The organism is Viridibacillus arenosi (assembly GCF_001955655.1).
GTDB lineage: Bacteria > Bacillota > Bacilli > Bacillales_A > Planococcaceae > Viridibacillus > Viridibacillus arenosi.
In genome coordinates this window covers 1-57,671 of record NZ_MSPW01000004.1, presented here as the reverse complement: position 1 = coordinate 57,671, position 57,671 = coordinate 1, and the positions used below count along the sequence as shown (strand labels likewise).

The 57,671-nt window shown below is 35.4% G+C and carries 62 protein-coding genes (1 of these 62 running past the window's edge); 16 read left to right on the top strand and 46 right to left on the bottom strand.

The window, feature by feature from the left end:
* The 6 genes from BK137_RS09110 to BK137_RS09085 form a co-directional block, all read right to left on the bottom strand.
* On the bottom strand, positions 1-185 hold the beginning of the coding sequence (locus BK137_RS09110) for an Lrp/AsnC family transcriptional regulator (RefSeq protein WP_038180723.1). The gene continues 268 nt to the left of window position 1, outside the view; the window shows 185 of its 453 coding nt (coding positions 1-185); the start codon lies at positions 183-185; its stop codon lies off the left edge, out of view.
* A gap of 398 nt (positions 186-583) precedes the next feature.
* Entirely contained in the window at positions 584-943 is a 360-nt protein-coding gene (locus BK137_RS09105) for a YxeA family protein (protein ID WP_038180725.1), read from the bottom strand.
* A gap of 5 nt (positions 944-948) precedes the next feature.
* Complete coding sequence (locus BK137_RS09100) at positions 949-2,862, bottom strand: ABC transporter permease (RefSeq protein ID WP_038180727.1); 1,914 nt, start codon at positions 2,860-2,862, stop codon at positions 949-951.
* Entirely contained in the window at positions 2,849-3,616 is a 768-nt protein-coding gene (locus tag BK137_RS09095) for an ABC transporter ATP-binding protein (protein WP_038180730.1), read from the bottom strand. The genes BK137_RS09100 and BK137_RS09095 overlap by 14 nt, the downstream gene beginning before the upstream one ends.
* Positions 3,617-3,784: 168 nt before the next feature.
* Complete coding sequence (locus BK137_RS09090) at positions 3,785-4,930, bottom strand: VanZ family protein (RefSeq protein ID WP_038180733.1); 1,146 nt, start codon at positions 4,928-4,930, stop codon at positions 3,785-3,787.
* Positions 4,931-5,047: 117 nt separating this feature from the next.
* Positions 5,048-5,338, bottom strand: coding sequence for a DUF6509 family protein (locus BK137_RS09085; protein WP_038180735.1), 291 nt, complete (start codon positions 5,336-5,338; stop codon positions 5,048-5,050).
* Between the two features lie 118 nt (positions 5,339-5,456).
* On the opposite strand from BK137_RS09085, the gene BK137_RS09080 reads away from it, so the two are divergent.
* Complete coding sequence (locus BK137_RS09080) at positions 5,457-6,644, top strand: serine-tRNA(Ala) deacylase AlaX (RefSeq protein ID WP_038180739.1); 1,188 nt, start codon at positions 5,457-5,459, stop codon at positions 6,642-6,644.
* Between the two features lie 106 nt (positions 6,645-6,750).
* Here the strand turns inward: BK137_RS09080 and BK137_RS09075 are convergent, their stop codons facing one another.
* The 3 genes from BK137_RS09075 to BK137_RS09065 all read right to left on the bottom strand — a co-directional run bounded on the left by BK137_RS09075 (position 6,751) and on the right by BK137_RS09065 (position 10,472).
* On the bottom strand, positions 6,751-7,485 hold the full coding sequence (locus BK137_RS09075; protein ID WP_038180741.1) for a sulfite exporter TauE/SafE family protein: 735 nt from the start codon (positions 7,483-7,485) through the stop codon (positions 6,751-6,753).
* A 103-nt stretch (positions 7,486-7,588) separates the two neighbouring features.
* Positions 7,589-8,866, bottom strand: coding sequence for a dicarboxylate/amino acid:cation symporter (locus BK137_RS09070; RefSeq protein ID WP_051448594.1), 1,278 nt, complete (start codon positions 8,864-8,866; stop codon positions 7,589-7,591).
* A 289-nt stretch (positions 8,867-9,155) separates the two neighbouring features.
* A complete protein-coding gene (locus BK137_RS09065; protein WP_051448595.1) occupies positions 9,156-10,472 on the bottom strand; it encodes a hypothetical protein in 1,317 nt (438 codons plus the stop codon).
* Positions 10,473-10,672: 200 nt separating this feature from the next.
* Here BK137_RS09065 and BK137_RS09060 point away from each other — a divergent pair, with 200 nt between their 5' ends.
* Positions 10,673-11,815 carry an FAD-dependent monooxygenase gene (locus tag BK137_RS09060; RefSeq protein WP_038180743.1) on the top strand — a complete coding sequence of 381 codons (1,143 nt, stop codon included), beginning with the start codon at positions 10,673-10,675 and terminating at the stop codon, positions 11,813-11,815.
* Between the two features lie 53 nt (positions 11,816-11,868).
* Here BK137_RS09060 and BK137_RS09055 read toward each other — a convergent pair whose 3' ends face one another.
* From BK137_RS09055 to BK137_RS09040, 4 genes are all read right to left on the bottom strand, one after another.
* Positions 11,869-12,684 (bottom strand): metallophosphoesterase, encoded by an 816-nt coding sequence (locus BK137_RS09055; RefSeq protein WP_038180746.1) that lies wholly within the window; start codon positions 12,682-12,684, stop codon positions 11,869-11,871.
* Positions 12,685-12,764: 80 nt separating this feature from the next.
* A complete protein-coding gene (locus BK137_RS09050; protein WP_038180749.1) occupies positions 12,765-13,001 on the bottom strand; it encodes a hypothetical protein in 237 nt (78 codons plus the stop codon).
* A gap of 148 nt (positions 13,002-13,149) precedes the next feature.
* On the bottom strand, positions 13,150-13,824 hold the full coding sequence (locus tag BK137_RS09045; protein ID WP_081730028.1) for an ankyrin repeat domain-containing protein: 675 nt from the start codon (positions 13,822-13,824) through the stop codon (positions 13,150-13,152).
* Between the two features lie 40 nt (positions 13,825-13,864).
* Positions 13,865-14,482: an NAD(P)-dependent oxidoreductase gene (locus BK137_RS09040; RefSeq protein ID WP_038180752.1), complete on the bottom strand. Its 618-nt coding sequence runs from the start codon at positions 14,480-14,482 to the stop codon at positions 13,865-13,867.
* A gap of 197 nt (positions 14,483-14,679) precedes the next feature.
* Between BK137_RS09040 and BK137_RS09035 the strand changes: the two genes are divergently transcribed.
* The 3 genes from BK137_RS09035 (at position 14,680) to BK137_RS09025 (ending at position 17,355) form a co-directional block, all read left to right on the top strand.
* A complete protein-coding gene (locus BK137_RS09035) occupies positions 14,680-15,030 on the top strand; it encodes a YybH family protein (RefSeq protein ID WP_038180755.1) in 351 nt (116 codons plus the stop codon).
* 209 nt (positions 15,031-15,239) lie between these two features.
* Positions 15,240-15,905 (top strand): response regulator transcription factor, encoded by a 666-nt coding sequence (locus BK137_RS09030; protein ID WP_038180757.1) that lies wholly within the window; start codon positions 15,240-15,242, stop codon positions 15,903-15,905.
* Positions 15,898-17,355 carry a sensor histidine kinase gene (locus tag BK137_RS09025; RefSeq protein ID WP_038180759.1) on the top strand — a complete coding sequence of 486 codons (1,458 nt, stop codon included), beginning with the start codon at positions 15,898-15,900 and terminating at the stop codon, positions 17,353-17,355. The genes BK137_RS09030 and BK137_RS09025 overlap by 8 nt, the downstream gene beginning before the upstream one ends.
* Before the next feature lie 172 nt (positions 17,356-17,527).
* Here the strand turns inward: BK137_RS09025 and BK137_RS09020 are convergent, their stop codons facing one another.
* The 9 genes from BK137_RS09020 to kdpF form a co-directional block, all read right to left on the bottom strand.
* Complete coding sequence (locus BK137_RS09020) at positions 17,528-17,809, bottom strand: hypothetical protein (RefSeq protein ID WP_038180761.1); 282 nt, start codon at positions 17,807-17,809, stop codon at positions 17,528-17,530.
* A gap of 221 nt (positions 17,810-18,030) precedes the next feature.
* Positions 18,031-18,243 (bottom strand): hypothetical protein, encoded by a 213-nt coding sequence (locus BK137_RS09015; protein WP_038180763.1) that lies wholly within the window; start codon positions 18,241-18,243, stop codon positions 18,031-18,033.
* Positions 18,244-18,385: 142 nt separating this feature from the next.
* Positions 18,386-19,063, bottom strand: a complete 678-nt coding sequence (locus BK137_RS09010; RefSeq protein WP_038180766.1) for an ABC transporter ATP-binding protein — start codon at positions 19,061-19,063, stop codon at positions 18,386-18,388.
* A 10-nt stretch (positions 19,064-19,073) separates the two neighbouring features.
* Positions 19,074-20,510, bottom strand: a complete 1,437-nt coding sequence (locus BK137_RS09005; RefSeq protein WP_038180768.1) for an ABC transporter permease — start codon at positions 20,508-20,510, stop codon at positions 19,074-19,076.
* 213 nt (positions 20,511-20,723) lie between these two features.
* Positions 20,724-21,146, bottom strand: coding sequence for a GNAT family N-acetyltransferase (locus BK137_RS09000; protein ID WP_038180770.1), 423 nt, complete (start codon positions 21,144-21,146; stop codon positions 20,724-20,726).
* Positions 21,147-21,373: 227 nt separating this feature from the next.
* The gene (kdpC, locus tag BK137_RS08995) at positions 21,374-22,012 is read right to left on the bottom strand and encodes a K(+)-transporting ATPase subunit C (protein ID WP_038180773.1); all 639 of its coding nucleotides are present in this window, start codon (positions 22,010-22,012) and stop codon (positions 21,374-21,376) included.
* A 10-nt stretch (positions 22,013-22,022) separates the two neighbouring features.
* A complete protein-coding gene (kdpB, locus tag BK137_RS08990; protein ID WP_038180775.1) occupies positions 22,023-24,089 on the bottom strand; it encodes a potassium-transporting ATPase subunit KdpB in 2,067 nt (688 codons plus the stop codon).
* 15 nt (positions 24,090-24,104) lie between these two features.
* Positions 24,105-25,799 (bottom strand): potassium-transporting ATPase subunit KdpA, encoded by a 1,695-nt coding sequence (gene kdpA, locus BK137_RS08985; protein WP_038180778.1) that lies wholly within the window; start codon positions 25,797-25,799, stop codon positions 24,105-24,107.
* Positions 25,800-25,822: 23 nt separating this feature from the next.
* Positions 25,823-25,903, bottom strand: coding sequence for a K(+)-transporting ATPase subunit F (gene kdpF, locus BK137_RS22975; RefSeq protein ID WP_076034203.1), 81 nt, complete (start codon positions 25,901-25,903; stop codon positions 25,823-25,825).
* Between the two features lie 264 nt (positions 25,904-26,167).
* On the opposite strand from kdpF, the gene BK137_RS08975 reads away from it, so the two are divergent.
* Complete coding sequence (locus BK137_RS08975; protein WP_038180781.1) at positions 26,168-28,879, top strand: sensor histidine kinase; 2,712 nt, start codon at positions 26,168-26,170, stop codon at positions 28,877-28,879.
* Positions 28,872-29,573, top strand: coding sequence for a response regulator transcription factor (locus BK137_RS08970; RefSeq protein WP_038180952.1), 702 nt, complete (start codon positions 28,872-28,874; stop codon positions 29,571-29,573). The genes BK137_RS08975 and BK137_RS08970 overlap by 8 nt, the downstream gene beginning before the upstream one ends.
* 118 nt (positions 29,574-29,691) lie before the next feature.
* On the opposite strand, the gene BK137_RS08965 is transcribed toward BK137_RS08970, so the two are convergent.
* From BK137_RS08965 to BK137_RS08925, 9 genes are all read right to left on the bottom strand, one after another.
* Positions 29,692-30,063 (bottom strand): Na+/H+ antiporter subunit G, encoded by a 372-nt coding sequence (locus tag BK137_RS08965; protein ID WP_038180784.1) that lies wholly within the window; start codon positions 30,061-30,063, stop codon positions 29,692-29,694.
* Complete coding sequence (locus BK137_RS08960) at positions 30,041-30,325, bottom strand: Na(+)/H(+) antiporter subunit F1 (RefSeq protein WP_038180787.1); 285 nt, start codon at positions 30,323-30,325, stop codon at positions 30,041-30,043. Before BK137_RS08960 ends, BK137_RS08965 begins: the two co-directional genes overlap by 23 nt.
* Positions 30,325-30,807, bottom strand: a complete 483-nt coding sequence (locus tag BK137_RS08955; RefSeq protein WP_038180789.1) for a Na+/H+ antiporter subunit E — start codon at positions 30,805-30,807, stop codon at positions 30,325-30,327. The genes BK137_RS08960 and BK137_RS08955 overlap by 1 nt, the downstream gene beginning before the upstream one ends.
* 21 nt (positions 30,808-30,828) lie before the next feature.
* A complete protein-coding gene (locus tag BK137_RS08950; RefSeq protein ID WP_038180792.1) occupies positions 30,829-32,310 on the bottom strand; it encodes a Na+/H+ antiporter subunit D in 1,482 nt (493 codons plus the stop codon).
* A complete protein-coding gene (locus BK137_RS08945; protein WP_038180795.1) occupies positions 32,303-32,641 on the bottom strand; it encodes a Na(+)/H(+) antiporter subunit C in 339 nt (112 codons plus the stop codon). The genes BK137_RS08950 and BK137_RS08945 overlap by 8 nt, the downstream gene beginning before the upstream one ends.
* A gap of 3 nt (positions 32,642-32,644) precedes the next feature.
* Complete coding sequence (locus tag BK137_RS08940; RefSeq protein WP_038180798.1) at positions 32,645-33,067, bottom strand: Na(+)/H(+) antiporter subunit B; 423 nt, start codon at positions 33,065-33,067, stop codon at positions 32,645-32,647.
* On the bottom strand, positions 33,057-35,462 hold the full coding sequence (locus BK137_RS08935) for a Na+/H+ antiporter subunit A (RefSeq protein ID WP_038180801.1): 2,406 nt from the start codon (positions 35,460-35,462) through the stop codon (positions 33,057-33,059). The genes BK137_RS08940 and BK137_RS08935 overlap by 11 nt, the downstream gene beginning before the upstream one ends.
* Positions 35,463-35,905: 443 nt before the next feature.
* Positions 35,906-36,151, bottom strand: a complete 246-nt coding sequence (locus BK137_RS08930; protein WP_081730029.1) for a PHP-associated domain-containing protein — start codon at positions 36,149-36,151, stop codon at positions 35,906-35,908.
* A 113-nt stretch (positions 36,152-36,264) separates the two neighbouring features.
* The gene (locus BK137_RS08925; protein WP_051448597.1) at positions 36,265-36,540 is read right to left on the bottom strand and encodes a hypothetical protein; all 276 of its coding nucleotides are present in this window, start codon (positions 36,538-36,540) and stop codon (positions 36,265-36,267) included.
* On the opposite strand from BK137_RS08925, the gene BK137_RS22800 reads away from it, so the two are divergent.
* Positions 36,540-36,671 (top strand): hypothetical protein, encoded by a 132-nt coding sequence (locus BK137_RS22800; protein WP_268746457.1) that lies wholly within the window; start codon positions 36,540-36,542, stop codon positions 36,669-36,671. The two genes, BK137_RS08925 and BK137_RS22800, sit on opposite strands and share 1 nt — an antisense overlap.
* A 313-nt stretch (positions 36,672-36,984) precedes the next feature.
* The gene (locus BK137_RS08920; RefSeq protein ID WP_038180804.1) at positions 36,985-37,659 is read left to right on the top strand and encodes an adenine nucleotide alpha hydrolase family protein; all 675 of its coding nucleotides are present in this window, start codon (positions 36,985-36,987) and stop codon (positions 37,657-37,659) included.
* Between the two features lie 63 nt (positions 37,660-37,722).
* On the opposite strand, the gene BK137_RS08915 is transcribed toward BK137_RS08920, so the two are convergent.
* Entirely contained in the window at positions 37,723-38,937 is a 1,215-nt protein-coding gene (locus BK137_RS08915; protein ID WP_038180808.1) for an MFS transporter, read from the bottom strand.
* A 148-nt stretch (positions 38,938-39,085) separates the two neighbouring features.
* On the opposite strand from BK137_RS08915, the gene BK137_RS08910 reads away from it, so the two are divergent.
* Positions 39,086-39,793, top strand: coding sequence for a DUF421 domain-containing protein (locus BK137_RS08910; protein WP_081730030.1), 708 nt, complete (start codon positions 39,086-39,088; stop codon positions 39,791-39,793).
* Between the two features lie 360 nt (positions 39,794-40,153).
* Here the strand turns inward: BK137_RS08910 and BK137_RS08905 are convergent, their stop codons facing one another.
* Entirely contained in the window at positions 40,154-40,576 is a 423-nt protein-coding gene (locus BK137_RS08905) for a protein-tyrosine phosphatase family protein (protein ID WP_038180811.1), read from the bottom strand.
* A complete protein-coding gene (locus BK137_RS08900; RefSeq protein WP_038180814.1) occupies positions 40,576-41,532 on the bottom strand; it encodes a carbohydrate kinase family protein in 957 nt (318 codons plus the stop codon). Before BK137_RS08900 ends, BK137_RS08905 begins: the two co-directional genes overlap by 1 nt.
* 206 nt (positions 41,533-41,738) lie before the next feature.
* Here BK137_RS08900 and BK137_RS08895 point away from each other — a divergent pair, with 206 nt between their 5' ends.
* From BK137_RS08895 to BK137_RS08885, 3 genes are all read left to right on the top strand, one after another.
* Positions 41,739-42,308, top strand: a complete 570-nt coding sequence (locus tag BK137_RS08895; RefSeq protein WP_038180818.1) for a GNAT family N-acetyltransferase — start codon at positions 41,739-41,741, stop codon at positions 42,306-42,308.
* Between the two features lie 237 nt (positions 42,309-42,545).
* Positions 42,546-43,436: an EamA family transporter gene (locus BK137_RS08890; protein WP_038180820.1), complete on the top strand. Its 891-nt coding sequence runs from the start codon at positions 42,546-42,548 to the stop codon at positions 43,434-43,436.
* A gap of 81 nt (positions 43,437-43,517) precedes the next feature.
* Positions 43,518-44,276 carry a FixH family protein gene (locus tag BK137_RS08885; RefSeq protein WP_038180823.1) on the top strand — a complete coding sequence of 253 codons (759 nt, stop codon included), beginning with the start codon at positions 43,518-43,520 and terminating at the stop codon, positions 44,274-44,276.
* A 65-nt stretch (positions 44,277-44,341) separates the two neighbouring features.
* On the opposite strand, the gene BK137_RS08880 is transcribed toward BK137_RS08885, so the two are convergent.
* Positions 44,342-45,481 carry a sensor histidine kinase gene (locus BK137_RS08880; protein ID WP_179078260.1) on the bottom strand — a complete coding sequence of 380 codons (1,140 nt, stop codon included), beginning with the start codon at positions 45,479-45,481 and terminating at the stop codon, positions 44,342-44,344.
* 302 nt (positions 45,482-45,783) lie between these two features.
* On the opposite strand from BK137_RS08880, the gene BK137_RS08875 reads away from it, so the two are divergent.
* From BK137_RS08875 to BK137_RS08865, 3 genes are all read left to right on the top strand, one after another.
* On the top strand, positions 45,784-46,092 hold the full coding sequence (locus BK137_RS08875; protein WP_038180826.1) for an ArsR/SmtB family transcription factor: 309 nt from the start codon (positions 45,784-45,786) through the stop codon (positions 46,090-46,092).
* 11 nt (positions 46,093-46,103) lie between these two features.
* Complete coding sequence (locus tag BK137_RS08870; protein WP_038180829.1) at positions 46,104-47,039, top strand: cation diffusion facilitator family transporter; 936 nt, start codon at positions 46,104-46,106, stop codon at positions 47,037-47,039.
* Between the two features lie 187 nt (positions 47,040-47,226).
* Positions 47,227-47,856, top strand: coding sequence for an NAD(P)/FAD-dependent oxidoreductase (locus BK137_RS08865; protein WP_038180832.1), 630 nt, complete (start codon positions 47,227-47,229; stop codon positions 47,854-47,856).
* A 294-nt stretch (positions 47,857-48,150) separates the two neighbouring features.
* Here BK137_RS08865 and BK137_RS08860 read toward each other — a convergent pair whose 3' ends face one another.
* From BK137_RS08860 to BK137_RS08810, 11 genes are all read right to left on the bottom strand, one after another.
* Positions 48,151-48,432 carry a glutaredoxin family protein gene (locus BK137_RS08860; RefSeq protein ID WP_038180835.1) on the bottom strand — a complete coding sequence of 94 codons (282 nt, stop codon included), beginning with the start codon at positions 48,430-48,432 and terminating at the stop codon, positions 48,151-48,153.
* A gap of 94 nt (positions 48,433-48,526) precedes the next feature.
* Positions 48,527-49,318, bottom strand: coding sequence for a hypothetical protein (locus BK137_RS08855; RefSeq protein ID WP_038180838.1), 792 nt, complete (start codon positions 49,316-49,318; stop codon positions 48,527-48,529).
* Between the two features lie 14 nt (positions 49,319-49,332).
* On the bottom strand, positions 49,333-51,753 hold the full coding sequence (locus BK137_RS08850; RefSeq protein WP_038180840.1) for a heavy metal translocating P-type ATPase: 2,421 nt from the start codon (positions 51,751-51,753) through the stop codon (positions 49,333-49,335).
* Between the two features lie 104 nt (positions 51,754-51,857).
* Positions 51,858-52,064, bottom strand: a complete 207-nt coding sequence (copZ, locus tag BK137_RS08845; RefSeq protein ID WP_038180843.1) for a copper chaperone CopZ — start codon at positions 52,062-52,064, stop codon at positions 51,858-51,860.
* A 444-nt stretch (positions 52,065-52,508) separates the two neighbouring features.
* The gene (locus tag BK137_RS08840; RefSeq protein ID WP_038180847.1) at positions 52,509-52,814 is read right to left on the bottom strand and encodes a metal-sensing transcriptional repressor; all 306 of its coding nucleotides are present in this window, start codon (positions 52,812-52,814) and stop codon (positions 52,509-52,511) included.
* Positions 52,815-53,112: 298 nt separating this feature from the next.
* Entirely contained in the window at positions 53,113-53,751 is a 639-nt protein-coding gene (locus BK137_RS08835) for a FusB/FusC family EF-G-binding protein (protein ID WP_038180850.1), read from the bottom strand.
* A 120-nt stretch (positions 53,752-53,871) separates the two neighbouring features.
* Positions 53,872-54,135, bottom strand: a complete 264-nt coding sequence (locus tag BK137_RS08830) for a CD3324 family protein (protein ID WP_038180852.1) — start codon at positions 54,133-54,135, stop codon at positions 53,872-53,874.
* A gap of 532 nt (positions 54,136-54,667) precedes the next feature.
* Positions 54,668-55,066, bottom strand: a complete 399-nt coding sequence (locus BK137_RS08825) for a hypothetical protein (RefSeq protein ID WP_038180854.1) — start codon at positions 55,064-55,066, stop codon at positions 54,668-54,670.
* 274 nt (positions 55,067-55,340) lie between these two features.
* Positions 55,341-56,441, bottom strand: coding sequence for a DUF1648 domain-containing protein (locus BK137_RS08820; RefSeq protein ID WP_051448598.1), 1,101 nt, complete (start codon positions 56,439-56,441; stop codon positions 55,341-55,343).
* Positions 56,442-56,456: 15 nt separating this feature from the next.
* A complete protein-coding gene (locus BK137_RS08815; protein ID WP_038180856.1) occupies positions 56,457-56,834 on the bottom strand; it encodes a GntR family transcriptional regulator in 378 nt (125 codons plus the stop codon).
* Between the two features lie 51 nt (positions 56,835-56,885).
* Complete coding sequence (locus BK137_RS08810; RefSeq protein WP_038180857.1) at positions 56,886-57,461, bottom strand: dienelactone hydrolase family protein; 576 nt, start codon at positions 57,459-57,461, stop codon at positions 56,886-56,888.
* Positions 57,462-57,671 lie beyond the last annotated feature (210 nt).

The window sequence follows — 57,671 nt, the reverse complement described above, 5'->3', positions numbered from 1 at the left end:
ATTTTTTCAGAATTCACCACCACTGTAAACCGTTCAATTATTCCTTTTTCTTGTAAATTATTAACTCGTTCACGAATAGCCACTCTTGAAAGATTTAATTCTTTACCTATATCTACATAAGAAATTCGTCCATTTCCAATTAATAAATCCAATATTTTTTTATCGATACTATCCATTTGCTCCATTCATATCACCCCTTTATTTTCAACACAATATAGTTTTTAACTAGTTCTTTAATAATATAGCTGAAATATTCGTCAGTAGAAAGAATATTTCATTAAAAAACCATTAAAACTCTGAGAATTTAGCAAGCTCAAAACTTATTTTATATAACATATGTACTGTACATATACACTCAACAAGAAAGAAATTTTTAAGTCATGTACTCTTTTAAAATAGTAAACTTATTCTTTTTAAAGCACTCTATTTGTATCAAAGAACTCAATATGTCCCGGGAAATTATTTTCATATAAATTCATTTAACTTTCATATTAAAGATTTATCCATTTCCCTATCTTTGAATATATGAAAAGGTTGCCACCAATTCTGTGAGTTAGAATTTGGTGACAACCTAATTAGATAGTTATTTTAATTTCGCTTGTGCTTCTTTTGGAATATCCGAAAGCTTAACTTCATCGTATGAAGAAACGCCTTTTTTGTCTTTTACATAAAGCATTAAATATGCATCTTTACGTAAGTTTTTACTTGCAGTGAATTCAAATGATTTTGCTTCACCTTTTGCATTTACGCCTTCTAGATTATAAATATAAGTGACAAATATTTTCCCATCAGACTGCTTCTCCTCTTTTTTAAAACCATCTTCTGTAATATGCACATAATAGATATCTGCATTCATACGATTAAAATCAATTTTCCCTAATACTACAATGCCTATAACCCCAATTAGGATCAGTGCGCCAATTGCAATTAAAAATTTTTTCATTATTATCATCCTTCTCTTTTATTATTTTGGGTAATAATTCGATTATATGAATAAACCGTTAATACGTAATAGATTCCATAAATAGCTGTGTAAGCAACCATCCATATGATGACAGGCTTAGTGAAATCCATCGAAAATAACTTTGAAAATGCTGTTAATGCTACGGCACTATGTGTAAGACCAATGACAAGTGGTACAGAGAAAATAACAAATACTTGAGATGCCACTGTTTTTCTCATTTCTCTTGCACCAACACCCATTTTATAAAGCATATTGTATTGTGACTTATCTTCCTCTGCTTCTGTTAGTACTTTGAAGTAGATAATACTACCTGTGGCTGCTAGGAAGACAAGTCCTAAGAAACTACCAATGAATAATAGTGAACCCATTCCTTCAATACCGTTTTGATAATCCTCAGGTGCGCTTGAAAATTGAGCTTTGTCAGGCAATACACTAGCAATTTTCTTAGATAAATCAGTTGTTGCATCATCTACTCCAATAGCACGGAATTGCACACTCTCACCTTGTATTTCAAGCTCTTTATATTGCTCATTTGTGACTACTAGTGTCATTCCTGCCATTAGGTTTAAGACTGGAACTTCATGATACCCTTCCAATGTAATTGTTGTTCCTTTTTTTTCCGCTGTAATCGTCTTACCCGCATATTTCGGCGATAGACTTTCATGATATTGAACATCAATCATAGTCGCTTTATTACCTTTTAAATTTAGTTCTTCTTTTTGTTGAAGTTTCGCTAACTTGTTGTATGTTGTTTCATTGATTACTGTGTAAATACGTTTATCTCCGTCTGTTCCCATTGCCGAATCAAGTTGCTTCGCCTCAAATGTAACGAATAATGCTGAGATATTTTCATCATATATTGTATTTGGTAGTAATGATGTTACTTTTTCGTTATCGACATTCGCTGTTTGCTCGTACATAAATGTGTTTGGATCAGTGAGCTTTACATTGTCATTAATATTGTAATACAGACTGTAAACCGCACCTCCAGCTGTTACTGTTGTTGCACTCAAAATAGCGATAACAGTTAATGTACGGGCGTTACCACGAACCCGGTAAAGCAATTGTGAAATGGTCATTAAGTGTAGACCTTTCCAAAGCCATTTTTCACGACGCTTGAATAAAGTTAGAACAAAACCTGTAACACTATGGAACAAAAGGAAAGTTCCTATAATAACTGTTGCTAATATAATAAGTGGTGTAAACATTCCTAAAATACGCCATGCTTCGGATGTTAATAAGTTCTGTAAAGCTAACCAATAACCCGTTCCGATGCTTATTACGCCTAAGATAGCGACAATCCATGACGGCTTGGGTGCTACTTCACCTTTCTTCGATGCATGGAATAGATCGATTAATTTAAATTGATAGATTAAACGATATCCTTGGAATGAAGTGATGAAGAAGATAATTAGGAAGACAGATGCTGTATTTATAACCGCTTCCGTTGAGAACGTAAATGGAGCGACAACATCATAACCCATTAAACGGATTAATAAGGTAACGAACAATTTTGAACTAAGGAATCCTAGAAAAACACCTATCACTAATGAAAATACACCAAGTAATAAGTTTTCAAAAAATAACATGAAACCAATTTGACGTTTTCTAACGCCTAATAATGCATAAAGCGCTACTTCCTTTTTTCTCTTTTTCATGAAAAATGAATTTGAATATGCGATGAAAATAGCAACAAAGAAGAGTAGTACCACGGCGGCTCCACTCATAAGGGACCCCATCTTCTGTGAAGACTTCGTCATATCAGAGACAATATCGCTATATTTTAAAGTAACAAAGGTAAAATAAATGACGATACTGAATACCATCGATGCGATATACAAAAAATACTGTGAAAAATTTCGTGCAATATTTTTTCTAGCTAAACTAAATAACGTCATCAACCTCACCCCCAATTGCAGATAAAGTATCTAAAATTTCTTGGAAAAACTCTTTCCGCGTTTGATCGCGACGGTAGATTTCCGTTGAAAGCTTGCCATCCTTAATGAATATAATGCGGCGGCAAAAACTTGCGGCGAAAGCATCATGCGTAACCATCATAATCGTTGATTCGTTGTTCTCATTAAGTGAACTTAAGCTTTCTAGTAGGTCTGTTGCAGATTTTGAATCTAGTGCACCTGTTGGCTCGTCAGCTAAAATGAGCGCAGGCTCTGTAACAATTGCTCTTGCAGCAGCCGTACGTTGCTTTTGACCTCCTGAAATTTGATATGGATATTGACTAAGCAAAGATTCAATTCCAAAAACTTTAGCTATTTTTTGGACGCGTTGTTCAATTTCTTTTGCAGGTACTTTTGCAATTGCTAACGGTAATAGAATATTTTCTTTTACGGTTAGTGAATCTAGCAAGTTGTAATCTTGAAAGATAAAGCCAAGATTATCGCGTCTAAAATCTGAGAGCTCAGCTTCCTTCATATCATGTATACCCTTATCATTCATAAAGATTTTACCTTCTGTTGGCGAATCGATTGTTGCAAGAAGATTTAGTAATGTTGATTTACCTGCTCCTGAGGGACCCATAATCCCAACAAATTCACCATGCTCAATTTGAAATGATATATTTTCTAACGCTGTGTAAGTATTCGATGTTTTACCATATATTTTTTTGACGTTTTCTATTTTTAATAATGATTCCATTTGCGTCACCTCTACTGTCATTTGTTGATATACATACTATATCGCCTCATCCTTACAGCATAATTGTCGTAACCTTACAGGAACCTTAAATCTTATTCGAGCACTATTAATTGTTATTTTCGCAAATAAAAAAAGACTTCCCGATTTACAGAAAGTCCTTTTCTATCTTTATTTTCTCGTTGTGTGTAAGTCTGATGCTTCATCAAAGTAAAATCGTCGTTTGCCTTTTCCAAATGCAACGAGCAATGCATGGAAGAACAGAACAACTATTAATACTAATTCAAGTAAGTTTGTACCCAGTGCTAAAAATACTTTTAATTTATAATACGGTGAACCAATTTGTAAGTTCATTTGAGCGAAAATACTTAGTACAAAGAATGCAAAATAAGTAAGATAGATTGCACCAAAACGTTTGAACAATCGCTTATTTGTATCTATAGTACTTACTTTACTATCATAGCGGAAACGCATAATTTTCGAACCAATTGAATGTCCATTCCACAAGATTGGAATGACAAAAAATGCAATGAAAATGACAATAGATTTAATCAGGAAATTTATAATTAAATTTGACTCTGTAAATGTAGTGCTTAATTGCCCAAGCAGATCAATAATGAAAATATCAATAAGTAATGCGATTAATACAGACATTGCACGAACATCATCAAGTGCAATCAATCTTTCCGCTTTTGCATTAATGCTTTCTTTTGATGGGAACAATGCCAAAATAGCAGGTGCGATGAAGAAGCCAAGTATGCCGCCTAATGTATTAAGCATCAAATCATCCACATCAAAAATACGATACGCACAGTTATAAATACCATAAATACCCGTCACTTGTGTGATTTCATAAAATAATGTTAATGCAAAAGTTAAGCCAAGTGCCCTTTTCCAGTACTTTCTTTGTTGAAAGAAATAACGTAAGTATACGCCAAACGGTAATAGTAATAAGAAATTAAAAAAGGCTTGATAAAAGGCAGACTGTTTAACTAATAATGCATATGTACTTGGCTGAGATAAAATCACACCACTATTTTTAAACATATCTGAGATAAAGGTAAACGGCATCAATGAATAATGCTGTGTACCTGGCTGTTGTGTAATACAAGTATTACGTGATTCTGGTAATGGGAGTAGAACTAAAAATAATGCGCTAATAAAATAAAAAATAAATGAAAATGCGATTAGCGTCGTTGATAATGGCAAGTATCCATATTTACGATATGTGTAAATAAGCCAAGGCACAAAAATAATAACGGCCAAAAGGATAAATACTATCATTGCAACGTAAATTGGCTGTGTATAAGCTGACATGCTCTCCTACCTCTTTCGTCATTAATTCATAAAATAATTCTCATCATACCAAAAAAGGCATTCAGATTAAAAGTATTTAAACTAAAATCGAATGCCTCCTGTTACCTAATCAATTTGTTATTCGCCTGCTATAATGCGCTCTTTACAAAAACTCAAAATCAATTCTTCTTCATCTTCTTCTAGACCAAATTCGAGCATTTTTTCAGTACCTTTATCAATGATGAAGTAATTCGCAAGCTTAAAGTCGTCCTCTTTTTTCCCTACGATTGCGCGAATCTCAAGACCACCTTCTACAAATAGTTCGTCTTCTTCATCTACTTCGATATCTAATAAGAATTCAAAGCGTTGTCCTTCAATAATATTTGTAGGATCTAAAATTTCATCCATTGTATATGCTAAAATGTCCATAAAGAATCGCTCCTCTTTTGCATGTTTCAATCATTAATATTAAAGCAAAAATGCGATTAGTAAAGTTTTTAGCTGATTTACCTGTACTTTTCGATAAAAAAATTAGGAGTGATGACGTTTGCAGACATTATTTTACTATCAAAATGCGATGATGAAAGAGTTTCCAGCAAAAATTATAAGAAAAGGGATTGAAGATGACGGACGCGAATTTATCGTGCTTGATAATACAGCATTCTATCCTACTGGTGGCGGTCAACCTCATGATACAGGTACTTTAAATGGCATTTCCGTAGTAGATGTAGAGAAAGTGGACGACGAAATTCGTCATTATATTGCAGAGTCTTTACCTAACGATGATGAATTGGTAATGGGCGTGCTCGATTGGGAACGACGATTCGATCATATGCAGCAACATGCAGGGCAGCATATTTTGACCGCTGCTTTTGTTGAGCTATTCGGCTACCAAACCATTAGCTTCCATCTAGGGCGAGGAACTGTAACGATAGATTTAGATATTGAAAACATTAGTGAAGACGAACTTGTAGCAGTAGAAGCTCTAGCTAACAAAATTATTTTGGAAAATCGACCAATTGAAACAAAGTGGGTGACAGTAGATGAATTAGAACGCTATAACCTTCGTAAAGCACTGAGTGTAACAAAAGAAATTCGCCTGGTTATCATTCCAGATTACGATTATAACGGCTGTGGTGGTATTCATCCCACTTCAACCGGACAAGTTAGCGCCATTAAAATTATGCATACTGAAAAACAAAAAAGAAAAATACGCGTGCATTTTGTTTGTGGCGGACGCGTATTAAGTGAACTACACTGGCGAAAAAATGAACTAAGTAAAGTGGCTAAACTAGCAAGTACTCCTGAAAACGAAGTGGCTGATACAGTTTCAAAACTATTTACTGTTCAAAAAGGATTAGAGAAAGCTTTAGATGCAGCCAAAGAACAATTGCTATCATATGAAGCATTAGAACTTGCAACAACCACTAAAAACGGTGTAACTGGTGCTGTTTATGCAGCGCGTTCCATTCAAGAATTGCAAAAGTTAGCTCGACTAGTTATAGCCGAAAATGAAAATATCGTGGTGCTTCTCGTTGCTGAGCAAGGAGAGAAGTTACAGTTTGTCGCTGCTCGCGGTACAAATGCAATTGATATGAGTATGAAAGATATTTCTTCAGCAGTCCTACCATTATTAAATGGCAAAGGTGGCGGTAGCGATGCCTTTGTACAGGGTGGTGGCGACCATACGATGACGGGTGCTGAATTACTAGAGAAGATGAGAAATATTATATAAACAGGCAACCAGTTAGCTCACTTTTTTACAATTAAAATAATCCACCTCTTTCTATAAAGAGGTGGATTTTAAATTATCAATTAAACCAATTAACTGAGTTCAGCAATTACTTATAATAATTTACAACAATTTGTACGATTAATAAGAGCGTAATACCACGTAATAGCGGATTAATATATTTCACATTCATTTTACGCGCCACTTTAATGCCTACTTGTGCGCCAATTATACCGCCAAACATTAAAGCAATTGTCAGTGGCCATTCGATTTTCCCTGTCGAAATGTATGTGATAGAACTACCAAAGCATCCTGCAAAAACACCTACTCTATTTAAGCCTACCGCACGGATATAAGCAATTTTCTGACTTGCATATAAATACATCTGTAATGTACCACTTCCAGGTCCAAACATCCCGTCATACATACCAATTCCAAATAACGATGAACCGGTTTTAATATTCAGCTTAAATTGTTCTTCCCCTTCAAAATTACTTTTCTTTAATAATGAAGTTATAAAAGCAAAGCCTAATAAAAAAATTGCTACTAGTGTCAATGTATCTCCACTCATTAACGAGGCAACCATTCCTCCTGTTGCTCCGCCTAATAAACAAGTGACTAACACGATACCTGATTCCTTTAACGTAATTTCCTTCTCTTTAAAGATTACTAGAAAGCTAGTAAATGAACTAACTGTATTCGCTACTTTATTTGCTCCAATAGCAGAATGCACGGGTAGACCATAAAGAAGCATCGTCGGTAAAGAAATCAATCCACCTCCCCCGCTTAGTGTGCCAATAAAGTTTCCGGCAAAGCCAATCACAATGAAGATAAAAAATGACACAAGACCCCTTCTTCCATCTTATCAACCTACTTCCATTTTATACGAAGTCGTCATAACAATAAATGTAAATATAAAATGGCCACCCATAGGATGACCATTCATTTTAATATGAGCTATGACCCTCTAATTCAAATGAATCCTCTTCATTTGAATTGCTGTCTTCAAAAGTTTCACCTTTGCGCTTTTCACTTTCTGTTATATACGCTGCACAAGTGATATCACCTGTTGTATTAACCGCTGTTCGTGCCATATCGAGTAAACGATCAATTCCAATAATAAGAGCTATTCCTTCAACTGGAAGCCCAACAGATTGTAAAACCATTGCCAGCATAATCAGTCCCGCTCCAGGTACAGCTGCGGTTCCAACACTTGCTAGTACAGCAATCATAACAACTGTAACAAGTTGACCAAAAGTTAAATCCACGTTGAATACTTGAGCGATAAAAATCGTTGCTACTCCTTGCATTATGGCAGTGCCATCCATATTCACTGTTGCACCTAATGGTTGGACAAAACTACTAATGGCCTTAGGAATACCCATCTTCTTCTGAGCTATCTCCATTGATACAGGTAATGTTGCACTACTACTTGATGTACTGAAGGCCACGGTCATAGCTGGGAAGAAGTCTTTGAAAAATTGCACCGGATTTCTACGACATAATAATGATATAGCTGTACCATAAACAATGAACATATGCAAAATAAGTGCGAGCATGACTACAACCATATAAAGTCCCATCGCTTTGATGGCACCTATCCCTTGTTTACCGATAGCAGAAGCAAGTAAACCAAATGTACCGTATGGAGCAAACTTCATCACGATGTTCACTAAAATCATCATGACTTCATTTCCCTGGTTTATCACTTTCAGTAAAGTGTTTGCTTTGCTTCCAAGGTAGCTAATAGCTATCCCCACAAAGACTGCGAAAAAAATAATCTGAAGCATATTTCCTTCTACCATTGCTTGGATAGGGTTTGTTGGAATAATAGAAAGGAACGTTTCTGAGATGGGTGGGGCTTTGTCTGCTTTATATTCTAAGCCTGTTGTTTCGAACTGCCCGATGTTCCCTGGTTGAATTATCGAAGCTAAGCCAATCCCTAAAATAATAGCCATTGCCGTAGTCAATAGGAAAAAGACCATCGTTTTAATACCTATACGTCCTAACTTTTTTGGATCACCAATATTCGCAGTCCCTAAAATAATGGAGAAGAACACAAGTGGCACTACAAGCATTTTAATAAGACTCAAGAAAATGGTACCTAATGGGCTAAAGAAGTATTGATCCACCTTAGGAAAGATATCCTCCGCCCACATATTCATCCCAATACCAACTAACGCACCTAATATGAGTGCAATAATAATATTACGAGCTAACTTCATCTTTTTCCCTCCTCGTTTAATGGAATACCAATTTCTAAATAAAAAATTATAGAAAATGCCCGCAGTGATATAGTATTGACTATTTTCACATACGGGCATTTTAACTAACTATTTACTTAAAACTTAACGATCAATAAAGGAGTTTAATGCTGTACTTAAAATACATCATCAATGAACTTAAATATTAACTACAATAAGTATTTTTTAAATGGGTAATTTACATATACCCTCTAGTTCAAATTCTTAAACCTTGTTTAAATAAAAAATTTTCAAATACAAACGACAATTTTTAAATTCTATCTTTAATGAAAAGCATCTTTTGATCGACGATTGTTTCAGTTATAAATTTATTCCAATCGACTATTAATGCGTTATAGCAAAATACATCTGGTAGCTCAACTTGATAATTATTCGTTGGAGCTTCCTCATAAAACGTATTCCAATCATTTTGCTCTTGGTAGCGTTCTAATTTACTCACTTGTTGCACTTTCTTTTGGAATATATTGTAGGCCAATAAGATTGTTGCTTCAAATACTTGTTGAGGATTTTCTTCCTGTAAGCTATTACGCAAACGTTTTGCCCAATCCTCAACCGTTTCACGATTTAAATCGCTAAATGCTTCTCGATTTCTAGTATAAGGATTATTTTTAGTCTCTAATTGACGTTGATTTATATCTTCTATTTTGTAGTTGAAAAATGATAAATACGCAGTCTCCATTTTACTAGCTAGTTCAGGGGATATACCATCTTTTTGAATCAGAAGTTCTAACTTCATACCTAAAAACCCAAGCTCTACTCCTAGCTGCTCCTCGCTAACGGAAGTTGATTTTTGGTTAGCTAATCTACGTTGTACTGCTTGGTAAAAAGCCGCTACTGCATTTAATTCCAATGTTGTATACGGATTTTCTCTTATTTTAATACGATTCTCATCTATTTTAGCTATCACTAAGCGTAGAATATCTCCCATAAAATATGAATCTCTTTCCAACCACTCATCCGATGTACCTTTAATAAAAGCGTAATCCTTATTTGCTACAACAAAATTTCCGTATTTAGCAAGTTTGTATTGATAAATCCCTTTAATCGATTGCTCCATTAAAGCTGATTCTCCTACTACTTCATTTTTTTCAAAAAAAGCGCCGACAGAATCAATAAAAGCATTCGACATTCTTTTTAACCCACGACCAAAAATTTCATCCAGTTTAGCAAGTTGTGCTACTTGGTCTTCACTTTCAAAATCACGTTCGATACGCATTTTATATGTGATATATTCGGAAGCTAAATAATCGAGATGCTCGCCAATAGCAGGAAGTCGTTCAAAAGAAATCCCACCTTTTGTACTCACATTAAATTCGACCATCTTCCAGAAAATTTCTTTTGGCAAGCCTTGTTGTTGAAATTGCTCTTCTGTAAGCGATTGCATTTTCATTCGCTTATCTGCTGAAAAATACATCGGTAAACGCTCCTGTACTTCCGCAATATATTTTTTCTTCAAGTGTTTTACCGTTTTCACATCTAAAAAAGGTTCTAAAATATTATTTTTATCGGCTTGATTCGTGTGTTGGTCAGGTAGGGACACTCTATTTTGTACATAATAATTGTTCACTTTACATGTCGCCCTCCTTTTAATAGTAATTATCGGTTATGTGAACATATAAATACCGACTGCATCTGTATGAATATTTTAACAATTTAATGTAGATGCGACTAGTCCTATTTATGAAACGTAAGCATAATAGGTACAACCGTCTTTGTTATACCCTATAATTATAGTAAATAATTCATTTCTGAAAGGTTTGATTATAGTTGAAGATTGCAATCATTGGTGGCGGCATCGGAGGTTTATGTGCTGCAGTTGCCCTTCAAAAAAGACAAATACATGTTGAAGTTTTCGAAGCCGCTCCTACTTTCCAACCCGTTGGCACCGGTATTGGCATTGGTTCAAATGCCATGCAGGCACTCATGAAAATGGGCGTTGGAGAAAAGGTCTATACAAATGGAACGACTTTGACAACGCAAGTGTTTCAAAACAGCACTGGAAAAATATTGAACACAATCGATTTTGGTGCTATTAAACGACTTTACGGACAGGAAAACATTACGATTCAACGGTCTGATCTACATAGTACTTTATTAGAAGCTTTAGCTGAAGGAACGGTGAAATATAGTAAGAAATGTGTAGATGTTGTATCTGAGGATACGCAAGTAACAGCTTTTTTTGAAGATGGGACATATGTGACAGCTGATTTGCTCATTGCGGCAGATGGGATTCACTCACCTATTCGGCAAAAACTTGTACCTGACTCTGCTCCGCGTTATGCCGGTTATATGTGCTGGCGTGGTGTAGCTGAAAACAAGGGGCGTGTTGATGAACATACATCCTGTGAAATATGGGCAACTTCTGGACGATTTGGCTATGCCCCCTTGAAAAACGGACAAGTTTACTGGTTTGCCTGCGTCAATGCACACGAAAATGATGCTTTTTATCACACCCTAGGTCGAAAAGAAATCGCTCGTTTGTTTGAAAAATTCCCTGCTCACGTTGCTGACCTTATACTGGATACAAAACCAGATGCTATTTTACACCATGATATAAAAGATATCCGTCCTCTAATGAAGTTCGCATATGGACGTATCGTTTTGTTAGGAGATGCTGCACATGCTACAACGCCAAATATGGGCCAAGGGGCTGGGCAATCGATTGAAGATGCACTTGTTTTAACGACGGCTCTTGCTGAATACGCTAATTTTCAAGACGCTCTCCAACACTATGAAAGCGAACGCGTAGCTCGTACAGCAAAAGTAATCTCACTTTCGCGCCAAATTGGTTGGAGCGCTCAACTTGGTTCCCCGATTTTAGCTAAGGCACGAGATATCGCCTTTCCACTTATACCGTCAAAGGCTTTACTGTGGAGATTAAAATTCCTATTTGATGTGAAGTTTAAATAATAAAATCGCTAAGTACTGAAATGCTTATCAGGACCTAGCGAAATTTTTTATTATTATATAGAATGTAATTCCACCACGACAATTTCAGGTAAATTGAGTAAGCGAACAGGCATTAGACTATTACCAAGCCCCCGACTAATTACTTGAGTCATATGATCGACCTCGAATGTACCAGCTGTATATTTCGGAAAGAATCCTTGCCCTGGTGCGATGAGACCACCGACACCTGGCAAACGGAATTGTCCGCCATGTGCATGACCAGAAAATGTTATATCAATATTATTTTCAGCATATACTGTCATGTATTCAGGACGATGAGCTAGTAAAAGCTTAAAATTAGCCTCTGATTGATGGAGAAGTGCAGTATCTAGCATTGCTTGTGTATCTGTTCCAGCAAGCGGATCTTCAATACCTACAATTTGAATTACTTCTCCATCTTTTTCAAATGGCAAGGTACTGTTTGATAATACATTGACGCCCAGTTCAGTAAGAGCACCTTTAATTTCGGAAACTTTATTTACAGCTATTTCATGATTACCTGTAACATAATAAACCGGCGCAATTTTCACAAAACCAGCGACAGCCTGCATGCTCTCCTCCAAATCATAGCGGTTGCGATCAATAACATCGCCTGTCAAGAAAATGGCATCCGGCTTTGCATCTAGAACCTTTTTAATAAGTCGATCCTGCTTATTGCCAAATGTAGCATCGTGTAAATCAGAAACTTGAACGATGCGCATACCATCGAAAGATTTTGGTAATTTCTTAGACTCTATTTTATACGTCGTTGTGACTAACCATTTGTTATTTACTATACAAAAAATCACAACCAGTATTAATCCGATAATAATACGTAAAATCTTCTTCAATGGTCATCGCTCGTTTCTTTAATCTCTTTTTTCCTCATTACAATCCTTAACATAATACTATCAACTATATTCATTGGGTATCAATATTCAACTGGTGGATACATTCTCGACCCGTTTTCATCTAATACATTGATATGTTTCGGAACTTTCAGAATGACATAAGTAGAGCCATCAGCACCGATATTTCCGTCAATTGTGTCAAATCCACTTTGGGCAAATGGGAAAAGACCAATTTCATCTGTAAAAATATTACCTTCGAATTCATATGAATCAGGTTTTTTAAAATTTAATGTATGCTGATCTGACCAGCTAATCACAGTTGGCTTAACTTTCTCTGAAAGATCTATATTGTACAGGGTACTATGCGTTTTATAAACTTTACCCTTAATTTACTGTTTTATAGTGAGTTTGCTTATTGCCGCTATCGGATAATTAATCGGAACACTGATACAAGCAAAATTGGAATTAATATCGAGCTTTTCTTAACAGTTTTTCAATCTCTTTGTAACCAAGTTTTTCTGCATGCTCAAGTGGAGTAACACCATCTCTATCCGCAAGATTTGGATTAGCTCCATGCTCTAACAAAATACGCACAGTTTCTTGTTGTTTTTTACCACCATCGCCTAAGATGATTGCTTCTAATAATGCCGTCCACCCTAAGTTATTAATATGATTCACATCACTATTTGTTTCAGTTAATAAAAATTTTACAACATCAACATACCCGTGCTCAGAAGCTGGAATTAAAGCAATACCACCATAGCGATTTGTAATTTTAGGATCTGCACCGGCTTTTGAAGTTAGCTTTACAATGTCCAAATAACCTTCTGCTCCTGCATATAAAAATGGAGAATTTTGCATATCATCTTGAATATTTACATCGGCTCCTGCTTCAGTTAACACTTTCGCCGATTTCACGTCGTTATTATATGTCGCAATCATAAGCGCTGTGCGTCCTTTGCCATCTTGTGTATTAATATCTTGTTCAGATTTCAGCGCTTTTTTTACAGCATTACTATCTTGCTTCTCAACAGCTTCAAATAATGACATCTGTACCCCTACTTTCTTAACTGTCACATAACCTGCAAATGCTAAACCTAATGATACAGCCGCAAAAATTGCTTTATTACGCATTCCCATATGATTTCACCATTCCTCTTTGTGAAACTACTTTTCCAAATTAGTATGCCAAACCGACACGTAAGTGTTTAAATTCATTTTGAAATAATTCCTGATAAACGAAGTGAGCAGTGTCACCTACTGTAATTTTCTCTCCGTTTAGTGGTAGCATATTTCTTTCTGTACGATATACACCAATAGCTGAGCCATCTGGTAAATAAGTTGGACAAGCAATTGTCCAATCTAAATCCGATGCTTCTAATGCACGGAATGCTTTTGCATGTTCCTCTGCCGCAAAAGTAAGCTTTCGTTTGGATTCAGATGATTGGAAGCGTAGTTTTCCTCTTTCAGCGCGGCTATCTAAAATGCCGGCTGTACCGATTGTGACGATTCTTTTTACATTTAGTTGCTCCATCGCCCTAATAATATTTGGGACGCCTTCTGATAATGTTGTCGTTTTGTCCGTACCAATTGCACTTATTACTGCGTCTGCCTGCTCCATAGCTTGGACCGTATGTTCAAAATTTTTAACATCTCCTTTAAACTTTTGGAGATTTGGATGTGCTGGCAATTTTTCTAGCGAACGTACGAGTACCTTAACTTCATGCCCTTCAGCTAAGGCACGTTGTAATACTTCATTTCCTACGCGTCCGGTTGCACCGAAGATTGTGATTTTCATTTGGTGATGCTCCTTTATTATTCTTATAATTGGTGATTTATGAAATGGTTTATATATTTTTTCATCGTCTTCTTTATAGTTTAGCATTGTTTGTTTTGTTGGAAATAATAGAATGCTTTATGGAAGTTTTTTGCGTAAATTAGACAGGGGATTTAGGGATTAGTATACTATTTTTAACAATCTATAGGAGGGATTCCATGCAGATATTAGATAGTTATATTAAAGCTACAAATACGCATGATTTTAAGCAAGTAAAAAAATTGTTGCATCCTAAAGCTGTATATTTTTTCTCGGATCAGACCTGCACATGTCACGAAGAAATCCAACAATACTTTGAAAATGCTTGGTCAATAGTAAAGAATGAAAATTACGAAGCACATGATGTTGAATGGTTAGACCAAAAAGAAAGCTCTGCAACTTGTATTTATACATATTTCTATGAGGGATATATTAATGATGAGTATATATGTGGCAAAGGAAGAGCCACTAATATTTTTGTGAAAGAAGCGGATAGATGGCTTCTAGTTCATGAGCATTTAAGCTCTTAAAAGTAATGATCAATAAGATACTTTCTAAGAAACATAAATAAAACCCGTATACGAAGATTTCCATACATTCGTATACGGGTTTTGGAGAGTTAGTATAGAAATAAACAAAGTTTCCCTATTAATTTTCTATATTGTTTCTAAGTATCATACCAATGTTTCTTCACATAAACTCCAGATAACACGGTTATAATGCTTTAAGAGGTGATACAGTGAGAAACTATCAAGTTCTTGTAGTAGAGGATGACAAAGAAATTCAAGAGTTAATAAAACAATTTTTAATGACACAAAACTATATTGTTGAAACCGCATCAGATGGATTAGAAGGAATGAGACAATTTAATAAGCATTCCTATGATTTAATTCTTTTGGATGTGATGATGCCAAACCTTAGGGGATTTGAAATGGCACAAATGATACGAAAACAGTCTAATGTACCAATTATTATGCTAACCGCATTAGAAGAAGAACAACATCAAATGAAAGGCTTTGATATTGGAATCGATGATTATATTACTAAGCCTTTTTCTTTCCATGTTCTGATTAGACGAGTCGAAGCAGTACTGAGAAGAAGTTATGATCAAAGTACGGATAATCATTTAGTATTTAAAGAAGTCCATGTTGATTGTGAAGCATATAAAGTATATGTTAATGAGATTGAAATACTATTAACTACAAAAGAATTCGAAATTCTGCAACTACTACTTCAAAATGAAAAAAAAGTACTTACAAGAGAGCGAATTATAGAAAAGGCTTGGGGCTACGAATATTGTAGTGAAACACGTATTATCGATACACATATTAAAAACATACGAAAAAAATTAGATATACCTTATATTAAAACCGTAAAAGGCATTGGTTACAAAATCGATGAATAAAATATTAAAAATCACAAAGATGAATCGAATTACTTATAAACTCTTTTGGATTACTTCACTTATTTTGTTAGCCTTTGCATTAGTGATGTATCTAACTTTATACTTCTTTCTCCCTACGTTTTATGAACAGTATAAAACAGATCAACTTCAAACAGGAATAGAAGAAATAATTGATAAATCCAAGGATCTTACTTTTCAAAATGCAATACCACTTCTTGATAAATATTCACAAAAAAATAACGCAATAATCTACCTTCAAGATCAAGAAGGAAGAATTATTTATTCTCCTACCTTTTCCTTTACCGGTAGTAATAGTAAAGGGGTAGCAGTAACGCCGGCTACTAAAGGTCCATTGGAGAATTCAGATAATCTTTCCAATTCGTATAATGCTACCATACCTATTCAATTCCTAAACGTTAACTTAACACTCGTGGTGTTCGCAACATTTCAACCTATTAATGAAGCTTCACAGGTATTGGCCCTTTTCCTTCCTTATATTAGTATTATTGTGATTGTTATTGGTTTAGGTAGTGCTTATTTGTATTCACGGTTCATCACAAAACCTCTCATTTATATTAATCAAGGGGCACAAAAGATGGCGAACTTGGATTTCTCTGAAAAAATCGAGGTTCGATCCAATGATGAGCTAGCGGAATTATCCAATAGCTTAAATGATATGTCAGTTAATTTACAACATACTATGCATGATTTAAAGAAAGCAAATCAACAGTTAAAAAGCGATATTGAAAAAGAAAGAAAAATAGAACAAAAACGCAGGGAATTTTTCTCAATAGTAGCACATGAATTAAAAACTCCTCTCACCGTCATGAAAGGATACTTAGAAGGAATGATTTATAATATTGGCCCGTATCAAAATCGTGACCAATACTTAAAGAAGAATCACCAAATTATCGAAAGTATGGAACAACTTGTTCGCGAGATTTTAAGCATGTCAAAATTAGAGCAACATACTTTTAAACTACAATTGGAAGAAGTAAATCTCTCGGAATTAATTAATACAATCACAAAAGATCTTGAATTTTTTGCTTCTCAAAAAGACATTCAAATGATAAAACAAGTTGGTTCTCACCATCTTGTTTATACAGACCGGGTTCTTTTAGAAAAAGCCTGCAAAAATATTGTTCATAATGCAATTATGTATTCACCCCATGGCGAGAAAGTATATATAAATCTAACTGAGGATTCAAAACAACAACACATTCAAATTAAAGTCATTAATACAGGTATTAAAATTAAAGAAGAGGATATACAGCAAATTTTCGAACCGTTTTATAGAATCGAAAAATCAAGAAATCGAAATACTGGTGGAAGTGGCTTAGGGTTATATATTGTAAAGCAAGTTTTTGAAACACTTTCTATTACCTATTCTTTAAATAACACTATACATGGAGTACAATTTTTAGTTACCATTCCTTTATCCACAAAGTGAACAACAAAATAGTTTAGATTTTAATTTTGAAAGAAATTTCTATAATTTTTTTCAAAAGATCATTTTTAAGAAGAAGAAAAAATCCATTTTGAAAGAGATAATTCAAAATGGATTTTTCTATGTAAAATTGTTAACTACATTTAACCTTTGAACAACTTATATTCTAACAACCTCAATACTCTTCAATAACTTTTTTGTCCCTCATGACAGCTAACAACATAAATACACTAAACAAGACTATAAAACTTGCAATAATTGATAAGCCGTATGAACTATTTAATTTAAGGAGAGTATTATTCAAAATGTTAAAAATACAAAAAGAAAGCAAAAATCCATAATATATTGGTCTTCTTTTAGGTTCTTTTGTAGATTCAATATATGTGAAAGAAAGCCATACAAAGAGTGGAAAATAGAATACGGCAATCGTCATAAAAATCCAGCCACTTAGTTCCAATAGATTTACTCCTCTCTAACCTTTTCGTGAATAAAAATGTTCTTTTTCATTTCATTCTACCTTAAAATATTCCAAATAAAAACAACTTGCGGGATTTTAAATCCACAAGCTGTTTTTATTTGGAAGGCAACACACCTATTATTTGATCCTCATTCGTTGAGGACCTTTGCCTTCTGAGTCTATCTTGAAGCTATCCCATTATTCTTTCTATCTTCTGAAACTCAACTAGGTGATCCTGTTCTACCACTCTCATGCTTATCTTGGTTAGAAGGGGGCATCACTTCTGGATTTGGTGCATTTGGCATTCTACTATCTTGATACGAATCTGTTTCTTTTGGACCCGATTCTGTGTTATAGCCTAAATTTAAAAGATTTAAATACGTACCAATTAAAATACCGATTGTCACTAGACCAATAGAAGCCACAATTTTCATCGTATCTCTCTCACCCCTTTCTTATGAGTTTCACCACTGTATTTCTAGATTTTATCTAATTAGAACTATACTAGTTTGCATGGTTTTATTTCTTTTTTCACAGCGTTACCGACATATTTTTTAGCTTTAATACTCGTTTTCCCTATAATTGTCTAAGTACTAAATTTCTTTTTTCTAGATACAACGCTTTATCTGATTGCTTGGTCACTTCTTGGGAATGAGTAACGACAATGATACATTTATTTTCTTTATGAGCAAGTTCTTTAAATAGGTCGATAATTTCCATAGAAGTTTCTTGATCTAGATTTCCAGTTGGTTCATCAGCAATTAATAAATCTACGTTACAAGATAGTGCGCGAGCAATCGCTACACGCTGTTGCTGACCACCGCTAAGCTGTAATACTTTTCTTTTTGCTTCTACTTCTGTTAATCCTACCTTACTTAATAACTCAAGTGCTCTTTCTTTTTTGTCTTTTACATCGACCCCTGTAATCTCCATCGCGGTGACTACATTTTGAAGAGCAGTCATATACGTTATAAGATTATAAGATTGAAAGATAATCGAAACATGTTTGTTTCGATAAGTATCTAGACCTATCTTCCGTATATCTCTTCCGTTGTATAATACATAACCACCTCTTGGAACATCTAATCCACTTGCTAAACTAAGGGTAGTTGTTTTCCCCGATCCTGATGGTCCTAAAATGGTATATAAGCAGCCCGTTTGAAACGAGAAGTTTACGTTATCTAATATATTGATTTTTTTATTATTGCTGTGATAGTGATAATTCAGATTTTTGAATTGTAATATAGTATCCATGTCTATCCCTCTATTCGTCTTTTAATAAAATTTCTTTTGGATTCAATCGAAGAATCGATAATGCCGGAAGAAGTGTTGCTAAAATTGCGATTAATAGACCGAACCCACCTAAATTCAAAATATCTTGTGATGTTACACTTACATCAATATTATCAATAGGATCTACATCTTTACCTAGATCACCATCCATCGCACTCGTAATCATAACCGCTTTTCCTTGTTCCCCTGGATTATTTTCTTGCTCTTCAGAAGCCGTAATTTCTTTCTGTAATAAACTGTCTCCCATTTTTTGAGAAACTGCCCCACCTGTAAATATAGAAAGGCTAAATGCTAAAACAGCTATACATAATACTTCTACTAAGAGTTGACCTATTAATTTCCCTTTCTTCTCACCAATCGCCAGTAAGATACCTAACTCCTTCCGACGTTCTTTTATAGTCAACATTATGATAAGACCAAGAATAATTGTTCCAGTGATTGAAACCATATATACAATCCATTTTGAAGTGGTTGCCATGTTTTCAATAGGGCCGATCATTTTTTTATATAAGGCATCATGAGCATCTAGTTTAAATAGGTCAAAATCAATGTTTGTTTTCTTCCCCAGTGCTTTAAAAGCATCGATATGATCTGGATCATTTAAGTAATAAATGGCTTTATCAATGGGTGTGCCCTTCATATTCTTATTTCCAGAAAATTCTTTTAACGATTCGCACGAAACATATATTTTGTTAGATGGCTTCAAGAACGCTATTGGCATGTTTTGGCCAGTTGTATCGGATGCTTCATAAATCCCTATTATTTCTACCTTTATTTTCGATTTTCCATCGTCTGTTTTGATCTTCACCTTATCACCAACCTTTAGCTTGTTTTGTTCAGCTAACTGTTTTTCAATCAAGGCTACTTTCTTACCTTTATCTTCTGCTGTTATGGTACGCCCCTCAATGATTTTCTCCGTTCCTTCTGTAAATCCTTTCAATAAATCAGAGCTTCTCACGCCGACCAATGATATATTTGGCATTTCTCTATTATTTTGGCCTCCACCAACGAAACCAACCGAGCCTTCATTTTCATTTTCATCAACCTCAATGGGAGTAAAGCCATCCGCTAAACCATAAGCTTCTTTTATATAGTTGAAATTTTTTACATAGGGTGATTTAGCTAACTTATCTGCTTCCTCTGTAGAAATTTCCGGAAGATTTATTTTCTCATTTGGATTTTCTTCATACTGTTTTTCTATATGTTTTTGAACCTTTTTTTGGTCTAATCCTAGCGTTACGTCAACGCCCAACTTTTTTCTAGCAAGATCACTCGCTGTCTCTGTGACATTTTGCATGGCGAATCCTGCTAAGGTTAAATTAGCAACGACTAAAAATACAGTAAATAGGATAAGGGATTTCCCCTTTCTTGCTCTTACACTTAAAAATGCTCGTTTAATAAAATTCATTTCCATAACCTCCTTGATATCTAAAATATATAGCACTTGTCTGGAGCTAGTATGAAGTTATCTAGGAGTCTATCAATAGATATGAGGAAGTTTATGTGGAGAAGATAATATTATAATTTATGGTTTTACCAAACGAGATAAAATATGTTTAACTATAAAAGAGCTGTCCCAAAGTCGATAAAAACCTACTTTGGGACAGCTCTTTTGTATTTTTTATAATTCCTTTTTCAAATAGTAATGCTGATAGTCTCTGCCAACATTATCAATGCTACCAAATACCTCATAGCCATGCTTTTCATAAAAGCCTAATGCCTGAAAACTTAGTGTATCTACTTTGATAAAATCACATTTTGTTTCTATTGCAATCTTTTCTATTTCTAATAGAAGTTTTGTACCATATCCATATTCACGTAAATCTTCATCAACGATTAATGAATGTATTTCTAACCAATTCCAACACACTTGACCTATAATGCCACCTCGAACGTTGCCGTGTTCATCTTTAAGAAAAATACTAATCTCTTGATACCTGCCTCTTAAATCTACTGGGAAGTGAGCCAAATTATATTTATATAGCTGGTCATTTATGTAATCGTGACTACTTTTATTTTTTTCTTTAATAATTTGAATCTCCATATACAATTCCTCCTTTTTCGCTTTCATATACTTGTTCTTGATAGACCGGCAAATACCTGCTTAAAATACTTATGAAAATGCCATTTTATTAAGGTTTTATCTGTATAGAATTTATTTCAATTTCTTAATAACAAAATCAACTACAAAAGAATTAGCCATCGAGCGCCGATAAACCACGGAAACTAAATGGCTATTTCATCCTATTTATCACAATTATTATTTCCTAATTATTTTCCCTTCATTTTTTTATAAATATCTAAATTTGCGCTAAGGACGTTAACTTTATCCTCTCCAAAAACATTAAATGTGCGACTATCAGTATTTGCTTTTACAATGTCATTCACTTCGTCTTCAGAGAGACTGCTTGCTTGTGCTATACGTTTTATTTGGATTTTTGCAGACTCTACACTGATATGTGGGTCAAGTCCCGATCCAGATGCCGTAACTAAATCAGCTGGAATTTGTTCACGTTGTACCCCTGGGTTCGCTTTTAGAAATGTTTCAATATCTGCTTCCATTCGTTTTTTTAGCTCAGGATTAGACGGTGCATAGTTAAAGGTACCTGAACTGACGCCATTATAATTTGTCTCCCCCTTAGCATTGGGTACAAGATCTTCTTTCGTATAAACATTGTAATTGATGGCTGAAACACGCCCCCAGAAAAATTCAGGTGAAGTAAAAGCCTGCCCCAATTTATCCGAGCCTATCATTTTGCCATCCATCTCAATTAAACTCCCGTTTGCCTCATGATTGAATAACACTTGTGCCATCCCAGTGACAGCGAATGGATAAAGTAAGCCACACAATACAAACATTAATAATGTAACCTTCAGCGCTTGTTTAGAATTGCTAAAAAATGCTTTCATGTTATCCCTCCTATAAACCCATTAAATTCAATATTGGTCCGCTCATTAAATCGATTAGTTTAATACCTATAAAGGGTGCGATAATACCTCCTAGCCCATATACTAGCAAGTTTCTTCTTAATAATTTCGAGGCACTCATTGGCTCATACTTCACTCCCCTCATTGCTATTGGGATTAAGAGAGGTATAATAACCGCGTTAAAGATTAGTGCTGAAATGATTGCACTTGTTGGTGAATTTAACTGCATAATATTTAGAGCACTCATTTCCGGAACTGCAACCATTAACATAGCGGGTATAATAGCGAAATATTTTGCTACGTCATTTGCAATACTGAACGTCGTTAATGCACCTCTAGTCATGAGTAATTGCTTCCCTATTTCTACAACTTCAATAATTTTCGTAGGATTAGAATCTAGATCAACCATATTTGCTGCTTCTTTCGCAGCATTCGTTCCCGAGTTCATAGCTAACCCCACATTCGCTTGTGCCAAAGCGGGTGCATCGTTCGTGCCATCACCTGTCATAGCGACAATTTTCCCTTGAGATTGTTCATCTTTAATCACCTTGATTTTATCTTCAGGTTTGCTTTCAGCAATAAAGCTATCCACTCCAGATTCTTTTGCTATTGTAGCTGCAGTGAGTGGATTGTCACCTGTACACATGATGGTTTTAATCCCCATTGAACGAAGTTTTTCAAAACGCTCTTTTAAACCAGGCTTTACGATATCTTTGAGATATATAACGCCAAGAATCTTTTCATTCTTCATTACTACTAATGGTGTACCACCTAAAGATGATACTTGATGAACTAGACTTTCTAGATCCTTCGGTACTTCATAACCAGCATTTACACTCTTATTTTTTATCGAATCATACGCACCTTTACGTATTTTCGTTCCATCCTTCATATCTAGACCACTCATGCGAGTATATGCTGAAAATGCAATATGTTCGCTCGTATCAATGACCTTTCTTTCATCAGTACTATCCACATCTAATTGACTTGCAAGAGCTAAAATAGATTTCCCTTCAGGCGTATCATCTGTCAATGAACTTAACCATGCCGCACGTATTAATTCTTTTTTCCCAACACCTTGGATAGGTAAAAATTCGGAAGCAAAACGATTTCCATAAGTGATAGTACCTGTTTTATCTAAAATCAATGTATCCACGTCACCGCATGATTCCACAGCTTTACCTGACATAGCAATCACATTGAACTGTGTTACACGATCCATTCCTGCGATTCCAATTGCCGATAACAATCCTCCAATTGTTGTTGGGATTAAACAGACGATCAAAGCAACAAGTGTGGCGATTGGAATATGCACTTGTAGATAAGTAGTCATAGGATAAAGCGTAACAACAACCAGTAAAAAGATAATCGTTAAACTGACTAATAACGTATTTAGGGCAATTTCATTCGGTGTTTTTTTTCGACTAGCCCCTTCAATAAGAGCAATCATTTTATCTAAAAAAGATTCCCCAGGCAGTGAGGTGATTTCAATTTCCAGCCAATCACTCGTCACTGTCGTTCCACCTGTAACAGATGAAAAGTCTCCACCTCGTTCTTTCACAACAGGTGCTGACTCGCCAGTGATTGCCGATTCATCAACTGTTGCAATTCCATCAATTACTTCCCCGTCATTTGGGATAACTTCTCCTGCCTGAACTAAGACAATATCACCTTTCTTAAGTTCATCGGCTTGTTTTTTGACCTGCGTTCCATCAGCAAGTAAAACGCAAGCCTCTGTCACTGTTTTTGTTTTCTTAAGTGACTGAACTTGCGCTTTTCCACGCCCTTCTGCAATGGATTCAGCGAAATTCGCAAATAAGATTGTAATAAACAAGATGAAAGCTACTATCGCATTATAAAGACGGGCTGATCCCTCAGTGACATCACCCATCATATTCGGGAAAATGGTTAACAAAACGACAAAAACAAAACCTACTTCCACTACGAACATAACCGGATTTTTTATCATATATAAAGGATTTAATTTTTTGAATGCGCCTAAAATTGAACTCTTCATAATATCACGATTTATAAAACTCTTTTTCGTTACGGTTTCCATTTATGTCTCTCCTCATTAAGAACGTATTTGTAAATGTTCTGTAATCGGGCCTAATGCTAAGGCTGGCAGGAAGGTCAATGCACCAATCATCAAGACAATAGCAATAAGCAAGAATGTGAACATCGGATTGTCGGTTTTCAATGTCCCCACCGAATCACTGTGCCATAACTTTTTCGCTAGAAGCGACGCAATGGCAAGTTGAATAATGATAGATAGATAGCGTCCAAAGAACATAGCAAAGCCAGTGGTCATGTTCCAAAATGGCGAGTTATCAGCTAAACCTTCAAACCCTGAACCATTATTTGCTGAGGATGAGGCATATTCATATAAAACCTGTGATAATCCATGTGCTCCCGGATTTGTAATTCCTGCAATACCAGCAGTAGTCGCTACAGCAAGAGCTGAGAATAACAATATAAGAGCCGGGTGGATTAAAATGCATAGTGCAATTAATTTCATTTCTTTCTCTTCGATTTTTTTGCCCAAAAATTGTGGAGTACGTCCGATCATTAAACACGCGATGAAAATAGTTAACATGACATACATCATCATGTTCATTAATCCAACACCTTTACCCCCAAACACGACATTCAGCATCATATTAAACATTGGTACCATACCACCAAGCGGCGTTAAAGAATCATGCATATTATTTATTGAGCCTGTCGTAAAGGCCGTCGTTACCACTGTAAACAACACAGATTGGGGGATACCAAAGCGCATTTCCTTTCCTTCCATACTACCTATATCTTGAGAGATACCTAGATTATTAATTATGGGGTTACCTACACTTTCTGCTATGTAACAAGTAACTAAGCCGATGAGGAGAAGAATACACATAGCTGCAAAAATAACCAAACCTTGTTTGCCAAATAGCGTTTTCTTACGTCGATTTGCTACCATTAAACCGAATGTCACAACACAAGCACCAGGCAATAACATCATAGATAGCATTTCCACAATGTTTGAAATGACTGTTGGATTTTCAAAGGGTGTGGTTGAATTGGCTCCGTTAAAACCACCACCATTTGTACCGATGTGTTTAATCGATTCAAGGGATGCAATAGGGCCAAGTGCAATATCCTGCATTTTCCCTTCTATTGTCTGAACTGTTTCGTTACCATTTAAAGTTTGTGGCGAACCTTGGGCTACTAAAATTAACGCCACTATAAATGAAAGAGGTATTAATAAGCGTGTTATCACACGTACAAAATCCACAAAGAAGTTTCCGATTGTATCCGATTTTGCTACCAATCTACGACAGAATGCCATGCATGAAACATAACCTGTCGCTGCCGATGTGAACATCATGAATGTGATGACAAGCATCTGAGCCAAATAGCTTAACCCTGATTCTCCGCTATAGTGTTGCAAATTTGTGTTTGTCATAAATGAAATAATCGTATTGAATGACAACGTGGATTCCATGTTATCGATATCATTTGGATTAAGAAATAAAGTCGACTGAATCCGTAATATGAAATAGCCGATGAATACCATAATTGCGTTTGATAGAATGAGCGCTATTACATATTGTTTACCGGTCATATCAACTTGCTTGATTCCACAAAATTTATAGATAATGTTATCCACGCGATTCATTACCGGATCAAGCCATGTCTTTTGCTGCATCGTCACTTGATACAAATAATGACCTGCTGCAATGACAAGCGGTAAATAAATGACTAGCACTAAGGCAATTTGCCACATATTTATTTCCCCCTATAGGTTTATTAATAGTTTTCTGGATAGAGCAATGCATAACCTAAATAACCAAACAATGAAACAATAATGATACCTATTACAACCCACATAATGAGACCCCCTTAATTGTCTACTTGCTTGTAACACCAAGCCGTTAGCGAATAGAGACTAGCAAAACTTAGGATTAATGCAATGACCATATATAAATCCATCAAGTCAATCACTCCTTCTATTGATTTCATGGATAATCATAATGCAGTTAAAATTAATGTAGTGTTAGAAAAAGAGCTAATTGTATTAAAATGGTATTAAGATTCAATCTTAATACTGTCTTAATGCTAGTTGGGGCTATAATAAGAAGGAGGTGAAGATGGATGGAATACACGCGCCCTAATCCCGATGCTATTTTAGCTAAGGTAAAAAGACAGGAATCAAAAGAAGCATCGGGGAGCCTGAAGATATTTCTTGGGTATGCTGCTGGAGTAGGAAAAACATATTCAATGCTCGATACTGCCCATCAAGCAAAAAAGCTAGGTTTGGATGTAGTTGTTGGCTATGTTGAACCACATCCCCGACCAGAAACAGCTGCTTTGCTCGACGGACTTGAGATGGTTCCTACCAAAAAGATTCACTATAAAGGAAAGTCATTTGAAGAACTGGATATAGATGCAGTGCTTGAATGTAAACCTGATCTTGTACTGGTTGATGAACTAGCGCATACAAATGTTCCAACAATGCGCCATTTAAAACGATTCGGTGATGTTCAAGAATTATTAGCAAAAGGAATTCATGTTTATACAACTGTTAATATCCAACATATTGAGAGTCTTCATGATTTGGTTGAAGAAATTACGGGTGTAAAAGTAAATGAACGTATTCCAGATTATCTGATTGATAATGCTACACAAATAAAACTCGTAGATATTGAGCCTGATGATCTAATTCAAAGATTAAAAGAAGGCAAAATTTATCACACTCAACAGGCTGAAAAAGCAATGCAACATTTTTTTCAAAAAGCTAACTTAATAGCACTCCGCGAAATAGCTTTGCGCAGGACTGCCGATACAATTGATTATCAGAAAACGCAGGAAAGCTGTTCACTGTTCCATACCTCTCAAATTGAGGAACATATTTTAGTAGGTATCAGTAGTTCACCTACAAATGCGAAAGTAATCCGAACTGCAGCGAGACTTGCTCAAGCCTTACACGGAAAATTCACTGCACTTTATGTACATAACAAAGAAATGAAGGATGAAAACGAGGTTAATTTAGAAAGGTTACAGCAGCATATTAAACTAACGGAGCAACTTGGAGGCCATATAGTGACTGTACAAGAAGATGATGTTGCTGCAGCACTAGCCAATTATGCTCAAATGAGTGGTGTTACAAAACTCGTTATCGGTAGAACAACTACAAAAAAACAGTGGTGGAAACCTAATTCAAAAATCGGAGATCGGCTCAACGAATTTGTGCCTAATTTAGCTATGTATATAGTACCTGACCAAGAAAACGAATCAATACGTTTCCCAGATGTACGATCACAACTAAAATTCAATTGGTATGACTTACTAAAAATGCTATTCGTTTTTAGCTTGGCATCCTTAATTGGTTTGTTCTTTGCACGAATAGGCGTAAGTGAAGCCAATATCATAACAATATACATTTTAGGCGTGTTAATACTTGCCATTTGGTCGACAAGCTGGGTATTTAGCATAATTAGTTCATTGATGGCCGTTCTTATTTTCAATTTTATATTCACTGAACCAAGGTTCTCATTTGAAGCATACAACAGAGATTATCCTATGACATTTTTCATCATGTTCATCTCTGGGATAATCACAAGTAGTTTGACTAGGAAAGTAAAAAAACAAGCTCTCGGTGCTGTACAAAAGTCTTACCGAATGGAGGTTTTGCTTGAAACTAACCGTAAGCTACAACAAGCAAAATCGTTACAAGAAATTGTTACAGAGGGTATGTCACAAGTTGTAAAGCTTGTCGAAAAGCCAGCGATGTTTTTTGAGATAAACAATCAACAGATTATGAAAACATCATTTTTCCCAACCGATGTGATGACTAATTCAAAAAATAAAGAGTTGGAAAATCTATTTAATAATCGAAACGAGCGTGCTGTAGTAACATGGGTTTCCAATAATAAGCAGGTAGCTGGTGTTTCTACTGATACGTTTCCTGGAGCAAGTTCTTATTATTTACCAGTTCTTTCTGGTGATGATGTCAAAGGAGTAATTGGTATTATGTTGTCGAAAGAAACACCACTACCTGCCTTTGAACGACATATTCTGCATGCGATTATGAATGATTTTTCGTTTGCCATTGATAAATGGTATTTACAGAAATCCAATGAGCAAGTTACACGGGAAGCTGAACTTGAGCAAATGCGAGCAAACTTTTTACGTGCCATCTCCCACGATTTAAGGACGCCACTTACGAGTATTTCAGGTAATGCTGATATATTATTAACCAAAAGCAGCCAAATTGACGATATGCAAAAAAAACAGCTATACCAAGATATTTACAGCAACTCAAAATGGCTTGTACAAATGGTAGAGAATTTGCTTGCCGTTTCAAAGCTAGATGATGGGCAACTTGCGATTGAGATGAGACCTGAACTTGTTGAAGATATTATACAAGAGGCGCTCATGCATGTAGTTCGTAATGAACATACACATCAAATTCATTGTCATGTCGAGCCAGACTTGTTATTTGCTGTGATGGATGCACGACTTATCATTCAAGTGATTATCAATATTATTGATAATGCACTGACATATACTCCAGCAGGAAGTGAGATTATCTTATCTGCAAAGGAGCAGGGAGACTATGTGCATATAAGTATTAGCGATAATGGACCTGGCATTGATGATGCTCTAAAAACACGACTATTTGAACCTTTTACAATAGGGAAAAATTATCGTAGTGATAGCCGAAGGGGTCTAGGGCTCGGCTTAGCACTATGCCAAACCATCCTAAGAGTACACGATAGTAAATTAACTGTTTCAGACAATAAACCAAAAGGTACCGTTTTTAGTTTTGTACTTCAAAAAGGAGTTGTCAATGTCAATGAATAACCGAATTCTTGTTATAGAAGATGATAAAGCAATTGGAAATTTGATTAAAATGACATTGAGTACGCAAGGCTATGAATACGATATTGCTATTGATGGTAAATCAGCATTGCAAAAGGTACTTTCAATGCCACCAGATGTAATTATTCTTGATCTTGGCCTACCAGATATGGATGGCATTGAAGTGATTAATAAAATTCGTGGATGGTCCCAAACTCCAATTATTATTGTCAGCGCACGTGGTGAGGAGCATGATAAAATTCACGCTCTCGATGCAGGGGCAGATGATTATGTGACGAAACCATTTAGCGTAGATGAACTACTTGCTCGAATTCGGGTAGCTCTTAGGAGAGTAAAAAAAGACAGTCTTCTAGATATGGAACTTCCCATATTTACTAATGGTAATTTGAAAATTGACTATTTAGCTAACACCGTATTTATTCGTGGAGAAGAAATTCACCTTACACCAATTGAGTACAAATTATTGGTCGTATTGGCCAAACATGTTGGAAAAGTATTGACGCACAATTTTCTATTGAAAGAAGTTTGGCAACAAGTATTACCATCTGATGTACCCAGTTTGCGGGTTTTCATGGCAACTTTACGCAAGAAAATTGAAGAGAATCCTGCAAACCCAAAGTATATTCAAACTCATGTACGTGTCGGGTACCGAATGCTTCGTTATGAGGACGAATAATGTAGAGAAAACATTTAATCTATAGGTAGAGCTCTAGCATCTAATACATTAAAAAGGCTATCTAATTAAGCAATTCCACTTAATCAGATAGCCTTTCGCTTCCTATAAAACTCAATTCCTAACTCCCCTTATTGCGCCCTTCAGGGAACAAGACATCCTCAAGTTCATCATCATCCGAAGACTCCGATAACTCAACACCTGAACGATACGCAGCACGAGTAATCAAATGTCCTGCTACAGGAGCTGTTAAAAACACAAATACAATACCAAGTATTAAACGAACACTTATATAGCCTTCATGCGCCCAAAAGTATAAGAACGCACCAAGAAGCGATAGTAGTACAGCTAATGTTGAACTCTTCGTGGCTGCATGTGAACGAGTATACACATCTGGCAAGCGAAGCAAACCAAATGCGCTAATTAAACTCATCAGACTACCACCTAAAATCAATAACACACCTACCCACTCAATGATCGGATTTACGTTCAACTATAGTGCCCCTCTCTAGATATTTTGAAAATGCAATCGTCCCAATGAACGACAGAATTCCCAAAATCAAAATAACCTCTAGAAATGCCTTCGTCTTCAATACAATTGAAATAATCGCTATCATCGAAAGCAAATTAACACCAATCATATCAAGACCTACTACGCGATCTGGCATTGAAGGACCACGTAAAACTCTGTAAAACGCAACCATAATCGTCAATGCAAATAATGTTAGTGAAATGAGTAATATCGTCTCCTTCATTAGCGTGTCACCTCCATAATTGCTTTCTCAAAGTTACCAATTGAGCGTAGTACATCTGCCTTTGACTTTTCCAAATCCATTGCATGAATGTAGAAAAGGTCTCCTTCTGGCGATATTTCCATCACAACCGAACCAGGGGTCAGCGTTAATAAAATTGAAAGAGTAGTAATTTCCAAATCACCATTTAAGGCTGTTTTATATGTGAAAATCCCAGGCTTTATCTTCAACTTTGGACTACAAATCTGCTTTAAAACAAGCTCGCTAGATAATAACAGTTCCCATATAAAAAGAAACAGCAATTTAATGAGTGCAAACAATCTTTTTAAGTAAAATTGAGTTCCAAAAAAGCGATGCATCAAATACAATATTCCGATTCCAACAACAAATCCCGTCATAAATGTAGAGAAATACGGGGCATCTTCATCTTTCAATAACATCCATAGCACCGCGATAAATATATTCAATAAAAACTGTGCGGGCATCACGTCTCACCTCTTTCCTTCTTATTTTCCGCCGAGCACTGCATCAATATAAATTGATGGGTTAGCTAAAGTATTTGCCGCATCACTTACATAACTGGACAACCCCTCTGCTCCAAAGCCAAGTGCAATCGTGCAAATTGCAAATAATACAATTGGAGTAAGCATTCTTTTCGGCAAAGGCGTTTCATCTTCAATACTTATAATTGTTTCGCCAAAAATAGCATTTAAGAAGATACGTAATAATGAATACAACACAACAACACTTGATATAAATGCCAGTGCTAATAATACGTATGAACCTGTCTCAATCAGTCCTTGCCCAATAAGTACCTTGCCTACAAATCCGCTAAGAGGTGGAATCCCAGCAAGTGATACCATTACAACAAAGAACATCCAACCCAAAACAGGGTAATTTCTTATCAAACCACTCATCTTGTCAAAGCGCTTTTCTCCAGTTAAGTAAATCATCGTACCAGCAAGTAAGAACAGCATAGCCTTCGCTATCATATCGTGCATTAAATAATAAATGGCTCCTTCAAAAGCCGCTTCTGTCGAAACGCTAAGTCCAATTAATACAAAGCCCACAGCAATCACAACATTATACGCAACAATTTGGCGTATATCTTTATACGCTAAAGCCCCTAAACAACCAGCAATGATCGTCACCGCTGCCATACCTTTAATGAGCATATGCGTCACTTCCGGCTGATGTATGAAAATAAGTGTGAACATACGGAACAAGGCATAAATCCCAACCTTTGTTAGAAGAGCTCCAAACAAAGCTGCCACAGCAGTAGGAGGCACACTATATGAACCTGGCAACCAGAAAAATAACAGTAGACCAGCTTTTAATGCAAAGACAACTAGAAAAAGTAACGCTATTGTCGTCAAAATAGGGTCTTGCCCAGCTTCAGCAACTCGCTCTGCTAAATGCGCCATATTCAATGTTCCTAATGTGCCGTATAAATACGCAAGTGCTACTAAGAAAAACCAAGAAGCCAATACATTTATTAGTACATATTTTAATGATTCACGTAGCTGTGCCTTTTCCCCACCAAGCGTAATAAGTACATACGATGCCAACAACATCACTTCAAAACAAACAAATAAATTAAAAATATCTCCTGTTAAAAAGGAACCATTTACACCCGCTACTAGTAATAACACGAACGGATAAAAAAACATGTTTTCTCGTTTCTCACCAATAGACGAAAACGCATAAAGCAAACAAATGGCTGTCACAATACTCGTTGTTAATACAAGTAATACAGCAAAAGAATCTGCAACAAATAAAATACCGAACGGTGGCTTCCAACCACCAAAATCAAGTCGCATAATACCCGTCTCTTGAATTCTTCCAAGCATTATCACACTTACAATAGCTATTGCTACCATCGTCAACAGACTAATCACACGTTGTGTCTTCACATATGGACGTAAAAACACGAGTGCGATACCAAGCATAATTGGTAAAATTAAAGGAATTACTACAATGTTATTCATTCTCTGGCCCCCGCAATCCTTCCAAGTCATCTGTTCCATTGGATTGATATGTGCGATAAGCTAGTACCAAAACAAAAGCTGTCACAGCAAAGCTAATAACAATTGCTGTTAAAATTAATGCCTGTGGCAGTGCATCTGTATACGGAGCTTCAGCTTCTTCCAACAGCGGTACATTACCCTTTTTAACACCGGCAATTGTTAATATTAATAAATGGACTGCATGCGATAATACAGCAGTTCCTAAAATCACTCGGATCAAATTTTTCGAGAGGATTAAATACGTAGCGACTGCAATTAGCACACCGATTAATAAAATCATTAATGTTTCCATCGTCTACTCATCCTCACTTATGCTTAAAATTATGGTAACAACGACACCAATAACGGTCATTGCCACACCTGCTTCAAATAATACAACAGAGGCTAATTCCGTTTCACCAAAAATCGGTAAATTCAATTTCATAGCAGCCTGTGTCATGAAATCTTTGCCGAAAATGACTGAGGCAAAACCCGTCCCTGTAGCTATCAACACGCCCAGTGCTGCAACTAATTTAAAATCAAACGGCATACCTTTATGCACTGTCTCAATATCTGAAGTTAAGTACATTAATACAATTGCAGATGCAAGTACTAGCCCCCCGATAAAGCCTCCACCTGGAGAATAATGCCCTGAGAAGAATAAATAAACGGACAATGTCAAAATGATAAAGACGACAATTTTTGTTACCGTCCGCAAAATTACATCATTAATTTTCATTGTCTGTATCCTCCTTTCTCGCCTTCAGTTTAATCAGTGTATAAACACCTAAGCCGGCAATAAAGAGAACCACCACTTCAAGCATCGTATCAAAACCACGGAAATCACCTAAGATCGTATTAACGATATTGGCGCCTCCGGCTAGCTCGTATGCATTCTCAAAATATGAAGAAATTGAATCAAATTCATCATAGTACATTACTGCAAATGACATCACCACTACAAGCGCGCCTACTGCACCAGCGACTACTGCATTACTTATCTTCACTGATTTTGGAGAATCCTCTCGTTTCCATTCTGGTAAAAATGAAAAGCAAAGTAAAAATAACACTGTCGTCACGGACTCCACAATAAGCTGTGTCAAAGCGAGATCTGGTGCTCGGAAAATAACGAAGAAAATTGATACACCGAAGCCAATAACCCCGTTTAATAAAGTAGCCGTTAATCGTGACTTAACAAAAAGCATAGATATGCCAGCTAACAACATCACAATGATTAACATCAACTCATAAATCTCAACCGGCGCATCATTTGCACTACTATACGCAAATCCACCACTAAATAAGAAATAGCCACCAACCGCTAAAATGAAAAATAAATAGATATAAAGGACATATTTCCTTAGTGAACCCGTCATATAACTAGTTGTCACCTTATTTGAACCACTTTCAAGTACCTCTAATAAATGCCTGAACAGTTCATTAAACGAAAAACGATATGGGAATATTCGATACACAGGCTTCCACGTTTTTAATTTCCTGTACAACATTACCCCAACAATAACGACCCCTATCGTCATGAGTAATTCCGTATTAATACCATGCCAAGCATGAATTTCTGGCGTAAGTACATCAGCAGGAGCAAATCCCGGATAAATACTTGCCATTGCAGGTTTCAAAATGTATTGACCAAGAACATTTGGGAAAACGAATATTCCTACAACAAGCACACATAAAATAATTGGAGAGACAAGCATTCCTATTGGTGCCTCGTGAATAGGTTTCCCCTCATTGTTTTCATAAGGTTTACCAAAGAATGTTTTAAAAATGATGATCATGCAATATACAAATGTGAAAATACTCGCTATCCAAGCTACAACAGGGAATAATATCCCTATACTACTAATTGAAAAGATATCAAGTTCTCTCATATGAATCGCTGCCGCAAAGAACATCTCTTTACTTAAGAAGCCATTAAATGGTGGCATTCCAGCCATCGACAAACTACCAATGACAGCGACCGTAAACGTCAGAGGCATTAGTGACATCAAGCCCCCAAGCCTCCGTACATCACGTGTACCTAGCTCGTGATCCACTATTCCAACCATCATAAATAATGCACCTTTAAAGGTTGAGTGGTTTACTAAATGGAAAAGTGCAGCAAAAGTTGCCTGTGTATAAATAATAGTAGAGTCTGAATAACCCAGCCTAAAGGCGACTGAACCCATACCAAACAAACTCATAATAAGTCCTAATTGACTGACGGTTGAAAATGCGAGTAATGCTTTTAAATCCGTTTGTTTCACCGCATTAAACGAACCCCAGAACAACGTCACAAGCCCAGCTACAGTGACAAGCCAAAACCAAATCGCATCTCCACCGAAAATAGGCGTTAACCGTGCAACTAAGTATATTCCAGCCTTCACCATCGTAGCTGAATGTAAATATGCACTAACGGGCGTTGGTGCTTCCATCGCATCTGGCAACCATATATGGAATGGGAACTGTGCAGATTTTGTAAATGCTCCAAATAATATTAATATCATTGCAGGAATAAACAGCTGATGGTCCGTGAATTCACTTACATTACGTATGATTTCATGCACACTATATGAACCCGTCATCATATGCAACATAATAAAACCAACAAGCATCGAAACGCCGCCAGTAACTGTAATAAGCATCGCTTTTTGTGCACCAGCACGCGAAGCTTTACGATGATGCCAAAACGCAATAAGCAGGAATGAAGAAACACTTGTAAGCTCCCAAAAAGCGTACAACACCATTAAATTATCGGAAAATACGACGCCAAGCATAGCGCCCATAAAAAGGAGTAAATAGCAGTAAAAATGTTGAAGGGATTCTTTAGCAGATAAATAGAAAATGGAATATAAAATAACTAAGCTACCTACACCAGTGATAAGAAGTCCAAAAATCATACTTAGTCCATCTAAATATGTTGTAAAGTTTATATCTAAAGAAGGAATCCAATTATACGTATGAGAATAAGTATGACCTTCCGCCACAAATGGGACTAATCGAACTAGCATTATAAAAATAATGACAGGAACGGCTAATACAAGCCAACCTATATGTAGTTTTGTAAAACGCCTATATAGTATTGGAATAAGTATTGCCATCAAAAACGGTATTACAATTGCCAAATTTATTGTCAAAAGTCCAAACCTCCTTGTAACAGTATTCTAAAATTATGTGAATTTTAATTTGAAATGGTTAACCTATGGCAAAATACTTACCAACATATTAAGAGTCCTGACTAAGGTTCTTATAGTGCTTTATTAATGAAAGAATGCAGAATTAGGGGTAAAACAATACGTGGTAAAAAACTAGTATTACATCTATTTAATATCTATGAACGCATATTATGGCGATAATATATTAAAAAGGATATAACGATATTACCTGTAAATTATACAATATTTTCTCGGTCATTTCACTTTTATGCTACTCGAATCATCATAATAGACACCCCTGACACAATAAATAGTCATAAAATTGTTAATTTTTCTTTATCAATATTAAAAAAAGACGAATTTTCTATAGACATAACCTCCATCATGTCATAAAAAATCCGCCGTTATAATACATCTTCTTCATGTTAATTTTTGATTAACTTTTCCATTTTTCTTTTCTCTATTTCTTTCATCTCTTTTGCTGTTTTAACCTTCTCATGTAGTTCTGAAGAAATCTCAATCGTATATCTACCTTCAAAGATTACTTTTTTCAGTTCATCGATTGTTGAACATTCTTGTTCAAGCTCATTTACAATACACCCATATTGCATAAAATGATGCGTATCACTGCCACCAACAACTGATTTTTCTAGATTTTCTGCGAAGCCTATACTTTTTCAGAATTCTCATTAATACCCTGTTGATATAAGTCTTTCCCATTTAAATCGAATGCATCTAACCTACAAAGCAATTGTGGATCCAACTCATTCAATGAAGTACTGTCTCAAAATGGGTGAGCACCTATTTTCAAAAGATTATATGCTTCAGCTTTTTCAAGTAACTGTTCAAATTCAATAAAGCTATTTTTATCTGTAAACGGTTCAAGGGCTATACGTAGTTCACCAATATCTGTACGATTACCAATTAATAAAATATGTCCTACTTCTTTAATATCCACTTCCATTGCTGGAAAGACCTTTATGCCGTCAATTAGGTAATACTCATTTTCATAAACAAATGTTTGATCAAAGTAGAGGTGCGTTATGGGAGTTCCATTCAATGATTGCTCCCACTTTTTTAATAGAAAATTTAATTATTGATGTAGGAAAACAGTTGAAGGAAAATTCTATTTCAAAACTCGAAAAATTAAATTCATTACGCAGTAAATATAAAGATTTATTGCGTAGATAATTTTTAATTTAATTTATTATTGTTTATCTTTCTTATCAAACGAGGTCCTTTCCTTATAACCTCTTATTAAACAATAAATTTTTACATATTTGGGCACTTGACTATAAATGTGAGTACCATCATAATAAGAAGCCATATGGATACATATTAGTATTCATGATTATTTTGAAGAAAAAGAGTCAACTCTAAAAGTGATAAAACGGATTATTCCTAGACGCAGTCAGGTATTTATATTCTTGCTTCAACTAACCATATAAAATTAAGACACTTTCATATAAAGGAACAAAATACTAAACACGAGGTGTGAACTGCCGTGAAACATTTAAGAGGACGTATGGACGAGAGTATTTTAGTATGTGCATACTACGGAGCAAACGGAGAAAGATTGATTCGCAGAGGGTATAAAATGGCTAAAATGCTAGATTGTCCACTCTATATTCTAACGGTTGATCCGCAGCCATTTGATAACTTCGATGCTGAGAAGGTTGAATATCTTAACAATTGGCAACAACTTGCGGAAGAGCTAGAGGTAGAGGAATTTATCATTCGCGACAACGAGAAAAAGCCAATACAAAATGTTATTGCAGAGGTTGCACACCAATACAACATCACACAAGTCGTTATTGGACAAACTGCACAAAGTCGATGGGAGGAAATTACGAAAGGTTCATTTATGAATTTACTTCTTAAAACAATCTCTTTTGTCGATTTACATGTCGTTTCTGTTGAACGTCACGTCCGTAATGAAGAAGATGCGATGTTCGAAAAAGGTGTTCGAGCATATTTACTAGAGGACGGTAACGATTATAAAGTAAGCTTTACATGCTCAAAAAACATTTATTACGAAGGTATTTTCTTCAAAGAAATTGGTACTGATTTTGACAATGGTATCTTCAAGTTTATGCATGAAAACAAAATGCATGAGGTACATATCTCTGAAAATCATGTAACAGATTCAACGAAAATCCCAAGTAAATCTCGCCAATAATAAAAGCTGTCTAAATGGTTATTTAAATGAACCATTAGACAGCTTTTTCACTTATAAATACCTTTAACTTTTTAATTTCCATTTACGATCTGTCGGTAATGCAAAAGCAACTAATGCAAGTATTGGTAATACAGATATAACAACCATTGTTTTAAAAATCCCATAATGGTCCATCATAATACCAATAACTACTGCTCCGATTGCTCCCATCCCAAAAGCTAATCCAACCGTTAATCCTGCCATAGTGCCAATTTTACTTGGTACTAATTCTTGTGCGTAAACTACTGTCACAGAAAAACTTAGCATAATGAAGAATCCTATTAAAATAAGTAGTACAATAACACCCCACAATGGAACATAAGGCAATATTAAGGCAAGTGGCATCGGTACAAGCACCGATAATAAGATGATATTTTTACGCCCTAATTTGTCTGCCATCGGTCCCCCAAAGAATGTCCCAACTGCACCAATAGCTAAAAATATAAAAATAATCAACTGCCCTTTTTGTATAGTCAATCCATACTTATCCATTAAATGAAAAATATAAAAGCTTGTTATATTCGTCACATAAAATGAACGAACAAAAATGACCATCATTAATAAGCCCAGTGCTATTCCTATTTGCTTTTTCGTCATTTGTGGCAAAGAAGAAATAATCCCTTTTTTCTTTTTAGATAAACGTTCTTCCTCTAACTGTTTTTTATACCACGCTGAAATTTTAGTTAAAACTATGATGCCTATAGCGGCAACAATTAAAAACCACGCTGCTCCTTTTTGACCAAATGGCACTAAAATAAAGCCACTAATCAAAGGTGCAAGTGCTTGTCCTGAATTACCACCAACTTGATAAATAGATTGTGACAATCCACGTTTCGAACCTGCGGCCATAAAAGAAACACGTGAACCTTCTGGATGGAAAATAGCAGAGCCAAAACCTAAAAATATAACCGAAACTAAGATCATCCAGTAATCTGCGGCAAAAGCTAAACCTGCCATACCAATAAATGAGCTAGTCATACCAAGCGGTAGTGCATAAGGTTTTTGCTTTTTATCGCTAAAATAACCAACAACCGGTTGTAATACTGAAGCTACCATATTTAATGCGAATGCTATAAAACCAAGTTGAGTAAATGTTAAACCTCGCTCACTTTCTAATACTGGAAACATCGCTGGGATAACGGCTTGTAAAGTATCATTGAACAAATGACAAAGCCCTATTGCAAACATTATCGGATATACTGGATTCCCTAGCGAGTGCGTTTTATTTACTGTCGTCATCTTCTTTCATTACACTTCCTTCTGTTTACGAAATAATCAATTTACTTATTATAACAATAATTAAGCAAATGTTTTCATATTAATCGGGAATATCTATTGTTTTTAAAGGAAAGCTAACAGATATGAAGTGAAAAGGAGTTTGATTTACATGGACCATTTTTTCGAGATTAACTTTTGGGAAATGATGCTGAGAACAACCATATCATTTATAGTACTCCTCATATTGGCACGTTGGCTCGGGAAAAAACAGCTAAGTCAGTTAACGTTTTTCCATTACATTACAGGTATTACGATTGGTTCGACAGCTGCAGAAATCGCTTCTCAAGAAGAAACACCCTTTATAGATGGCTTGATTTCTCTAGTATGGTGGACTGCTTTGACAATACTTATGAGTATCCTCGCAATTAAGTTTCCAAAGATACGAGTAATAATCGATGATACACCTACAGTTATCATTAAACATGGTGAGCTATCTGTACAAGCATTAAAATCCGCGAGGCTGCATATGGATGATGTCATGATGATGATGCGTGAACAATCCGTCTTCTCAATTCAAGATATAGAATACGCTGTCTTAGAAACAAATGGAGAACTGAGCATTTTGAAAAAGACTCCTCAACAGAGTGCCACAAAACAAGATGTAAAGGCCGACGTCTCAACTCCCCCTCATATACCCATGGAAGTTATCGCTGATGGGAAGATCGTCTGGAGTACAATGGAGGAACTAAATTTAACTGAAGATTGGTTAATACGTAAGCTCCGCAAAAAAGAGATTGAAGCTGTAAATGATGTATTTTACGCTCAGGTCCAACCCAATGGCTCACTGTATATTACCGTGAGGGATAAGGATATATAATAATTCATTTACTTATTATTAAGAATAAAATTATGATTAGTTTTTTCAATATTGGCTTATACAATTATTAATAAAGAGCGCTTTTATTCGATAGGCGCTTTCAATTACATAATTCACCTTTCCTAAATCAGTAATAATGTAGAGAGTACTTATGTTAATAAACCATTCGTTTTTATTGTTCTTTGCGTGTAGTAAATTAGCAATTATCATAGGTATTCTCCAGGAAACACCTTTTTTGTTTTTAGTGAGTAATTCATTTCATGAAATGAATTAAAAAGGAAAATTATTGTTGAATAGGGACATTTTTATAAGTGGCTTTATCAAAAAAACCTTGTTGTTAATTCAACAAGGTTTCAAAAATTATTTATCATATATATTTTGCAAAGCAATCTTCATCGGTTCGCGAACGTTTACCTTATTACGTATAGCTTTTGCTTTTTGCTCAGCTTCTTCGACAGAAGTTGCTTGTCCTAGTTCAATAAGTGTACCAACCGCGACAGTACCTGCACGGCCACCACCGCCTCCACAATGAAAAAAAACTTTTTTCCCATCACGATATGCTGATACTACTTTATCGACCGCTTCCAAGATAGAGGCTTCAACCTGCTCCGCTTCATCTGCAATAGGGGCATGTACTCTATAATAAGTAACTTTTTCTGGTTCTTTCACACGTAAATCGACGACAACGTCAATTTTTTCATTAGTAACAGCTTCTTCTGCATCTGCTGCCCCTCCAAAGAAAATTCGATCATCCAATAATGCATGATATTTTTTCTCCACCATTAAACACCTTCTTTAATAAGTGATTTTATCTCCTCGAAACATGGCATTGCTGTAATAGCACCTGCTTTTGTTGCAGCCATTGCGCCTAATTGATTTGCAAAGAATACACAATTATAAGCATCTTCCATTGTTTTTGGTATACCATATAAATGTGCATGTCGTAAAATACCAGCCATAAATGCATCGCCAGCACCGGTCGAATCTACACATGTAATTGGAATCGACGGTACATGTTTCACTTCACCATTCAATACGACATACGTGCCTTGTGCGCCAACCGTTATCATTATAAAAGGAATATTGTATTTTGCTAACGCTACAACCCCCTCTTCTAGGGTTGTGGTTTCTGTTAAGAAGAACAGTTCTTCATCAGCCAACTTCAACATATCTACACTTTGCAAAAATGTATTTATTGTATCATAACAAACTTTTTGGCTTTCCCAACGTAATGGACGAATATTGGCATCCATCGCAAGTAATACATTATGTTTTTTAGCCAATACTACTGCTGCACGAGTTGTTTCAAGTGCAGTCGGATGGAACATAGTATTTGAACAGATATTAAATATAGAAGCACGTTTAAATGCTTCTTCTTGCAAATGCTCAGGCTCTACTTGTAAATCAGGTGTTTCATCAATATAATTCGTAAAAATGCGATCATTTCCTTCAGTTAGATGGACATGTACACCACTTACACGTTTTTCAGGGACAATTTTTGCATAATTCATGTTTACGCCCTCTTTATCTAGCTCATTACGGACGAATTCAGATGTTTCATCATCCCCTGTTATAGTGATTAATGCAGAAGGCGCACCGATGCGACTAATTCCTGCAGCTACATTTACAGTAGCACCACCTAAAAACTTAGTAAACGATGTGTTAGTCATATCATTGGCAATAAAATCTACAAACGCATCTCCGTATACGAGAACGAATTCTTTTTTTGAGTCTAACATTCACAAACTCCTCCACAAAATATCTTACTTCTAGCGTACCATGAAATCGCTCATTGAAAAAGTTTCTTTCGGTATTTTTCGACATCTTTCGTCAAATTAAGGAGAACCTCCCTTTCATTCTTTAATTCGTCATAGGCACAAACACTTATAATCGGAAATTGCCTTCTCTATTTGCTATACTTAACCTTGAAGGAGTTTGATAAAAAATGATGATTACTGTAAGAAATGCTGAACTAGCTGATGGTAAATTTGTCGCACCACTTATTATTGAGGCAATAGGAGATATCGCAAATCGTATGACAGGTGAAACAGAACCTAAAGCTATCGAAAGCGAATTAATTAACTTATTTGAGCGCACAGATAACCGTCACTCATACCTCAATACATATGTTGCAGAACATAATGGTCAAGTAGTCGGTACTCTAGTAATTTATTCGGGTGATGCAGCACCGCAAATGGATGCCAACTTAGAAACATGGCTACAAGAAAAAGGCGCAGAAACACCAAAAGTGGATAAAGAAGCTCATGAAGACGAATATTACGTCGATACAATTTGCATCAATCCTGACTTCCGTGGTCAAGGGATCGGCACCATTCTTCTAGAATTCTCCGAACAACTAGCACGTGAAAAAGGTTATAAAAAAATATCATTAAATGTAGAAACTCAAAAAGAAAAAGCACTCCAACTATACAAACGTATGGGATACGTCATCACAGAACCATGGACAATCATAGACGAACCTTTCCACCATATGGTTAAGCCTCTTTATTGCTAAGGTACTCGTCCATCGACCAAAACCAAAAGCTTCTATCCCTATGGTTAACAGCTTTAAATAACAAATTTTATAATTACTACAACTAATATAAAAACATGAGTCTCTTCAAAAGATGCTCATGTTTTTTTGTGTAAAAAGTAATACTACACAGTAAACTTCCCTCTTCACAAATTCTAAAAAAATGTTATACTATCCTCTTGGTTGATTCTAATCTGGCCAATAATAGGAGTTGTTTATATGAATAAAAATTTATTTTACTCGCTATTAGTTGTACTTGCGGCTAGTAGTTACGGAATATTGTCCACTATTATAAAGGTAGCTATGCAACACGGATTTGATTCAGCTGAGGCAGTTACTAGCCAATATGTTATTGGATTTTCACTTGCATTGCTACTCTTTATATTTACACAACGTAAGTTACCTCGACTATCTAAACAAAGTCTGATTATATTACTTTTAGCCGGGATTTTCACAGGTACGACAGGTATTGTTTACGGAAAATCTTTAAATTATTTACCTGCTTCTTTAGCGGTTGTTATGTTATTCCAGTTCACTTGGGTTGGCATGCTTATCGATTGTTTATTACATCGTCGCTTACCAAAGCGCGAGGAAGTCATTTCTCTTATTTTCCTCTTCGCGGGAACAATTTTGGCAGCTGGGATTTTAGATGTCGATTTAAGCGGTATTGCTTGGCAAGGTTGGGTATTTGGTTTTGCTGCTGCAGTCAGCTTCTCTATTTTCATCCAAATCAATTCAAGACCAACTGAAGAAATTTCTACAATTGCACGGATGTTGATTATGTCATTCTTTGCACTTGTTTTAATATCTATTTTCTTATCACCTGAAATTGTTTGGAATGGACAATTATTTGGTGCTGGACTTTGGAAATTCGGCTTACTACTTGGAGTATTTGGTATAATTTTACCGATATTATTATTCACAATCGCTGTCCCTAAAGTCGGTGGTGGTATGGCTTCTATTTTAAGTGCCATGGAACTACCTGTAGCAATTACTGTTTCGGTTGTTGTGCTACATGAATCTTTAACTTGGATACAAATTGTAGGGATTATTCTAGTATTAATTGGTATGACTTTACCTACTCTATTGACAAGAAATAAAGCAAATTAGATAAAACTTCACACTTTTTTTGCAAACTCTCTCTTCTTTTTTGGTACAATCAATCGTATTGAATAGAAGGGAGCTTTTTTTATGCGCAAAATTGCACTAACAGCATTAGCATTAATTTCAAGTGTTGCACTTGTAGCTTGTAATGATAATGAAGAGAAAAATACAGATAAAGTCGAAAAACAGGAAGTCAAGGCTCCTGTTCTAAAAGCTGATGTTACTGTCCCTAAAACCGCTGATGTCGGAGAAAAAGTTGAATTCCAAGTAAAAGTAACAGAAGATGGAAAAGTTTTAACAAATGCTTCAGAAGTAACGTTCGAAGTGGAAAATGCTGATACCCATTCAGATAAAATGTTAGAAACTAAAGTAAACAAAGATAATGTCTATGTAGCTGAAATGACAATTAAAGAAGCTGGTAATTATGAAATTACAGCACATGTAACAAATGGTGAGGGTCATGAAATGGTCGATGCAGATATGAAAGTTGCAGGAAAAGTCGCAAAAACTAAAGACAATGATCACGATTCAGAAGAAGCACATGAACATGCACATGGAGATACTTCTGCTACATTCTCTCAAACAACTGCTAAAAAAGGTGAGAACACTAATTTTAGTGTCACTATTGAGCATGACGGTAAAGCACTGACAGATGCAAAAGTTCGTTTCCAAGTTGTTAATAAAGATACTGAAGAAGCTGGATGGTTAACACTAAAAGAAAAAGCAGACGGTACTTACGAAGTAAAAAACACTTTCAATGATGCAGGTACTTATAATGTAACGCTTCATGTTGAAAAAGGCAAAGAGCTTCATTTCCATGAAGAAAAAACATTTACAGTGAAATAAATAACAGAGCAAAGGCCCGTAAAGTTTATATCTTTAGGGGCCTTTGTATATTCAATAGTATAATTTTAATTACGCTTTGAATTTTCCTTTTGGTACATGATAACATTTGGCAAAGTAACTTTCACAAGCGTACCATTTTCTTCAGAAATCTCTAGGTCACCATTTACAAACTCGACTCTTTCCTTCATACCATTTAAACCGTTACTCGACGGTTTTCTATTCATATTAGAAATACCTATACCATTGTCCAATACAGTCAATTGGATGACATCGGATTTTTGTTTAATGGTAATTTTGCATTCAGTTGCTTTACTATGTCTTACTACGTTATTGACGGCCTCTTTCAAACACATACTTAATGTATTGCCAATAATTGCAGGAATGTGATTAAATTCTGATTTACCTTCAATAATCATTTTAATATCAGCTGCTGTTAAAATTTGTTGAACATGTAATAGCTCATCTTCAATTTTTACAGCCTTCATATTCGACACCATTTCTCGCACTTCTTTTAAAGCAATACTAGCTGTTTGACGAATATCCCGAAGCTCTTGTATTGCAGCATCTTGATCTTTTTTTACTAAACGAATAGCCAAATCACTCTTCAAGCCAACCATAGAAAGCTTTTGCCCTAAAGTATCGTGCAAATCTCTAGCAATCCGTTGACGTTCTTCATAAACGCTTAGTTCAGAAATACGCTCATTGGCAGTTGCTAATTGTCCTTGTAATTTATCACGTTTGTTTGTGCTATATATATAAAAGGGCCCTAAAATCACACCAAATACGACAATAACGATAAAAGGAATCTCTTTAATAAATAGCTCTGTCTCGATAAAGAAACCCCCTATAATTGAACCAACGGTCATAGCAATATGAAGACCATACATAATATAGAACCCAACAGTATGGCGAATTCGCCCGATAAAGAAAGCCGTGAAGAAGGCAAAATAAATGTAGCCAAAAAGAACTGTCATTACCGCATTTATAACCATCTCTAGGGAAATGCACACATAAACTAAACCATTATTAGTACTATAAGAAAAGCGAAAACAAATAATATATACAATCAAAATAGCAACTGCAATAGATACAATTAATGTAGATGTTGTACGAAAAACAAAGTAAAGAGGGACGAAACAGAAAAGAATCCAAGTCGAAATACTAAGCAATGGATTTTTCGGGAAAATACTATACCAATTCGACATTCTGTCAATTCACCACTCTTTCTAATCTTTTATTATAACAAAATTTTAAAAAATCCAAACCGATAGCCATTTTGATTCTAGAAATCATAAAACATCACCTGACAACCACTAGCATGTTAAAGAAATAAATTCTTCTAAATAGCACTTATAATATTTATGAATGATTGATTATTATATTTAGACGAATTAAATTTCTAAATTAATGCAAAATAATGCACACGTAGTTTACAAATCACATATAATATTGTAATATCAACATATGAGCATGTGTTCATATAATAATATTAGGGAGGGTCAATTAATTGGAGCAAAGTAAACATCACTTTTTAAATGAATCGACGGTTGAAGATGTTGCAAGAACTTTCAAAGCATTAGCAGATCCTACAAGAGTGAAAATTTTATATTTACTATCGCAGGAAGAATGTTCAGTTGGACATATTGCAGATGTTCTGAACATGACTCAATCTGCTGTATCCCATCAACTATCCTTTCTGAAAAACTTACGTTTAGTGAAATCACGTCGTCAGGGTAAATCATTATTTTATAGCTATGATGACGAGCATGTTATTGAAGTACTCAAACAAGTAATTGACCACTCATTACATGATTAGGGGGAATTTATATGCATCATCACGGACACGACCACAGTCATGATCACGGGCATCACCACCACGGGCATGATCATAGCAGGGACGGCAACAAAAAGGGGCTTATTATAGCCCTTTCAATCACGGCAGGAATTATGTTATTGGAGTTTATTGGAGGCTTAATTACTAATAGTTTAGCTTTACTTGCAGATTCTGGACATATGTTAAGTGATACAGCTTCTTTAATCCTAAGCTTAGTGGCGATAGGATTTGCTGCTAAAGCCGCTTCTCCAAAGAGAACATTTGGTTACCATCGATTTGAGATTCTAGCAGCCTTTTTTAATGGCATCACTTTATTCTTAATTGCAGGTTTCATCATCTATGAAGCTTATGGAAGATTCTTTGAACCACCAACTGTTGCTAGTGGTTCTATGATGTTAATTGCTCTAGTTGGATTATTAGCAAATCTTATTAGCGCATGGTCATTAATGAGTAAAGGTGATGTAAAAGATAATGTCAATCTTCGAAGTGCTTATCTTCATGTTCTTGGGGATGCATTAGGTTCTGTCGGAGCTATCGTTGCTGGTATTGTCATGTATTTCTTCGACTGGTACATTGCAGATCCGATCATTAGTGTTGTTGTTGCATTATTAATTCTAAAAGGTGCATGGGGAATTATTAAGCATACCGTACATGTATTAATGGAAGGGACACCGGCAGCAATTGATCAACAAGAGGTAAAAAAAGCATTAGAGAGTATAGATGGTGTTATTAATGTACATGATCTCCATATCTGGACAATTACATCTGGATTAAATTCTTTAAGTTCTCATTTACTAATTAAAGATGAAGAAAATGAACAAGTGATTCTTCAAAAAGCCATTCATGTAATCGAGAAAGAATTCCATATTGGACACACTACAATTCAAGTTGAAAAATCAATGCTTCAACATGAAAACATGAAAGTCTAAAAATGTAGCAGGTATTAAGAAATCGTTCAAAACGAATCAATTCTATCCTGTTTCCTATGGGAAAATAATTTCGTGAACAATTATCCGCGGAATTATTTTATTTAAACTTAATATACCCTCCCACGGTATGGTATTATGTAAATGTGCAATTCAAATGATAAAAGATTAGAAGGTTGTGAAAATAGATATGACTCAAAATGACAACACAGTGAAATTAGCCGTTAACGGTGGAATTTCATTTGGTGCTAAACTAAATGCCAAACAGTTGGCTGTCATTGCTCAGTACATGAATGACGGGGATGAACTGGAATTGACGACTTTCCAGCAGCTTTACATCGATGTACTTGAAAGTAATGTGGAATTCGTAAAAGGGAAATTTAAAGAAGTTGGCCTGTCCTGTTACCCTGTCGGAAATTTCGTCAAAAGCCTAAGAACTTGTAATTTCTGCAAAGGGTCAGAACAAGAAGGTATGCCAGTTGCTATTGAACTAAATAAACGTATTGCAGGAAAACCCGTTCCCTTTACGCTTCGCCCAGCCTATACAGGTTGCCCCATCGGCTGCGGTGAACCTTTAGTCAATGATATCGGCGTCATGAAAATCAAAAATGGCTATGATTTATATATAGGAGGAAAAGCAAAAGGTTTTGATGCTCAAGCAGGGACTTTACTAATGGAGCAACTTACTCCTGAACAATTGTATGAGGTTGTAGAGAAAATCGTTGAAATTTATGCTGAGAATGGTAAAAAGCGTGAACCGTTATTTAAATTCATTAAACGCTTTGGATTAGACAATCTTAAAGCGCAACTTGTTCATTAAATATAGGAAATTTAAAATTCGAGAGTAATATATCAATATATATAAGTTATACTGTAATTCCACTTGCACACGTTTCATTTCATACTAAATGAAGCGTGTGCATTCTTTCTATTTAAGCTATCTCAACTATATAGAAATTCTATACTCATTTTGCTCGATCCAATGATTTATGTTCTTTACTATTCCTCTCTCATCATTGATGTAGAATCTTAAATATCTTTATATATGAAAAGATTACTTTTATATTTGAATGAAAAAAAGAACCTGCTTACTTTTGCAGCAGGTTCTCGATTTTTAGTTATTAATCATTAATAACCTTTTTACTTCATCTAGATTTTGTTCAAATCCAATCATTACTGTTAGCTTGCTAGCCAGACCTAACAAAGAGTTATTTTTGAACACAAAGGTAGGAACCATTCTTGCGCCGCTTAACTTGATTAACTCTTTTTCCTTTAACGGCTGTTGCGTTAAATCATAATCTATATATGAAATGTTATTGTTGGCAAGAAACACTTTCGCTTCCTGACAATCTGAACATGTCGGTCTTGTATAGAGCTCCAATTGAAGTTTTTTCATTCATAACGACCTCCCACTAAGTATTTTATAACCTAGCAAAAAGGGGTTCTCATCAGTCGTTCTCCCGACTTAGAAATACCCCCTTTTCAAAATCTTATTTTACTTCGATTACAAACGGATAAGCGTTTACTTGTTCACCAAACTTAAATTCAGCCCACATTTTATATACACCAGGCTTAGTGAATTCTGTTTTAAAAACGGTTTGATCATTCGATACAGGATGTACATGAATAAAGTTCTCCGCGTTTTCATCTAAAATGACAACATGGCCTAAAGCACCTAAATATTGTTCAGGTTTAGCCCCTTTCAAATCAAAATTCAAAGTGATTTCCTTATTCACATTAAATGCTGTAGTCTTAAGCTCCACTGGCTGATTGTTAATGGTTTTTGTAAATCCTTTATCTACAACAAGATTATTCCCGCTGTTCTTTTGATGTGTTTCACCAACATGAAATTCAATTGGTTGCACTGAATACGGAAGCCCTTTTGGTTTGATATCTACGAATGCTTTATAAGAATTATCAGCTAAGTCAAACTTGTTTTGATAGATTCCTTTATTCGCTTCTTCAGGGTGAAAATGATGATATTCTTCTAAGTCTGCACTAACAACGATTAAATGCATTAGCTTTTCGTGGGAAACTTCTAATTCTGGTGCATTATTGTTTTTGTCTTTTAATTCTACTGTTGTAATTCCATTAGCGTAAGCTACTTTAGGTGTAACTTCACTCATGTCACTTACCTTATGATCTGTATGTTCATTTTTACTATTATGATCGTCTGTTACTTCTGCTTTTGGGTTCATATTGGCATATACACTGTAACCTATTATGATAATTCCTAAGTAGACAATTGCGGAAATAGCCCAAGTTGCCGTACTACGTTTCATATATATTGCCTCCTCTAAACTTTTAGCTTAATACGTTGTAGTCTTAAAGCATTTAGAACAACAGAAACGGAACTAAACGCCATTGCTGCTCCAGCTAACCACGGAGCTAATAAACCGACTGCGGCTATTGGTACACCTAAACTGTTATATGCAAGTGCCCAGAAAAGGTTTTGTTTAATATTCAAAATGGTCTTCTTACTCATGAAAATTGCGTCGGCAATACTGTTTAAATCGCCTCGAATTAGCGTGATATCTGCCGCTTCCATTGCTACATCAGTACCTGTACCAATTGCCATCCCAATATTAGCTGTCGCTAATGCTGGAGCATCATTGATACCATCGCCTACCATCGCAACAATTTTCCCTACAGCTTGAAGTTTTTTTACTTCATCTGCTTTTCCTTCTGGTAAAACTTCTGCAATGACATGCTTAATTCCAACTTGAGCTGCAATTGTTTTTGCTGTTTGAGTGTTATCTCCTGTAATCATTACTACGTCTAACCCTAATTTGTGTAAACGAGCAATAGCATCTTTTGATGTTTCTTTAATTGTATCTGCTACAGCTACTAGACCCGCGTATTGACCATCGATAGCAACTAACATAGCTGTTTTACCTTGCTTCTCTAAATTCTCCATTTGTACTAATACATCTTGCACTTGAATGTTGTGTTTCGCCATTAGTTTACGTGTACCAATCAATAATTGTTTACCATCCACTTTAGACTGAATACCGTAACCAGGGACTGCTTCAAATATTTCAGAAGAACCAAGTTCAATACCTTTTTCTTTTATCCCTAATACAATTGCTTCTGCAAGTGGATGCTCAGAGTTTTTCTCTGCTGTACCCACAAGTTTAAGGAAGTTTACCTCATCTACACCTTGTGCTAACAAAACATCTGTTAATGATGGTTTACCATTTGTAACAGTTCCTGTTTTATCTAGGATAATTGTATCTAAACGGTGTGTTGTTTCAAGATGTTCGCCACCCTTAAACAAGATTCCGAATTCTGCTGCACGGCCCGATCCAGCCATGATTGAAGTCGGTGTCGCTAAGCCAAGTGCACATGGACAAGCAATGACTAATACTGCGATGAATTTCTCAAGTGCTTCCGCAAAATCTCCCGGACTCACCATGAAGTACCATACAAGGAACGTAATAATAGCTATACCTACTACAATTGGAACAAATATACCTGAAATCACATCAGCTAAACGTTGAATCGGTGCTTTTGAGCCTTGTGCCTCTTCAACTACTTTAATTATTTGCGCTAGAGCTGTATCTTTCCCAACGTTCGTTGCTTTAATTTTCAAAAAACCATTTTTGTTAATCGTTGAACCAATAACCGTATCGCCCACTGTTTTATCTACAGGAATACTTTCACCCGTTAACATTGCTTCATCAAGTGCTGATTGACCTTCCACAATTTCACCGTCAACAGGTACTTTTTCACCTGGTTTAATGTAGACAATATCCCCTTTTAATACTTCCTCAATAGGAATGATTATCTCTTTGCCGTCACGAAAAACAGTAGCGTTTTTCGCTTGTAGCCCCATTAATTTCTTAATAGCCTCAGATGAACGACCTTTTGCTTTAGCTTCAAATAGCTTTCCTAAAATAATCAAGGTGATTAAAACCGCACTTGTTTCATAATATAGCTCCACCATATGAGCATTTGTGCCAATCGACTTGATACTTAAATATAAACTATAGAAATAAGCAGCTGATGTACCTAATGCCACAAGTACATCCATGTTTGCACTCTTATTTTTTAATGACTTATATGCGCCAACATAAAATTGTTTACCAACAATAAATTGAACAGGTGTTGCTAGGGCAAATTGAACCCAAGGATTCATCAACATATCCGGCAACCAAATGAAGCTTGTAAATTCGAAGTGACTTACCATTGCCCATAACAAAGGGATAGACAAAATAAGCGAGAAAATAAATTTCCCTTGTTGTTTTTGAATTTCTCTTTGGCGATGGTCGATATGGTCACCAGTTTTTTCTTGTTTTTCTTCAAGAGAGTAACCAAGTTTTTTTATCGCCTCTTGCATTTCAGGAATATTCACTTGTTCTGGATTGTATTCCACATGAACAGATTCTAATGCAAAGTTAACAGTTGCTAGTTCAACTCCGTCAAATTTATTTAAGCGTTTTTCAACTCTATTTGCGCAAGCTGCACAAGTCATCCCAGTAACATCGAAGTCAACTTTTTCACTTACTACGTCATATCCTAACGCTTTAACTTTCTCCTTAAATTTCGTAGCGTCTGTTTTATCTGAATCATAGACAATTTGTGTTTTTTCGAGTGCAAAATTCACATTTGCCTCTTCAACACCTTCCATTTTGGACAATCCTTTTTCAATCCTATTTGCACAAGCAGAACATGTCATACCTGTTATTTGTAAAGTCGCTTTCTTTTGACTCATCATTTTTCACTCCTTACATCACTGCAATTATGAATGCTTTGTTTTAAAATAAATCGTGCTGAAAAAACCAGCACGATTTATTATTGACACTTTTTTCTTTAAGTAGATTACTCTACATCATAGCCTTGATCTTCAATTTCATCTTTAATTTCTTTTAAGCTGATCACATTTGGATCTAATGATACATCTACCTTTGCTGTATCAAGATGTACTGTTACAGATTCAACTCCGTTTAACTTACCTACATTTCCTTCAATTGAATTAACGCAATGTCCGCAAGACATGCCTTGTACGTTTAAAGTTATTTGTTGCATAAAAAAATTCCTCCTATTGTGTTTTTATTCCCTTTATAAATTTACTATACCCACGTAGGGTAAAATAAAACTTTTGTTTATCTAACTAAAAATACTACAAACTCTTTCACCTTGTTTGTACCATCTTATCTATACCTTTTCAGCCGTTCTAATAGCTACATGAAAAACTATTAATACTAATCAAATAATTAAAGTGTTCTAAAACGGAGCTTCACTTTAAGTTTTTCTTATACTCATTTTTTTATCCATCTATATTGAAAACTTGGCATTCCCGGCTAAATTTCTTAATTACTATAAGCGTCCATAACTCTGCTAATTCTTTTTATCTCTCCTTCCAAAGTTTCGTTGGAGTTTTTATTGCTCCCTATAAACAATTTACCATACCCCCGTTAGGTATGTCAATAACGAGATAAAAAGCCAGCATAAATAGCTGACTATCACTCATTAGGACTTTGCAAATTGCTTAAAAACGTCCATTAATTCTTTAATCGCTTCTTCCCCTTCACCATTCTTAATCGCATCCGATACGCAATGGCTAGTATGCTTTTCTAATAAATTCATGTTCACTTTCTTCAATGCTGCATTGATAGCGGATACTTGAATTAAGATATCTACGCAGTAACGATCGTTTTCAACCATATTTTGAATACCACGAACTTGTCCTTCAATTCGTTTTAAGCGATTTAAAATATCATCTTTTTCCTTTGTTGATCGATGTGTAATTTTTACTTCTTCTGACGGGTTTGACATATTGTCACCTTCTTTTCTTACGAGGGTATTATTAATGATGAGTTTAACTTGATTGTACCATAATTATTTTCTTGACTCTTGTTTACAAAGTAGGAGAGGTTACAATATGCTCTTTCTAAGTGTTGCGACATTTTTACTGGAATGTTTATTTATTTTGAAACGGAATCTGCATGAATTTTAATATGTTAATGGATTAATAATTTATTTTAGAAATATCTATCCCCTTACTTATATCTTCCAAAATATGCAAATAAAAAAAGCAAATCAACTAAATTAGATGATTTGCTTTAGCTAAAATTTAGTCATTAATCGTTTGAATGAAGTCTGTTAGCCTAGTAAAATCTGTTAAATTTTCATTACATGCTGCACTATCTACGCAAATATAGTTTCCTCTTTTTACATATGTGCCTATCGCTTTACCTTTTTTAGAGCTCATGAACATTCCGACTGATTGATGCTGGTTACAAATAGTACATATTCCCTTTTTACTAGATTGACTAAAGACGCCTCGGATACTTTTAATGTTGTTATCATTTCTATAAACAATATATTTACGGTTAGTTCCAGAATCGAACCAACTTAAATAAGAAATTTCAGTCCAATCTATATTTTTTAAATCTGGAACTTTCAATTTTTTATCTTTTGGGAAGAGCTTTTTTAGTTCTTTTTCAGTTAGCTTTTCAAAGGGCGTAACATAAACTTTTATCTTTTCAATAAAATTTTCAAGCTGCTCCTTCGTTTTTATAGTTACGATTTGCTTCACAATACTACTGCTATCTTCATCTAATCCAATGAGTTTCTCATTAATACTCTCCATTACTAGCGCCTGTACCGCCTGAAGGACATGCCCATCATTGGTGTTCGCATAAGCATTAGCTAATTTCTTAGCCTGCTTCTTGACGAACTGGTATTGCTCTACATTCATAAAGAGTTCCATTCGTATCACTTCCTTTATATTCAACTTACTACATATATATCAGGTTTACAATTGGGGATTATTTTTATAATTAAACTCTACATAAAAATAGCTGCTAGTTACGATAGCAGCTATTACGACTTATTTTGTATAAATAATTTTTTTTATTGTTTCCACAGATAAATTGTATTGCTCGGCTAGGTTTGTTAAAGATGATCCATTTCGGAATGCATCTCGTATCTGTGCATTGCGTATAGATAGCCGTTTACGCTCACCAGAATGAACTCCCCATTTGACCCTGTTTTTTTCTAGCTTGGGAATATAGAGTAAATCTCCCTGTACATACTGTTGAATTTCAGCTAACAGCTTTTGCGGTATAATATCCTGTGCATTCACATATCTCATTGGAACTCGCTCCTTCACTATCATAATTGAAGTTTAGGGCAAAGCATTTCAATGAATAATATGACATGCAACGGCGATGATACTTTAATCACCCCATGCAAAGAATCGCCAAATTATTATTAAAAGGCTTTGCATGAGTTCTTGTAGTAGCTGGTAAGTATTTTTCATATCCCACCCTAATCACATCCTTTTATAAATTGGACGATACGATACGATAAATCAATATCGATTCACACAATATTTTACACCGTTAAAGGACTATTTTGCAATTTCTTGTTTGTATGATCTGATTGATTACTTCACCTATGAAATTTTCGATCAAAGTGATGGTAAAGTGTTAATTTGACTTGATTTATAAGTATTTCCCGGGAAATACTTTGCAAATAAGGGCTAAAATACTTAATATAATTATATTTATGCTGTAAGCCTTATACTAAATGATTTATTATCAGTTCTTGTTTTATATGTGTGTAAAAACGCAAAAAGCACCTTCAATCTATTTTCTGAAGATGCTTTTCTCATATATATTACTTCATTTTCTACCCTTAGTATCGATCATGAATGTTGTAATGATGAATAAACCAAAGCTTACCAATAAAATCGTTCCGCCTACGATATAAAAGACTAATGCGAATGTTTCGTTCACGTTAAATGGCTTTAGTGCGTTTAACCACATACCGACCGTTAAACCAATAGAGCCAATAATTGCAGTCCATCCATGCGCCGCTACTAATTTTGCTGATTTCACTTTATAGACGCGATAGAACATACCCCATGAGAACACTGATAACCAACCTACTAATAAAATATGAACATGAATCGGACGGAATTGATAACTACCAGAGCCCGCCATATGCGAACCTAATCCAGCTCCAATCAAACCAAAAATTGCTGCTAAACGAATTAAGCGTAAACTCCATTTTGCCTCCATAATGTCATTCCCCCATAGAATTTTTTATTACTATGGTAGTAACATTACTTTGCCAATATGAACACCACATGAACAAATCGTTACAAATTAAGTAGTTTGGTTGTAAATGTGGTCCTTTTATTCGATGAACTCATTACTCAGATATCGTCATTAGATACCTTATAAAGCTCTTTGATAATTTGATGTACCTAGTTTATATTTCTACTTTTTAAGGTCTATATCGGCTCTATAGACGTGTTTAAGTAGATATGTTAGCTACAGCATCTTCATCGTTCTATGCAAATATAGAAATTAAAATAATTAATACAATCGGCCCGAAAATACATGCAATGGCAGTAGGACGAGCCATATTTACCGTCCACCCAACACCAAATCGCTTCTCTACAAAGACTGATGGATCATTGCGGTTAAAATAAATAAGACCACCTATCCAGTACTGGTCTTCGTCTACATCTGTAATGCCAGAAGACGAATAATTAGTCCCTTTAGCTTCACCTAAACTACTCAATTTCACTGCAAAAGTAATTACTCCAATAATCGTGAGAAAAATGAAACTAATGAACATGATAAGCATCACGCTCTCACTTACTAGGTCGCTATGAATTGTTGTCAATTGTAAGAAACTAAAGAGAATTGTTATTAACATGGTCATTAAAAACATTAACCAACTCGAATACTTTCTCAATGCCAGTTGCTGACGAATGGATTGCTGCGTTCTAGTCGCACTAATTTTAATTCCAGAGCGACGTGTTAACTCAATAATACCTGCAAACATAATCTGCATCACTAATAAAATGAGTGGTAATGCAATTACTGAAAATCTATTTTTATCTGTAAAGGCATCCGGCTGACCGTTAGGCCCCCAATGTGTTGCAATTTTTTCAGGAAGTAATGGATATTGCATATAAGTGTAAATAATTAGGCCACCTACAACAAAGATTGGTAGTAAAAAATAGAATATCGGTAACATTTCATCACGTGCCCGTACAGACCAGTCTGTTACCTTTACTTGTTTCAGGTCTGCTCCCCATTCCTCTACTTTTTTCAACTTCGTAATTTTATTATGAAATATAAAATACATCACCATACTTATACCGATCAATATAAATTGTAGGGATATTCCCACAATAACGGCTAACTCATCATTCACTCTACTATTTAGTTCCCATAAAATATAACCTGCCACTATAATGATTAGGATGCTTAAAAGTGTTAAAGTATATATCTTTTTAGATGCTTTCACAATAGGGTGATAGACTTGCTGATCTGGTACGGTTACGCCAAAAACAATCGTCTCTTTAATCCAATATGGTACAAATGCTTGTAGTAAACCAATCACAGCGAACATAACTAATGAAAAAATATATCCATCCATTTCCTTTAGGCCCCTTTATGACAAGTTTTTTATTAGTTTTTGCACAAGTTGTTGTAAATCTTGTGCCCCCAATCCAACGACCAGCCCTTCTGCAACCACAGGTCGTAGCATTCTCTCAACTTGTTGTATTTGCGCATTTGTCACACCTAAATCATTTGGTCCTGAAACAACTGCACCAGACTTTGGGATAATGAGTATCATACCCTTCTTCTCTAATTCATGATAACTCTTATTAACCGTATGCATATTTACGCCTAAATCAGCTGCCAATGCTCTAACTGATGGTAAGGACTCTCCAGGCTTTAACTGTCCACTGGCAATACCTTCAATAATTTGCTGCGTTAGTTGCGTATATATCGGCACATCTGATTGTGGCTCAATTTGCAGAAACATACGTATCACTCCATTCTGTTCTATATATATTATAACAAATCAAATAAATACCTACAATTTAATCCATCTAAAAATTTCATTTGTTGATTCATCAGCTGCTAATTTATCAAATTTTTTATCAAAGGGGTTCATATAGCCATGACTTTTATTCACTAAGTGAGTATAAACTTGATTTTTTTGTTGTAATTGCTTAAGAATTATTTGAGGGTTAAAAGATTTCTCTTTTTCAGCAAAATAAACCACAGTAGGAACTTTTGGGTTAATATGTAAGTATTGACGAATACGCGATCCATAAAAAGCGAAAACAGCTGATACTGACTTTTCGCTACATAACCATGCCAGCGTTGCGCCTATACTGAATCCAACAATATAAATATCCTCATAAAATTGTTTTTGTTCATTTATAATTTGCTCAATTATTAACTCCGCCTTTTCAAACCCTACTTCTATCATAAAGTATGTATATGCTTCCGCTTCTTCTGAATAATGAAAAGGTTTTCTATCTAGTAAATTAGGAACCATTACATCAAATCCTGCATCATTAAAAATAACTTTATAATACTCCATATGATCGTTAACTCCATAAATTTCATGGAGTAAAATAACTAATGGTTTTTTTAATGTCATAAGAATCCACCAATCTTTTTGAATATATTATATCAAAGCTCACTAATACCTAAAATATGTAAATAAATAGTTTTATTCCTATACGACTGCAAAATTATCTATCTATTAAAAGACCTTATTATAAACAATAAAAAAAGCACAACTGATTAAATCAGCTGTGCTTTCATGTGCCTAGCAACGTCCTACTCTCACAGGGGGAAACCCCCAACT

Coding starts and splice junctions, on each gene's coding strand:
- BK137_RS08940 (WP_038180798.1), bottom strand. CDS start 33,067: ATGAAAATTAATGATGTAATTTTGCGGACGGTAACAAAAATTGTCGTC.
- BK137_RS09095 (WP_038180730.1), bottom strand. CDS start 3,616: ATGGAATCATTATTAAAAATAGAAAACGTCAAAAAAATATATGGTAAA.
- BK137_RS08890 (WP_038180820.1), top strand. CDS start 42,546: ATGAATAAAAATTTATTTTACTCGCTATTAGTTGTACTTGCGGCTAGT.
- BK137_RS08830 (WP_038180852.1), bottom strand. CDS start 54,135: ATGAGATATGTGAATGCACAGGATATTATACCGCAAAAGCTGTTAGCT.
- BK137_RS08895 (WP_038180818.1), top strand. CDS start 41,739: ATGATGATTACTGTAAGAAATGCTGAACTAGCTGATGGTAAATTTGTC.
- BK137_RS08825 (WP_038180854.1), bottom strand. CDS start 55,066: ATGGAGGCAAAATGGAGTTTACGCTTAATTCGTTTAGCAGCAATTTTT.
- BK137_RS09000 (WP_038180770.1), bottom strand. CDS start 21,146: ATGGAGATTCAAATTATTAAAGAAAAAAATAAAAGTAGTCACGATTAC.
- BK137_RS08970 (WP_038180952.1), top strand. CDS start 28,872: ATGAATAACCGAATTCTTGTTATAGAAGATGATAAAGCAATTGGAAAT.
- BK137_RS08975 (WP_038180781.1), top strand. CDS start 26,168: ATGGAATACACGCGCCCTAATCCCGATGCTATTTTAGCTAAGGTAAAA.
- copZ (WP_038180843.1), bottom strand. CDS start 52,064: ATGCAACAAATAACTTTAAACGTACAAGGCATGTCTTGCGGACATTGC.
- BK137_RS08955 (WP_038180789.1), bottom strand. CDS start 30,807: ATGCCCGCACAGTTTTTATTGAATATATTTATCGCGGTGCTATGGATG.
- BK137_RS22800 (WP_268746457.1), top strand. CDS start 36,540: ATGATTGCTCCCACTTTTTTAATAGAAAATTTAATTATTGATGTAGGA.
- BK137_RS08950 (WP_038180792.1), bottom strand. CDS start 32,310: ATGAATAACATTGTAGTAATTCCTTTAATTTTACCAATTATGCTTGGT.
- BK137_RS08910 (WP_081730030.1), top strand. CDS start 39,086: ATGGACCATTTTTTCGAGATTAACTTTTGGGAAATGATGCTGAGAACA.
- kdpA (WP_038180778.1), bottom strand. CDS start 25,799: ATGTGGCAAATTGCCTTAGTGCTAGTCATTTATTTACCGCTTGTCATT.
- BK137_RS08900 (WP_038180814.1), bottom strand. CDS start 41,532: ATGTTAGACTCAAAAAAAGAATTCGTTCTCGTATACGGAGATGCGTTT.
- BK137_RS09085 (WP_038180735.1), bottom strand. CDS start 5,338: ATGGACATTTTAGCATATACAATGGATGAAATTTTAGATCCTACAAAT.
- BK137_RS09025 (WP_038180759.1), top strand. CDS start 15,898: ATGAATAAAATATTAAAAATCACAAAGATGAATCGAATTACTTATAAA.
- BK137_RS09105 (WP_038180725.1), bottom strand. CDS start 943: ATGAAAAAATTTTTAATTGCAATTGGCGCACTGATCCTAATTGGGGTT.
- BK137_RS08960 (WP_038180787.1), bottom strand. CDS start 30,325: ATGAAGGAGACGATATTACTCATTTCACTAACATTATTTGCATTGACG.
- BK137_RS08810 (WP_038180857.1), bottom strand. CDS start 57,461: ATGACATTAAAAAAACCATTAGTTATTTTACTCCATGAAATTTATGGA.
- BK137_RS09015 (WP_038180763.1), bottom strand. CDS start 18,243: ATGAAAATTGTGGCTTCTATTGGTCTAGTGACAATCGGTATTTTAATT.
- BK137_RS08820 (WP_051448598.1), bottom strand. CDS start 56,441: ATGGATGGATATATTTTTTCATTAGTTATGTTCGCTGTGATTGGTTTA.
- BK137_RS09090 (WP_038180733.1), bottom strand. CDS start 4,930: ATGTCAGCTTATACACAGCCAATTTACGTTGCAATGATAGTATTTATC.
- BK137_RS08870 (WP_038180829.1), top strand. CDS start 46,104: ATGCATCATCACGGACACGACCACAGTCATGATCACGGGCATCACCAC.
- BK137_RS08860 (WP_038180835.1), bottom strand. CDS start 48,432: ATGAAAAAACTTCAATTGGAGCTCTATACAAGACCGACATGTTCAGAT.
- BK137_RS08945 (WP_038180795.1), bottom strand. CDS start 32,641: ATGGAAACATTAATGATTTTATTAATCGGTGTGCTAATTGCAGTCGCT.
- kdpC (WP_038180773.1), bottom strand. CDS start 22,012: ATGAAAGCATTTTTTAGCAATTCTAAACAAGCGCTGAAGGTTACATTA.
- BK137_RS09010 (WP_038180766.1), bottom strand. CDS start 19,063: ATGGATACTATATTACAATTCAAAAATCTGAATTATCACTATCACAGC.
- BK137_RS09035 (WP_038180755.1), top strand. CDS start 14,680: ATGCAGATATTAGATAGTTATATTAAAGCTACAAATACGCATGATTTT.
- BK137_RS08905 (WP_038180811.1), bottom strand. CDS start 40,576: ATGGTGGAGAAAAAATATCATGCATTATTGGATGATCGAATTTTCTTT.
- BK137_RS08835 (WP_038180850.1), bottom strand. CDS start 53,751: ATGGAACTCTTTATGAATGTAGAGCAATACCAGTTCGTCAAGAAGCAG.
- BK137_RS08885 (WP_038180823.1), top strand. CDS start 43,518: ATGCGCAAAATTGCACTAACAGCATTAGCATTAATTTCAAGTGTTGCA.
- BK137_RS09070 (WP_051448594.1), bottom strand. CDS start 8,866: ATGAAGTTAGCTCGTAATATTATTATTGCACTCATATTAGGTGCGTTA.
- BK137_RS08855 (WP_038180838.1), bottom strand. CDS start 49,318: ATGAAACGTAGTACGGCAACTTGGGCTATTTCCGCAATTGTCTACTTA.
- BK137_RS08850 (WP_038180840.1), bottom strand. CDS start 51,753: ATGATGAGTCAAAAGAAAGCGACTTTACAAATAACAGGTATGACATGT.
- BK137_RS09045 (WP_081730028.1), bottom strand. CDS start 13,824: ATGGGAATGCGTAATAAAGCAATTTTTGCGGCTGTATCATTAGGTTTA.
- BK137_RS08815 (WP_038180856.1), bottom strand. CDS start 56,834: ATGTTTCTGCAAATTGAGCCACAATCAGATGTGCCGATATATACGCAA.
- BK137_RS08865 (WP_038180832.1), top strand. CDS start 47,227: ATGACTCAAAATGACAACACAGTGAAATTAGCCGTTAACGGTGGAATT.
- BK137_RS09005 (WP_038180768.1), bottom strand. CDS start 20,510: ATGAATTTTATTAAACGAGCATTTTTAAGTGTAAGAGCAAGAAAGGGG.
- BK137_RS08880 (WP_179078260.1), bottom strand. CDS start 45,481: ATGTCGAATTGGTATAGTATTTTCCCGAAAAATCCATTGCTTAGTATT.
- kdpB (WP_038180775.1), bottom strand. CDS start 24,089: ATGGAAACCGTAACGAAAAAGAGTTTTATAAATCGTGATATTATGAAG.
- BK137_RS08840 (WP_038180847.1), bottom strand. CDS start 52,814: ATGTCAAACCCGTCAGAAGAAGTAAAAATTACACATCGATCAACAAAG.
- BK137_RS09100 (WP_038180727.1), bottom strand. CDS start 2,862: ATGACGTTATTTAGTTTAGCTAGAAAAAATATTGCACGAAATTTTTCA.
- BK137_RS08915 (WP_038180808.1), bottom strand. CDS start 38,937: ATGACGACAGTAAATAAAACGCACTCGCTAGGGAATCCAGTATATCCG.
- BK137_RS09040 (WP_038180752.1), bottom strand. CDS start 14,482: ATGAAAATCACAATCTTCGGTGCAACCGGACGCGTAGGAAATGAAGTA.
- kdpF (WP_076034203.1), bottom strand. CDS start 25,903: ATGTGGGTTGTAATAGGTATCATTATTGTTTCATTGTTTGGTTATTTA.